Consider the following 42022-nt stretch of genomic DNA (forward strand, 5'->3'; position numbering starts at 1 on the left):
CCTTGAGAAAAACAAAGGCGGTAAAGGTATCTTACTTGCAGGTGTTCCAGGGGTTAAACGTGGTAAAGTAACAATCATCGGTGGTGGACAAGCTGGTACAAATGCTGCTAAAATTGCAGTTGGACTAGGTGCGGATGTAACAATCATCGACTTAAGTGCAGAACGTCTTCGTCAATTAGATGACATTTTCGGAAACCAAGTAAAAACTTTAATGTCTAATCCTTACAATATTGCAGAAGCTGTAAAAGAGTCTGATCTTGTAATCGGTGCAGTATTAATCCCAGGTGCAAAAGCGCCAAAACTTGTAACAGAAGAAATGATTCAATCAATGGAACCAGGTTCTGTCGTTGTAGATATCGCGATTGACCAAGGTGGTATTTTCGAAACAACTGACCGTATTACAACTCATGATAACCCAACTTACGAAAAACACGGCGTTGTTCATTATGCAGTTGCAAACATGCCAGGTGCGGTTCCACGTACATCAACTCTTGCATTAACAAACGTAACAGTACCATATGCAGTACAAATTGCTAACAAAGGCTACAAAGAAGCTTGCCTAGGGAACGCTGCATTACTAAAAGGTATTAACACATTAGACGGCTATGTAACATTCGAAGCAGTTGCAGAAGCTCACGGTGTAGAGTACAAAGGTGCTAAAGAATTATTAGAAGCAGAAACAGTATCTTGCTAATAGCAGCATTATACAAAACAAAATCGAACAATATATAAAACAACATGAGAAGAGCTAAGAGTGATGATCTCTTAGCTCTTCTTGGCAAAAGGGGGCATACATCGTGGCCAACCTATTTAAAAAGAAATCCGTTACGCAATTGTTAGGGGAAAGTAAAAGTAAAACTTTAACGAAAACGCTAGGGGCATTCGACCTAACAATGCTAGGGATTGGTGCGATAATCGGTACAGGAGTTCTAGTATTAACAGGATTAGTAGCAGCAAGAGATGCTGGTCCAGCAGTTATTTTTTCATTCATGATAGCAGCAATTGTTTGTGGATTCGCAGCATTATGTTATGCAGAAGTTGCATCTACACTTCCTGTTTCAGGTAGTGTGTACACATATTCATATGCAACAATTGGTGAGTTTGTTGCCCATTTAATGGGATGGACATTGTTATCCGTATATGTCGTAACAACTGCTGCAGTAGCTGGCGGATGGACGGGTTATTTCAATAACTTAGTTAGTGGATTAGGACTTGAAATTCCTAAAGCCTTGTTAACGATTCCATCGCAAGGTGGTATGGTGAACTTACCCGCAATTATCGTTACGTTGGTGATAACTTGGTTATTATCACGAGGTACGAAAGAAAGTAAGCGTGTGAATAACATAATGGTATTAATTAAAATTGGTATTGTTGTTTTATTCATTGCAGTTGGTGTATTCTACGTGAAACCAGAAAACTGGATACCATTTGCACCGTACGGCATAAGTGGAGTTTTCGCCGGAGGAGCAGCAGTATTCTTTGCTTTCTTAGGATTTGATGCATTAGCAACTTCTGCTGAAGAAGTAAAAAATCCGCAACGTGATCTACCGATTGGTATTATTGCTTCGTTAGTTATTTGTACAATCATTTATGTTGTAGTTTGTCTCGTTATGACAGGTATGGTTTCTTATAAGGAATTAGATGTACCTGAAGCTATGGCATATGTGTTAGAAGTTGTAGGACAAGATAAAGTGGCTGGTGTAATTGCTATTGGAGCTGTAATCGGAATTATGGCTGTAATTTTCGCTTACATTTATGCAACAACTCGTGTATTCTTCGCAATGAGCCGTGACGGTTTATTGCCAAAATCTTTCGCGAAAATTAACAAGAAGACTGAAGCTCCAACATTTTCAGTTTGGTTAACAGGAATTGGTAGTGCTTTAATTGCTGGATTTATCGATTTAAAAGAATTGTCGAATTTAGCGAATATTGGAGCATTATTAACATTCGCCATGGTTGGTGTAACTGTTATCATTCTTCGTAAAACGCATCCGAAATTACAACGTGGATTTATGGTACCACTTGTACCGATCTTACCGATTATTTCAGTTGCATGTTGTCTATTCTTAATGGTAAATTTACCATTAAAAACATGGATATACTTCGGTGTTTGGTTAGCAATCGGAGTAGTTGTATACTTTGTTTATTCGAAAAAACATAGTCATTTAAAAGACGATGGAAGTTCGCAGGATAATTTAGAACAAGCTAATTAAAAGGGATATAAGTATAGTAAGCCTTGTGCGTCTAGGGAGCGCGCAAGGCTTTTTTCTTTTGTGCAAAATGTACATCCTTTTTTGTATGAGAATGTAATGGATGTGGAAAATATGTGTAAGCCTTATTAAAATATGAACAAAATGTTCGGAAAAATATATGAGATTTCATTGACACATATGAATGGACGCTCATATAATAAGAGTATAAGATATATGAATGATTGTTCATATGTTCAAATGAAGAGGTGAGCTATAATGGCTGGAAATAAAGTAGAAACACCACAAGAGACATGTTCTCAAACGATAATTCATGAAGAAGTTGTTGATCAAGTAAAACAAACAATTCCAACTGACGAAAGTTTAAGTAAAGTAGCAGAACTATTTAAAGTATTAGGTGATCGTACACGTACGAGAATATTACATGCGTTATTTGAAGCAGAAATGTGTGTGTGTGATTTAGCGTATTTATTAGGAATGACACAATCATCTATTTCACATCAGCTTCGTGTGTTAAAGCAAGCGAAACTTGTAAAGAATCGTAAAGAAGGAAAGGTCGTTTATTATTCGTTAGCTGACCAGCACGTAATTCATATCTTCGAGCAAGCGTTTGAACACGTAAACGAGGAAGAATAAAAAGAACGCGAGGAGGGAGAACGATGGCTGAAGCATTAGTGAAAAAGAAACTGGTGTTAGAAGGTTTAGATTGTGCGAACTGTGCAATGAAAATTGAAAAAGGCGTTGGGAATATAGAAGGAGTAAATTCTTGCTCTGTAAATTTCGCGACAAAAACAATGGTTTTAGAAACAGCACAAAATAAAGAAAGCGAAGTTGTTACAGAAGCAAAACAACTCGTTACAAAATTAGAACCGCACATTAAAGTACAAGAAGAAAATAACATAAAAGTAGCGAAAGAAGTATTTATATTAGAAGGTTTAGATTGCGCAAACTGTGCGATGAAGATTGAAAATAAAGTGAAAGAAATGTCCACTGTTTCAGCAGCAACTGTTGATTTCGTATCAAAGAAATTAAGAGTTGAAGTAGCGAATAAAAGAGAATTAGAAGCGACTATAGCAAATATAACAAATGTCGTTCAAAAGTTAGAACCAGATGTAAAAGTTGTTCGTGAAGAAAAAGGTGGTCATGACCACGGACATAGTCACGACCATGGTGAAGCAAATGTGAAAAAGATGGTAGGACGATTAGTGGTCGGCGGAATTTTGACAGCAATTGCTGCATTAGCTGGCTTACCACAAATGATAACAATTCCGTTATTCGTCCTTGCGTATTTATTAATAGGCGGAGATATCGTTTGGAGAGCGGTAAGAAACATAACTCGCGGCCAAGTGTTCGATGAGAACTTCTTAATGGCAATTGCAACACTAGGAGCTTTTGCGATTCAACAATATTCAGAAGCTGTTGCGGTAATGCTATTCTATCAAGTAGGGGAACTATTCCAAAGTATTGCGGTTAATCGCTCCCGAAAGTCAATTACTTCATTAATGGATATCCGTCCTGATTATGCGAATGTGAAGGTTGGAAATGAAACGAAACAAGTATCACCAGAAGATGTACAAATCGGCGATTATATTATCGTGAAGCCTGGTGAGAAAGTACCATTAGACGGAAAAGTAGTTGAAGGAACATCAATGGTAGATACTTCAGCATTGACTGGTGAATCTGTACCACGTGAAGTCGAAGTTGGAAATGATGTATTAAGTGGTTTTGTGAACCAAAATGGCGTATTAACAATTGAAGTTACAAAAGAATTTGGTGAATCAACTGTATCAAAAATTTTAGATTTAGTTCAAAATGCAAGCAGCAAAAAAGCGCCAACAGAAAACTTTATTACGAAGTTCGCGCGTTACTACACTCCGGTTGTAGTTATTACAGCAGCGATCATGGCGTTTATTCCACCACTTATTTTAGAAGGAGCTACATTCTCAGAATGGATTTATAGAGCTTTAGTGTTCTTAGTAATCTCTTGTCCATGTGCGTTAGTTGTATCTATTCCTCTTGGATTCTTTGGAGGAATTGGTGGTGCATCTAAAAGTGGTGTGTTAATAAAAGGAAGTAACTATTTAGAAGCTTTAAATGATGTGAAATATATTGTTTTTGATAAAACAGGAACATTAACAAAAGGTGTCTTCAAAGTTACAAAAATGGAACCAAGCGAAGGTATTACAAATGAAGAATTATTAGAGTATGCAACATTTGCTGAAGTGTATTCTAATCATCCAATTGCACAATCTATTCGAAAGGCATACGGAAAATCAATTGATGAAAAAATAATTGATGAGTATAGCGAAATTTCTGGTCACGGTACAGTCGTAAAAGTACAAGGAAAAGAAATTTTTGCAGGTAATGCTAAATTAATGAAAAAAGAAAACATTACATTTAAGCAACCAGAAACGGTAGGTACATTAGTTCACGTTGCTGTAGATGGGGAATATGCAGGTTATATCGTTATCTCTGATGAGGTAAAAGAAGATTCAAAACAAGCAATTCAAAAATTAAAAGAACTAGGTATTAAGAAGACAGTCATGTTAACGGGTGATGCAAAATCCGTTGGTGAAGCTGTTGGTAAAGAATTAGGTTTAGATGAAGTTCACGCAGAACTATTACCGCAACAAAAAGTCGAAGAGATTGAAAAAATTGATGCGGCGAAGAACGGAAAAGAAAAAGTTGCTTTCGTTGGTGATGGTATTAATGACACACCGGTATTAGCAAGAGCAGATGTTGGTATTGCGATGGGTGGTTTAGGATCAGATGCAGCGATTGAGGCGGCAGACATTGTTATTATGACTGATGAGCCTTCAAAAATTGCAACAGCCTTAAATATTGCAAAACGCACACGACGCATTGTATGGCAGAATATCATCTTTGCATTAGGGGTAAAAGGATTAGTTTTATTACTGGGTGCTTTTGGTATTGCAACAATGTGGGAAGCTGTCTTCTCAGATGTTGGTGTGACACTACTTGCAGTGTTAAATGCAATGCGTGTACTACGAGTGAAAGATTTATAAAAAAGAGGACGCAACCTGCGTCCTCTTTTTTAGGTTATTTTGTTGAAATTGACTCAATAAAATAATAACAAATATTATTTTGTAAATAAATAACGTAATATTAAAATTTACAAATAAAAAATATTTGTCGTATTATTTTAATATATTTTCCACAAAGATACATATCGTATTGAAAAAACAGAGAAGGAAAAGCTTCTCTGTTTTATTTTTGTATATTTTTTTCAACTTGTTCTCGAACAGTTTGAATGTAATTCATTTTATGATCCCAACATTCTTGACTTAAATCGACAGGGTACTCTTCGGGATTTAAAGTTCGCATATATTCTTCCCAAAATAGTGCGAGACTCTGTTCATTATATTTTTGAATATCTAATATACCTGGTAGTTCATATGTTCTTTCGCCGTTAATGAAAATGTCTTTATGCAGTTCGCGTGCTTCAAAGTTTGTTACAAATTTACTTATATACGTGTGAACAGGATGAAACATTTTTAAACGTTCTTCTTTTCCTGGCTCTTCAGAATCTAATGCAATATAATCGCCTTCTGCATGATCGTTAACTCGATTGATAATGCGATAAATTCGTTTCAGTCCTGGAGTGGTAATTTTTTCAGGGTTAGATGAAATTTTAATTGTATCATTTAACTTTCCATCAGTATCTTCAATCGCAACTAGTTTATAGACAGCCCCTAACGCTGGTTGTTCAAAGGACGTAATTAATTTTGTTCCAACGCCCCATACATCAATTTTTGCGCCTTGAGATTTCAAATGCATAATTGTGTATTCATCTAAATCGCTAGAAGCAATAATTTTTGTATTTGTAAACCCAGCTTCATCTAGTAGTTTTCTTGCCTTTTTAGATAAATAAGCCATATCACCACTATCAAGGCGAATGCCGTAAAAATCGATACGATCTCCAAACTCCTTCGCGACGCGAATTGCATTTGGAACACCTGATTTTAAAGTGTCGTATGTATCAACGAGAAAGACACATTTTTTATGAGTTTCAGCGTATTTCTTAAACGCGACATATTCATCACGATACGCTTGAACGAAAGAGTGAGCGTGTGTGCCTGCTACAGGTATTCCGAAGCGTTTCCCAGCTCGTACGTTACTCGTAGATGAGAAACCACCAATAAAGGCAGCACGTGTGCCCCAAAGAGCTGCATCAAACTCGTGGGCACGTCTTGTACCAAATTCTAAAAGTTCATCATTATTTGCAGCGTGCTTCATACGAGCAGCTTTTGTTGCAATTAATGTTTGGTAATTCACAATGTTTAACAGGGCAGTTTCAATAATTTGTGCTTCACCGAGCGGTGCATCAACACGTAATAGAGGCTCGTTATTAAATACAACTTCACCTTCTTGCATACTTCGAACGGTCCCAGTGAATTTCATATTTTGTAAATAATGAAGGAATTCTTCTTCAAATTGTAATTCTGCTAAATAAGCGATATCACTTTCGGTAAAGCTGAAGTTTTCTATGTACTCTACAATCTTTTCAAGGCCAGCAAAAACAGCATAACCGTTCTCGAATGGAAGCTTTCGAAAGTATAAATCAAACACCGAGCGGCGATTATGAATACCATCTTTCCAATATGTATAAGCCATATTAATTTGATATAAATCTGTATGTAAGGCATAGCTATCGTCTTTATAATAAGTCATCGCGAAAACACCTCCATAATTTGGTTATAGTATACCAATTTTTCACCGCTCGTAGCAAAGAATGGATATGAAAGTATAGTCAAGAGGGAAAAAAATGAAATAATGCATATTTTTTAGAAAATTAACATTTATCAATTTATATTTCTCAAGATTTTATGTATTATTAGAGTAATGGGGGTAATGAGAATGGAGGAGGACAATGCAACAAACATTAGAAAAAATAGGCAAACAAGTCTTTTATAAACGGCTACAGCAAAAAATGACACAAGAAGAATTATGTCAGGGCATTTGTTCTGTCTCATACTTAAGTAAAATCGAAAATGGAAAGATCGAGGCATCAGAAGAAATTCTACAATTGCTCTGCACAAGGTTAGAAATTGCCGTGACGGATTTGAGAGATGTAGAAGAAGACGTGAAGGGGAAGCTAGATGAATGGTTGAATGCACTAGTTCATTTGGACAAGCCACAAGTAGAACGCATATATGAAGAGTTGCAAGGTGAAATGAAGCATGTTTTGGATTTTGAAATTATAAATTATTATAAACTGCTGTATACGCGTTATTTAATTATGAAACGAGATTTTCTGGCTGTTGAAGAAGAATTAGAGAGATTAAAAAAGATGTACAAAAAATATTCGCCATTTCAGAAATTATTATATACGTATAGTAAAGGTCTATATTATTTTTTACAGCATAAATATAAAACGGCCTTAGATTATTTAGTTCAAACTGAAGTGATGGCGAAAGAACAAGGCTATTATGAAACTGGAATCTATTATAATTTAGCTCTTGTTTATAATGAATTAGAAATAGAACATATGGCTTTACATTTTGCTCATTTAGCTATGGAAGGCTTTAAGAATGAATATAAATTTCGTCATGTGATTAATTGCCAGTTATTGATAGGGTTAAGTTATATACAGAAAAAACAATATAACGAAGCTTTAGGAATTTATAGAAATATTTTAAGAGAGGCTAATTCTTTTGCGGATAAAGATAACATAACAGCGATTGCTCTAAATAACATGGGGTATTTACATTACCATTTAAAGGATTATGCAAAAGCGAAAGAGTATTATTTACAATGTTTACAATACAAGAAGGAAGAAGATTTAGATTACATTGATGCTGTATATGAGATTGCATTGCAATGTATTGAATTGAAGGAATTTGAAGAAGTAAAAGAGTGGATTAATAAAGGGATAGAAGTTGCGAAAAGAGATGAGAAGTATAAAAGTATGTTATATACACTTTTAATACTTCAATATAAATATTTTGAAGAGAAGGGGGTGTATAAAAAGTTTTTAGAAACAGAAGCTTTAACATTTTTTAGGCAAGAGGAAAATAAAAAAGATTTAAAAAAGGTATATTTAGAATTAGCAAAATATCATGAAGAAGTATTAGAATTCCAAGAAAGTAATCGGTATTATAGACTAACTATTAATTTATTAGAAGAAAAGGGAGGAAGATGAATATGAAGAAAATGATTTTTGGTGCACTAGCATTAGTGGCTATATTAGTAGTGTTAGAACCTCAATATGCTTGGACTGGAGATATGTATGGTCAAGCTAAAGAACTAATAGAAGTAATAAATTCTTAATAAAAACCCCTTTCCAACCGGAAAGGGGTTTTTTCAATATTTGTTCCTCAAAATTCTACAAAACTTGAGAAAAAAATTATTTGAATTTTTAGTATATTAATAATGGAAACATAGTGCTACGATAAAACTACTCTTTTTCAAAAAAAAATTTATTAGGGGGAAGATTCATGAAAAAGAAAAGTTTAGCGTTAGTGTTAGCGGCAGGAATGGCAGTTACAACGTTTGGAGGGACAGGCTCTGCGTTTGCAGATTCTAAAAATGTGCTCTCTACGAAGAAGTACAATGAGACAGTACAGTCACCGGAGTTTATTTCTGGTGATCTAACTGGAGCGACTGGTAAGAAAGCGGAATCTGTTGTGTTTGATTACTTAAACGCAGCAAAAGGTGATTATAAGTTAGGGGAAAAGAGTGCGCAAGATTCTTTCAAAGTAAAACAAGTGAAAAAAGATGCTGTAACTGATTCAACAGTAGTACGTATGCAACAAGTATATGAAGGAGTACCTGTATGGGGTTCTACGCAAGTAGCTCATGTAAGTAAAGATGGTTCTTTAAAAGTATTGTCTGGAACAGTTGCACCTGATCTAGACAAAAAAGAAAAATTGAAAAATAAAAATAAGATTGAAGGCGCAAAAGCAATTGAAATTGCGCAACAAGATTTAGGTGTTACACCTAAATATGAGGTAGAACCAAAAGCGGACTTATATGTATATCAAAATGGTGAGGAAACAACATATGCATACGTTGTAAATCTAAACTTCTTAGATCCAAGTCCAGGAAACTACTATTATTTCATTGAAGCAGACAGTGGTAAAGTATTAAATAAATATAATAAACTTGATCATGTAGCAAATGAAGATAAATCGCCAGTTAAGCAAGATGCTCCTAAACAGGAAGCGAAACCGGCTGTAAAACCTGTAACAGGAACAAATGCAGTGGGAACTGGTAAAGGGGTACTAGGAGATACAAAATCACTTAATACAACGTTATCTAGCTCATCTTACTACTTACAAGATAATACGCGCGGAGCAACGATTTTCACATATGATGCAAAAAATCGTACTACATTGCCAGGAACTTTATGGGTAGATGCAGATAATATTTTCAATGCAGCGTATGATGCAGCGGCAGTAGATGCTCATTATTATGCAGGTAAAACATATGATTACTATAAAGCTACATTTAACAGAAACTCTATTAATGATGCAGGAGCACCGTTAAAATCAACAGTTCATTACGGAAGTAAGTATAATAATGCATTCTGGAACGGCTCACAAATGGTATACGGGGATGGTGATGGTGTAACATTCACTTCATTGTCTGGTGGAATTGATGTAATTGGACACGAATTAACGCATGCTGTTACAGAGTATAGCTCAGATTTAATTTATCAAAATGAATCAGGAGCATTAAATGAAGCTATTTCAGATGTTTTTGGTACATTAGTAGAGTATTATGATAACCGTAACCCAGATTGGGAAATTGGTGAAGATATTTATACGCCTGGCAAAGCAGGAGATGCGCTTCGCTCTATGAGTGATCCAACGAAATATGGTGATCCAGACCATTACTCTAAGCGTTACACTGGTACTAGTGACAATGGTGGCGTTCATACGAATAGCGGTATTATTAACAAACAAGCTTATTTATTAGCGAATGGTGGCACGCATTACGGTGTTACTGTGAGTGGTATTGGTAAAGATAAAGTAGGAGCGATTTATTACCGTGCAAACACGCAATATTTCACGCAATCTACTACATTTAGCCAAGCTCGTGCTGGTGCAGTACAAGCTGCAGCTGATTTATATGGTGCGACTTCTGCGGAAGTAGCAGCAGTTAAGCAATCATTTAGTGCTGTTGGTGTAAACTAAGGGTTTAAGAGAGTATTATTAATAAAATACTTCAAAAATAAAGAAGGAGCCTATGCTCCTTCTTTATTTTTTTCTCCATTTTTTCCACAAATAAAACAATCCAACACAACCCGCTATTGTTACAATCCACTTCGCTTCATTCGTTCCATTCATGACATGATAGGCAGAATATACTTCGATTAACAAAGCCGGTATTTTACCTATTGTGCTGGCAATACTGAAAGAGAGTAATGACATTTTGCCTAGAGCGGCAAATAAAGTAACGATACTTGATGGGATGAAAGGTATGAATCGAAACGATAGAACGAGTAGAAAGGCCTCTCTACCTTCTACATAAAGTAGGCGTTCTACCTTTGGATACTTATTTACTTTGTTGTGAGTGAATTTCTGAAGGCCTATACGATAAATATAAAACGAGATAATAGCCCCTAATGCCTCACCTGCGATCGAAATAATGGTTCCGTTTGTTACACCAAAGAGCTGTATGTTAATAGCGGTCAAAAAAATACTAGGGATAAAACCTAAAAGACTGATGATGACGTTAATTAAGATACTAAGTGGAATTGCGATTGAATAATAGTCTGTTAAGAAGTTTTGAATTGTTTCAACCATTGTTTAAAATCCTTTATCTTTTTTTGCATTACACCATATTTCTATTGTGTAGGCAAGTACAAATTTACATAATGTAGAAAACGTTGATAAAACACCATCAATATACCTTATATAGGTATTGGGTATATTGAATCGGGGGTATATTTTATTTTTTAGAAAATCACCAAAAAACTCTGTTTTTAAAGGGAATGTTTAGCTTTTTTAGGGGTGATTTAATCTGGGAAATAATCATAAAAACATAGGGGTATATTTCGGAGAGGGTCCAAAATAGTAGTTTGATGAAACTAGGGTGGTAATATGGCAAAATTGATGATGAATTTTAAAAATGTATATATTTTTTCGTTGTGAAATTGACTTTTAGTGAAGTTACGATAATAATCATGGAAGAGGTGATATTATGAAACGAATAAGTAGTCTTCTCTTGAGTAGTTTATTGGCATTAATGCTGATCTTAAGTGGATGTGCAGGAAAAGAACAAAAAACAGAGAAACAAACAGGGAATCAATCGACATCAGTAGAAAAAATTAGTGATAATATTTTAGATGAAATGGAAGGGCCACCTAAAAATGGTCATACGATTGAAAGACATGTAGGAAAATCAGAAGAGGATTTGAAGAATCGCTTGAAGACAGATAAAGTATCAGCGGCAAGTACATACTATGATAAGGAAACAGCGACGAAAGCTGTAAAAGATAGTTTGAAGCAGCATGATAAGGAAATTCAAGATTGGTTAAAAAATTCTAAAGAGGCTCGTCTCGTATTAAATACAACTCATTCATTCCCAGTTGGAAAAACGGTAATAAAGAAAAATATGAATGTAAAAGACAAGTTAGTAAAAACTGTTACTGTTTTGGCGAGAGATAAGTCAGGAGATTTAGGATATAAGATCATTACTTCTTATCCATCTGATAAATAAGAAGGGGGAGTAAATATGTATACGACATTACAATATTTTCTCAAATCGTATTGTACGTTAAGTATCCATGAGGATGAAATAGTAGGCGTGATGGAAGAGTTTATAGAGCAAGAAGATGAAGAAATTGTTTTGAAATTACGCAATGAATTATTATATATGAAGAAAAAAAACGCTTGGGAAGAGGCGTGTGTATTAGCTGCGAAGCAAGGAAATCGCATGTGGTCTTTAGAAGAAACGAAAGACCATCTTGAAGCTTTTTTACTATTATTGCAAAAGAAAAAGGCGTGAATAGATCACGCCTTTTTTGTTTGCAAATTTGATGGTGTCTCATTGTGTTGGGGCACTTTTATATACGCTTTTTGAAATTTGTCCATTTGATACTACTTCACCGTTTTGTGTTACTTTTTTATACGTAACCGCTGTTATTTTATCACCAGTTCTACTAACTACTTGAGAAGAAACTTCAACATTTTTACCAGTATTTGTACCAAAAATGCGAGTAGTAATACTACCGCCATTTGAAAATGCTTGAATGTAAATATGATTGCCTGTATTGTTTTTAAATTTTAAATCCGGACCATAATCTGCCACTGCTGCATCTTGCCCAAGTGGTAAATAATTTACGGGCATAGAATGATTGCTTCGAGAAACAATTCCTAAATCTGCTCTTAAAGCTGCGCTATATAAAGTGCTACTAACTTGGCAAACGCCTCCGCCTGCACTTTGTATAACTTTACCTTGTGAAAATACTGCTGCGGATTTATAACCATGGGCAGCATCCGTTACACCAACGCGGCCATTAAAACTAAACGTTTCATCAGGTGCGACAATAACTCCACTTAAAGTATTAGCTGACTTATTTACGTTATAGGACTGGTTTCCATTCCGACCAGCCATTGGAGTTGAATATTCAGCAATTACTTCTTTAATCCCCATTTTCTGTATATCTTCTGTAGAACGCTCAGGTTTTAAGAGTGTAACTGGTAATGTAACGTCCGATGAGCCAGAAGTAATGGCCTGCTGCGTTAAATCAGTTAATTTTCCTTTATCAATTTTTTCTCCATTTTGACTTTGACTAATATTTACTGTAGAGCCTTCAACGCTTAATTCTGCATTAACAGGATTTTTTAATGTGTCATTATATTTATCCTTCATAAAGCTTTCATAAGCAGTTGTATTTAATTGAGCTGTTAATTTATAATCACGTTTTAATTCACCGTTTTCGGCCTGCTTCCGCATTTTGTAACGATTCATTGCGTTTCCTTCTTGTTCTTTAAAGATTTTGTCAATAATATCTTTTTCCTTATAATTTATCCCTAAATCTTTCCATGTGTACGTTTGTTTATCATTTTGGAATATGTAGGTAAGAGATTTTTGATCTAATTCAGTTACCTTTTGATTAATAATTGCTTGAATATCTTTTTTATTTTTTCCATCGAGAGAAATACCTTCAAATGTAGTATTTGGTAATGCAGTAGTATCTAATTGATTATTTAGTTTAGATACATATTGATATCCACCAACACCGCCTACACAAAGTAATATGCTCCCAGTAATTGCAGAACCGATCAGTATTTTACTTAGCTTCATTTATTTCCCCCCAGAAATTTTTGTATAAATATATGTATTACATTTTTTGTATAAAAATGATGAAAATAACATTATGTACGTACTAGTATACTATTATTCCCACTATGTGTGTAATGTTTTTATAAAAAATGTTACACTGCTGTAATAATTGTCTTTTTTTGTCACAATATGCACGAGAAATATGTTGAAAATTATAACAAAAAGGCTGTCTAGAAAGATCTAGCAGCCTTTTTATTATAATTTTTTATGTTCATTTTTATTCGTAACACCGAGATGTTCTTGTAGTGTTGTCGAAATATTATTGACGCTTTTTTCATTTGGAACGTAATAATAAATACCACCTATATATTTATCAGTACCTTCTACTTGCATTTTGTCCATTTTTAAATTGGAATCCATTGAATTTTTGGCAATTGTCATCATATCATCAAAAGTTAAATTTGTTTTTAAGTCTTTATCGACAGCGTCTAATAGGCCACCGATTTTATTAATAGAATTAAGGGAAAGTGCTTTTGCAGCAATAGCTTCTAAAACAAGCTGTTGTCGTTGACCGCGCATATAATCACTATCGATATGACGAGTTCTAGCTAGTGCTAATGCCTCTTCTCCATTTAAATGTTGACGTCCTTTTTTGAGGTGAATTGCATCTGCTTCGTCTTTACTATTTTGTTCTGTAAACTCAACCGGAACATCGACAGTAATACCACCAAGAGAATCGACAATCTTGATAAATGATTTAAAGTTGAATTTTACATAGTAATCAACTGGAACATCTAAAAAGTTCTCTACTGTATCAATTGTGCTGTCCACACCACCGAATACGTGCGCATGTGTAATTTTATCGTATTTATCACGAGATTTAATGTAGACACGTGAGTCACGTGGAATACTCACAAGTTTAACAGATTTATCGTTTTTATTAATTGTTGCAAGTAATAGCGCATCCGTACGAGTTGCTTTTCCATAACTCTTGTCCCTAATATCACTTTCATCAACACCCATAATAAGTACGGAAATGTTGTCAGTCATAGGTTTCACAGCTTTTTCACGTTTGCTGGATTTATCCCCGCGGCCCAGTTCAGAATAGGCATTACTTAATACAGACTTTGCTTTACTGTATATATGGAAGGAGTAACCTCCTGCTCCAAGTGCTATAATCAGTAATGGAATAAGAAGGAACCAGAGTAGGCGTTTTTTCTTTGAGTTTCCTTTTTTGGCTCGGGTGTCTTTGTTCATATCGGATTTCATCATTTTTCTCCTTTAAAACTATCAAAGTGTATACATCTAGAAGCGCATTCAAACACATAAAAAATATTGTACGCTAAATAAAAGCGATTGTACATGTATAAAAAATAGATGTCTTGATTATTTATCCCGTATTAACGGGCAGTAAAACTCCCACCTCAAAGTCCAGTGAATACAATGAAGTTAGGTGGGAGATAACTGCCCGTAAATACCCGATTGGTGAAGGCTAATAATCAGAGTGGGGATAGCCCCACTCTGATTAAAGTTTCACTTTATAAGACATCTATTCGTTATTGTATACAAAAGATAGGGATAAGAAAATGATAAAATTTTACCTAATTACAACATAATGCTTACGATAATTGCAGATAAAATGCTAACGAGAGTAGCTCCATATAGTAATTTAAGGCCAAATCTGGCAACGACGTTTCCTTGTTCTTCGTTTAACCCTTTTACTGCACCTGAAATAATGCCGATAGAAGAAAAATTGGCAAAAGAAACGAGAAAAACAGAAATAATCCCCACTGTACGGGGAGAAAGGCTATTAGAAAGTTTACTAAGGTTCATCATTGCTACAAATTCATTCGTTACAAGCTTCGTTGCCATAATGCTACCAGCTGTGACAATTTCAGAACTTGGTACACCGATAAGGAATGCAACAGGCGCAAATACGTAGCCGATTAATTGCTGGAAAGTAATGCCGAATATAATGAGGAATAGGTCATTAATGCAGCTAATTAATGCGACGAATCCGATGAGCATAGCGCCGACAACGATGGCTACGCGAAAGCCATCTAGAATGTATTCTCCAAGCATTTCAAAAAAACTTTGCTTTTCGCCTTTAATTTCTAAAATATCTTCGTCATCTTTAACGTCGTAAGGATTGATGATGAGTACGATAATAAAACCACTAAATAAATTGAGAACGAGTGCGGTTACTACATATTTAGGCTCGATCATTGTCATATAGGCACCTACGATAGACATAGATACTGTTGACATGGCAGAAGCACAAAGTGTATAAAGACGGTGTTTTGGAATTTGAGCTAATTGCTTTTTAACTGTAATAAAAACTTCTGATTGGCCGACAATGGCAGAGGCGATAGCGTTGTAAGATTCTAATTTCCCAAGACCATTTATTTTGCTAAGGAAGTAACCGATCCAATGAATAAAAAATGGTAGTATTTTGAAATGTTGTAGTATACCAATTAAGACGGAAATGAAGACAATTGGTAATAATACAGTAAGGAAAAATGACATTTCACCTTTATTGGCAAGACCGCCAAATACAAAGTTTATACCATCAGCAGCATACTCGAGTAGCTTTGTAAACAGACTGGAAATGACCCGAATAAGTATGAGGCCGATTTCTGTATTTAATAATAAATAGGTTAAAATCAACTGTATAATAAGCATGATGAAAATTGGTTTAAATTTAATATGTTTCTTATTGTTGCTAGCAATATAAGCAAGGAAGAAAACAACGATAAGTCCCACGAAAAAAGTAATAAATTTCATAGTAAGCCCCCTAAAAGAGATATTCTGCTATATATGTTTTTCATTTCAAGGGAGAATATGCATCTTTGGTAAAGAAAGGAATAGAGAGAGCATGAATATATGTAGAGTGCACCACGTTGCAATTATTTGTTCGAATTATGAACTGTCAAAGGATTTTTATACTCGGATATTAGGTTTAAAAGTGATAAATGAAGTATATAGAAAAGAACGAGATTCTTATAAGTTAGATTTATGTGTAGGGGAAGAGTATCAAATTGAATTATTTTCATTTCCTAGTCCACCTGAGCGCCCCAGTTTTCCAGAAGCAGCTGGACTTAGACATTTAGCATTTGCTGTTACAAATATAGAAGAAGCTGTAAACCATTTAAAACAATGCGGTGTGGAGACTGAAGCGATACGTATGGATGAAATTACGGATAAAAAATTTGTCTTTTTCCAAGATCCTGATGGCTTGCCTTTAGAATTGTATGAGGCTTGAAATTGGTGAATTTTATACAGGGTTGCTTTCAAATAAATGAAGAAACTAAAGTGAAACTTCTTTTTTAAAGGAGGTGTAACTTTAGCTGAGAAAGCTAAAGGACATATGTGGATATTTTAAAATTATTGATGGTAGTTATCCTTATTGCGTTAACAGCATTTTTTGTAGCTGTTGAGTTTGCAATTATTAAGGTACGTAGCAGTCGTATTGATCAACTCGTTAGTGAGAAACGACGAGGAGCATTGGCAGCTAAAAAAGTAACGTCGAATTTAGATGAGTATTTATCAGCATGTCAGTTAGGTATTACAATTACTGCTTTAGGGCTTGGGTGGTTAGGAGAGCCCACTATAAAACATATACTCGAGCCGTTGTTTTTAAAACTACACCTATCTCCTGCAATTGCAAGTACAGTTTCATTTATTATTGCCTTTGCAGTTATTACGTTTTTACATGTTGTCATTGGTGAACTTGCTCCGAAGACGCTCGCTATACAAAGGGCAGAACAAGTTAGCTTATTATTATCGAAGCCGATTATTTACTTTTACCGAGTAATGTATCCGTTTATTTGGGCTTTAAATGGTTCTGCAAGGCTTGTGACAGGGTTATTCGGATTACATCCGGCTTCTGAACATGAAGTTGCTCATTCGGAGGAAGAATTACGATTAATCTTATCCGAGAGTTATGAGAGCGGAGAGATTAATCAAAGGGAATTTAAATATGTAAATAATATTTTTGAATTCGATAATAGAGTCGCAAAGGAAATTATGGTACCTCGTACGGAAGTTGTAGGTTTATATGAGGACGAACCATTTGAAACACATATTAAAATAATCGCACAAGAAAAGTACACGAGATATCCCGTATTTGGTGAAGATAAAGATGAAATTATTGGGATGGTTAATGTAAAGGATTTATTTATTCGTTATATGGATGGTAATCGAGACGAGGGGTGCTCGATTAAGCCATATACAAGACCAGTTATTGAAGTGTTAGAAAATATTCCTATTCATGATTTGCTATTACAAATGCAAAGAAAACGAATTCCATTAGCTGTATTATATGATGAATATGGTGGTACAGCGGGGATTGTTACACTAGAAGATATTTTAGAAGAAATTGTTGGAGAAATCCGAGATGAATACGATGAAGATGAACACCCGCCTATAGAGCATATAAGTGAAGGGTGTAAAATCGTAGAGGGAAAAGTGCTTATTAGTGAAGTAAATGATTTATTTGGCCTACACTTAATCGCTGATGATGTAGATACAATTGGTGGCTGGATTATGGTACAAAAGCAAATCGTTGCTGAAGGAGATATTATTGAAAAACACGGCTTTTCTTTTAAAGTTCTTGAAAAGGATATGCATCAAATTAAACGAGTGGAAATAAAGAAGGTAGAAGAATGATTTTCTATAAATTGTTATCCCGCTATTTGTGGGCAGTAAGACCCCTACTTCAAAATTCAGCGAAAGCGAAGAAGTTAGGTGGGGGATCAAGAAAACCCCCACTGATTAAAGTTTCACTTTATAAAAGATATATAGAAAAATAAATGTTTGCGCTTTCAAAAAAGGTGCTATATAGTGAAGGTGGATACTGAAAAATTCTTCTGAATGATACTCGTTTTTTTAGAGGCGAATTTTTTAGATAAGGATTTAGAATGAAAAGTATAGGTGATGAAAATGATAGCAACGAAGGATATACGTATAGAGAAAGATTTTTTAGGTGAAAAGGAAGTACCGAGTGTAGCTTATTATGGGGTACAAACATTACGTGCTGTAGAAAACTTCCCGATTACAGGATATCGCATTCATCCGTCACTCATTACGGCAATGGCAATTGTGAAAAAAGCGGCGGCACTTGCAAATATGGATACTGGTTACTTAGCTAAAGACATTGGATATGAAATTGCAGAGGCAGCGCAAGAAATTGTTGATGGGAAATTCCATGATCAATTTATCGTGGATCCAATCCAAGGCGGTGCTGGAACTTCTATTAATATGAATACAAATGAAGTAATTGCTAATCGAGCTTTAGAACGTATGGGATGTGAAAAAGGCGAGTATGTGAAAATTAGCCCAAACACGCATGTGAACATGGCTCAATCAACGAATGATGCGTTTCCAACGGGAATTCATATTGCAACTCTTATGATGTTAGAAGAACTTCTTATTACAATGGAAGAACTTCATGCTGCTTTCCGTGCAAAAGCAAAAGAGTTCGACCACGTCATTAAAATGGGACGTACACATTTACAAGATGCTGTTCCGATTCGTCTTGGACAAGAATTTGAAGCGTATAGCCGAGTGCTTGAACGTGATATAAAAAGAATTAAACAGTCTCGCCAACATTTATATGAAGTGAACATGGGGGCGACAGCTGTTGGTACGGGATTAAATGCAAACCCTACGTACATTGAACAAGTGGTTAAACACTTGCGAACATTTAGCGGATTCCCACTTGTTGGTGCAGAGCATTTAGTTGATGCAACGCAAAACACAGATGCATACACAGAAGTATCTGCGGCATTAAAAGTATGTATGATGAATATGTCTAAAATTGCAAATGATCTTCGTATTATGGCATCTGGTCCACGTGTTGGATTGGCGGAAATTCAATTACCAGCTCGCCAACCAGGTTCATCTATTATGCCAGGTAAAGTAAATCCTGTTATGGCAGAAGTAATTAATCAAGTTGCTTTCCAAGTAATTGGTAATGATCATACAATTTGCTTAGCATCAGAAGCAGGACAATTAGAGTTAAACGTAATGGAGCCTGTACTCGTATTTAATTTAATTCAATCTATTAGTATTATGAATAACGGATTCCGTGTATTCCGTGAATATTGTATTAAAGGAATTACAGCAAATGAAGAATTGCTGAAGCAATATGTAGAGAAAAGTGTTGGAATTATTACAGCGGTGAACCCTCATATTGGTTACGAAGTAGCATCTCGTATTGCACGTGAAGCAATTGAAACAGGAAAATCTGTTAGGGAGCTATGTTTAGAACATGGTGTACTGACAGAAGAAGAATTGGATATTATTTTAGATCCATTCGAAATGACGCATCCTGAAATTGCTGGAGCTTCTTTATTAAAGAATAAGAAGATGTAATATGAATAAAACACCGATCCATTTGGATCGGTGTTTTATTTTTAAAAGATATTAAATACAGCGTTTAATTGAAGTAAGCTAATAATAGCTAAGAAGATTAAACTGTATTTCATCGCTGTTTTAAATAGGGCAGACTCTTTACCAACTAGTCCAACTGCTGCACAAGCAACGGCTACAGATTGTGGTGAAACCATTTTTGCCATTGTACCACCTACTACGTTTAATGCAACAAGAGTAGAAGGAACGATATTTAATTGATCTGCAGTTACTGCTTGAAGCGGTGCGAATAATGAACCACTTGATACTACTGAACCTGTAATGAATACGCCAATCCATCCTAAGATTGGAGAAAGAATTGGGAATGCATTACCAGTAGAAGAGAATGCCAGTCCAAGTGTAGATGACATACCAGAGTAGTTCTCTACGTAAGCTAAAGCGATAACGCTACAGATTGTATATACTGGAGCTTTTAGTTCTTTCATTGTTTCTACTATTAATTCTTTAACCATTTTACCTTTTACGCGGTAAACGATAAGTGAAACAATAATTGCTAATACGATTGCAGTAGTTGTAGATGAGAATACATCAAACTTGAAAACAGCCGCGAAAGGTGTATCAGCTTTTGTAATTGGTGTAGTTTTCATAACAGCATTATGAAGACCAGGGAACTGAATGTTAAATACTAAGTTTGCTAGTGCGCCATCCGGAGCAAATAAAGCTTTAATTGGTTTTAAATTAAAGATTGTTACGAATGCAGTTAAGAATACGAATGGAGACCAAGCATATAAAATTTGATTGAATGTATGAGATTCTTGTTTTTCTTGTTTTTCTTCTGTAGAAGAAGATTTTGGTTGCCAAACACGTAAGAATAATGCTAGAGAAACCATACTTACAACGGCTGCGAAAATATTAGTAAGTTCTGCACCTAAGAAGTAAGTCACAAGGAACTGAGTTATAGCGAAAGAAAAACCACTTACAAGAATACCTTGCCAAGTTTCTTTAATACCTTTAATTCCATCAACCATTGAAACAAGTAAGAAAGGTAAAACAATACTAATGAATGGTAAAATAAGAACAGTTTGACGACCGATAGTTAATGCGTCTAGCTCAGTTAATTGTGCTGGTACTGTAACTGGAATACCCATAGCACCCATAGCACCACCAGCGATGTTAGCTACTAAACAAATACCTGCTGCTTTTAATGGATTAAAGCCCATACCCACAAGTAATGCAGCTGTAATAGCAACTGGAACCCCTAAACCAGCTGCGCCTTCTAAGAAAGCACCGAAAGAATAAGCGATTAATAATACTTGTAAACGTTGATCATTTGTAATGCTTGAAATACTATCACGAATGATGTTGAATTGCTCTGTTTTAACAGTTAATTTGTAAAGGAAAATTGCTGCGATAACGATAGTACAAATTGGATAAAATCCAGATAAAACACCGAATCCGGCAGATGCTACAGCTACGGTTGCTGGCATTTTATAAACGAATATAGCAAGAATAATAGCGACAATCACACTGTAAAGACCAGCCATGTAACTTTTCATTTTCAGTCCCATTAAACAAATGATGAAGCAGAAAATTGGAAGTGCTGCGATTAGTGCAGATAACCAAATATTGTTTAATGGGTCATAAATTTGTGTCCAAGTACTCATAATAATGACAACTCCTATCTATTTTATGTGAAGAAATTCACATTATTTGTGAAACAATTCACAATCAACTTACATGCTTAGTATATTCTCCTTCAACACTATTGTCAACGTAAAAAAGTATAATTATTCCATAATAGTATTAAAAGAAATACTTTGTTCATAAAGTAGACAAAAAGCAAACTCAAATAGATTTGAGTTTGCTTTTTGAAGTTATTTCTATATTGTTTTATTTGTTCGTATATCATTAATCTTATATGTTAGATGACGTCTTTGCATTAAGTATATAGGATGTTGAAATTTGATAGGTGTCACATGCTGGTCTGAGTTGATCTAGTAAGAAAGAGAAACCAAATGCATTTAATAGGAAGTTTTGAATAACAGTCTGAGCAAGTACAATACGAATTAAAACAACAATAAGTCAATTTTTAATATTACATTATCTTTTTTTACTGAAAATTCCTTTTAGCATAACAAAGAGGTTAAATATAACCCAAATACGTTACGATAGGTTATCAATTATAGACGGTATTTTACAATATCGTTACTGTACGTTGCAGTGAGGTGAAAATATAACAAAAAGCTTGATAAAACAACGTTTGTAAGCAAAGTATTCATAGCCCTTACTTTTGCTTTTTCATTATATCATATAGTATAATATTCAAAATCAGCAAGGAATTTTTCCTGAATTCTTTCCTGATAAAGGTGGAAAAAATTTTCAGCATTATAGGTTGATAAAGTTATGTCGTAACAGGAAATATAAGAACAGATATATAAATAAATAAAAAGAAAATAAAAACGAAAATGAGGGGAACTTTATGAGCCAAAATCAATTCGAATGTCGTATTTCAGAAGAAGATGTACAAATGTTAAGAGCGTTAGCGCATCCGTTACGCTTACGCCTAGTAATGGAACTAATGCAACGTGGAACTTGTAATGTAACACAATTACAGGAAGTGTTAGAAATTCCACAATCAACGGTTTCACAACATTTAACGAAATTAAAACAAAATAAAGTAGTGCGCTTTGAAAGACGAGGACTAGAAGTGTATTATCAAATTCATAATGATAAAGTAAGTGAAGTTGTAAAAACATTATTTTCTTAAAATTTGAATATTATGGAAAAAGACGTGTGGGATATACGTCTTTTTTTATTTGTCAGAAAGGTGATATGAGAGTAAATGTTAGCACGTAAGGAAGAAAAGGTTATCAATTAACATGTTGTTATATGGAATATATTCTAAAGGGAAAAGAAAAGATAGAAAGGAGTGTAGTAAGGAAAAGGAGGAATAGTAGTATGGATGTAAAACGTGTGAAACAAATCTTATCTTCTTCAAGTAGCATTGACGTTACATATGAGGGCGTACCAGTATGGATTGAGAGCTGTGACGAGCAGAGTGGAGTTGCTCAAGTGTATGATGTATCTAATCCTGGAGAAAGCGTTCACGTGAACGTGACGGCTTTAGAGGAGAAGTAATAGAAAAGACGCTTCTAAATGTTTAGAAGCGTCTTTTTTGTATTATTCCATCATACTTGCAACTTTTTTAGAGCAGAGAAGAAGTACAATTCCTAGGACGATAACGATAATACCGATACTTGCAAATACTTCAAGATAACCTAATGATTGTGTAAAGGAAGCAAGTTTACCAGCTAACCAGTTAGCCATACCTGAACCAGCTAACCATACACCCATTAGTAATGATGCTAATTTAACAGGTGCAATTGCACTTACCATTGATAGACCGATTGGTGATAAGAATAGTTCGCCAATTGTATGGAACATATAAGTGATAACGATGAATAATAAGTTTGCTTTAACAGTTATATCAGCTTCAGTACTTCCAGTTTTTAGAACCGCTAATGTTAAAACAAGGTAACCTATACCTAGTAAAATCATACCAAATGCCATTTTTGTTGGTACTTTTAAATCGCCACGTTTTGATTTAGAAAGTTTTAACCATAGCATAGATACGAATGGTGCAAGTAGTACGATGAATGCTGGATTAACGGATTGGAACCAAGATGTTGGAACTTCCCATCCGAAAATTGTACGATCAACAAATTTATCTGTATAAAGTGTTAAAGAACTACCAGCTTGTTCAAAGCCTGCCCAGAAGAATACAACGAAACAAGTTAAAATTACAATTGCCCAAGTGCGATTTTTTTCTTGTTTTGTTAAAGGTTTCTTTTCGATTGCAGGTTGATTTTTTGTTTTTTTACCAACAACTGTTGTTCCTGCTGTACCAAGGTAGCGAGGAGCTAATAAGTTGAAAACAATTTGTCCAATAATCATACCGATACAAGCTGCTAAGAATCCATATTTATATCCCATAACCATAACGCCATCAACGCTTGTTTTAAAGAAATCTTCTGCTAAAAATCCACAAATAAGTGGAGCGAAGAAAGCACCTACGTTAATACCCATATAGAAGATAGTAAATGCACTGTCACGACGTGAATCATTTTCGTCATACAATTCACCTAACAGTGTAGAAATATTTGGTTTGAAGAATCCATTACCAATAACTAATAGTACTAATCCAAGGAATAGTCCTGTTTTTGTATTCATGGAGAATAGTACAAAGTTACCAATCGCCATAATAATTCCGCCGAGAGTAATGGCATGACGTCTTGTAATATAATGATCCGTTAGCCATCCGCCTATAATTGGCATGAAATATACTGCTGCTGTAAAAGTACCATATAATTGCACTGCGACTGCCTTATCAAATCCTAATCCGCCACTAACGGCAGCAGTTGTTAAATAAAGAACTAAAAGGCCACGCATTCCATAATAACTAAATCTTTCCCACATTTCTGTTAAGAACAACAAATATAATCCTGGTGGATGTTTTTTTGGTGATTGTTGTTCTCCAGCTTTTTCTAATTTTAAAGCTGCATCCATTTTTGTTTCCCCCTAATCCTGTATAACGGATATTTATGTAATTATTTTAATTCGCAAAATATTTAGAAGTCAATAGAATTATATGGAAATAGAAAGAAAATTTCTAGAAAAGTTCTATTTTTCTTCAACCGTTACTGTATTTTGCCCTGAAAACGAGATGATAAGCGTTTTCAAATGTAATAATTGAATTCTAAAAGAAAATAAAATAATGATTAATCAGAAAGTTTAGATTAAAAAATTTATTCCGATATAGAGAAAATATATTCTATTTACTTTTATAATATAACATATTGGGAATAAAAATACAAAATGAAATAATGTGACACTTCAGTGAAATGAAAAAACCAGCTCCGTAGAAGGGAGCTGGTTAGAGGTGTATTATTTAACAAAGCGTTTTTCAATGTCATCTAGTAGTAGGTTAGCAGCCATTACACCACCAGCTGTATTCCAAATAACGTCGTCAACTTTGTATGCTGTACCATTTTTTACTGCATTTAAATTTTTAAATAGAGGATCATTGATATATTCTTTTTCTAATTCAGAGCCTTTTTTCTCGTTTCCTTTATCAAATGTGAAGTAGAATAATACATCGCCATCCATTGCTGAAATACGTTCTTTAGATACGTTACGTTCTGCAAAGTCATCTTTATTTTGATCACCAGGACGTTTAAATCCAAGTTCTTTTAAAACAACACCAGAGAATGTATCGCCATGATAAATACGAACATCACCAGGCATGAAGCGAACCATAGAGATTTCTTGATTTACTTTATCGCCTAGTTTTCCTTTTAATTCTTTTGTACGTTTTTCGTAATCAGTTAAAACCTTTTGACCTTCTTTTTCTTTATTTAATGCTTTTGCATAAAATTTGAAGTTATCTTTCCATTCACCACGTAGCGTCTCAGAGAACACAGTAGGTGCAATTGCTGTTAGTTGCTCGTACACTTTTTCGTGACGCATTTTGTTACCGATAATTAAGTCTGGTTTTAAAGAAGCGATTGTTTCCACGTTTACTTGTCCTTCATCACCAACAACTTTTACATCTTTCATTTTATCTTTAATATGTGGATACCATGGATCCCCAGTCCAAGATTTTACAGCCCCAACTGGTTTCACACCTAGTTCAAGTAAAGCTTCAGTTCCTTCATTTGTTAAAATGACTACACGTTTTGGATTAGCAGGAACTTCTGTTTTACCCATTGCGTGTTCCACCGTAATCATTTCTTTTTTTGTATCTTCTTTTGTTTCCTCTGTCGTATTTGATTTTCCACAAGCACTTAAAAGTAATGAAAAGGCTAGTAAAAATACAAATACTGTAAACGATTTCTTTCGTGTTAAATTCATTATGTACCCCCTACATACTGAGAAGTTTTTTCAATAGCAAGCATGATATTAAGCTTTTATCTTTTGATTGTCAATACATATCAATGAAAATAGTTCTCATTATCGTTGACAATGAGAATTAAGTTGAAATACACTTACAACGTATCATTATACATTGAAGGGGAAACGCTGCATGTTATTAAAAACAAATCAAGCAAAATGGATTGGATTATTTGTTGGAATCATTGCAGTCATTATTTGTATTTGGGGAAGTATTATTTTCGGATATACAAATACGAGCTGGAAATTAGCGTTAGATGCTTTTTTTCATTTTAATGGTTCCAATGAACATATTATTATTCAAAATGTGCGTTTACCAAGGGCATTAATTGCAGCTAGTGTTGGTGCTAGTTTAGCCATTGCCGGTTGTCTTATGCAAACTTTAACGAAGAATCCACTTGCTTCTCCAGATTTTATTGGATTAAATTCAGGTGCTGCTTTCTTCATAGTTGTAGCAATTGTTATTTTTTCCGTGACATCATTATCAGCTTTCACGTGGATTGCCTTTTTAGGGGCAGCAATTGCAGCTGTGCTTGTATTTGCTTCTAGTTCTTTAGGAAAAGAAGGGACGACGCCTCTTAAGTTAACGTTAGCAGGGGTCGCAATTAGTGCGTTATTTTCATCATTAACGCAAGGATTACTTGTGTTAAATGAAAAAGCGCTTGAAGAAGTACTGTTTTGGCTTGCCGGATCTGTGCAAGGAAGAAAGTTAGAAATTTTACAATCTGTATTCCCATATTTATTAGTAGGCTGGATCGCATCTCTTATGATGGCAGGGAAAGTAAATACATTAATGATGGGGGAAGACGTTGCAAAAGGACTTGGACAAAGAACGATTTTAATGAAATCATTCGTACTATTTATTATTGTCCTGTTGTCTGGTGGTTCAGTTGCAGTCGCTGGTCCGATTGGGTTTATTGGTATTGTTACTCCGCATTTTGCCAGATTTCTTGTTGGAGTAGATCACAGGTGGAGAGTACCGTATAGCGGATTGTTAGGTGCAATACTATTAATCTTAGCTGATATAGCAGCAAGATATGTCATTATGCCACAAGAAGTACCAGTAGGGGTTATGACAGCGTTTATCGGGGCACCATTCTTTATTTATATTGCACGTAAGAGAGGGCTTAGCAAATGAAGAAGTATATTCCGTTTCGTATAGGAAAAGGCGGGCTCTCGTTTTTAATGTATAAACGAGCTTGTCTCGTCTTATTCAGTTTACTAGTTGTTTTAATAGGATTATTTTTTGCGAGTGCAGGTATGGGAGACATGAAAATTCCTCCGTATGATGTATGGCAAGCGATTACTGGAAATGGCGATGCGATGTCAAATATGGTTGTAAACAAGTTTCGTATGCCGCGTATTTTGATTGCCATCCTTGTAGGAATCGCACTTGCTGTAGCAGGATGTATTTTACAGGGTCTCGTTCGAAATCCACTTGCTTCACCTGATATCATCGGGATTACAGGTGGTGCAAGTGTTGCAGTTGTATTATTTTTAGCTATATTCAGTGATAAAAATAATGCGCTAACCGTAAGCATTCATTATATGCCGTTAGCAGCCTTCGCTGGGGCAACGATTGTAGCGCTTTTTGTATATTTATTTGCATGGAGAAATGACGGATTATCACCGATTAGTCTTGTTTTAATTGGTGTTGGTTTTTGGGCATTAACGAAAGCGGCAACGACTTTGTTTATGTTGTTAGCGCCAATTTATCAAGCGAGTCAAGCGAATGTATGGATTACAGGTACTGTTTACGGCTCTTCATGGCAAAACGTTATGGTGCTTGCGCCGTGGGTTCTCATTTTAACGGTAATATCATTTATAGCTGCTAGACATTTAAATGCACAAGAGCTAGGGGATGATATTGCGGTAGGACTTGGTGTTCCTTTAACGAAGTCACGCGTATTCATGTTATTACTGAGTACAGCTTTAATTGGTGGCGCAGTTGCCTTCGCCGGAGGAATTGGGTTTGTCGGTTTAATGGCACCTCATATTTCACGAAGACTAGTTGGTTCTTTATACGGTGCATTACTCCCAGTTGCGGCTATTGTTGGTGCAATTTTAGTACTTGCTGCAGATTTAATTGGGCGTACAGTTTTCACACCACTTGAAATTCCAGCAGGGGTATTTACATCAGCAATTGGTGCACCTTATTTTATTTATTTACTTTATAAAAGTCGGAATTCATAAAGGGAGATGAATATGCAAAAAGCATTGGAGACGAAACGTTTGACGTTGTCTTATGGTGAAACAATTATTATTGATGAGTTGAATTTAGAAATTCCAAAAGGCGAAATTACAATTTTTATCGGTTCTAACGGTTGCGGGAAATCAACTTTATTACGTTCACTAGCTAGATTATTAAAGCCAACAACTGGTGACATTTTGTTAGATAATCAAGCCATTCAAAGTATGCAAACGAAGCAAATTGCTCGTCAAATGGCAATTTTACCGCAAGGACCGCAAGCGCCAGAAGGACTTACAGTATTGCAGCTTGTAAAGCAAGGGCGTTATCCATATCAAACATGGCTGAAGCAATGGTCAGAAAAAGATGAAGAAATGGTACAAAAAGCACTTGCAGCAACAGGTATGACAGAATTTGCTGAGCGTGATGTGCATGCTCTTTCAGGTGGACAACGTCAACGTGCTTGGATTGCAATGACGCTTGCACAAGATACAGATATCATTTTACTGGATGAGCCTACTACATATTTAGATATGACTCACCAAATTGAAGTGCTAGATTTATTATTTGAATTAAATGAAACAGAACAAAGAACAATTGTTATGGTATTACACGATTTAAATTTAGCATGCCGTTATGCAGACAATATTGTAGCCATTCAAGATAAACAAATATATGCACAAGGTAAGCCAGAAGAAGTAGTAGATGAGAAGCTAGTACGTGATGTGTTCCGAATGGAATGTCAAATTAGTACGGATCCGTTATTTGGGACGCCACTTTGTATTCCGCATGGAAAAGGAAGACGTGTACGTAAAGAGGTCGCTCAGGCAATGAGATAATAAAAAAGTCGATGATGATTCATCGTCTTTTTTATTTTTCGCAAGAGAATAGTAGGAAGAGGGGAATTCGTAAACGTCGTTCATATTCTTCTTCGCTCTGAAAATAAGTTTGATTTGGTGTAGCTTCTTTTATATTTGTAATCGTAAATCCAGCTTGTTGTAATAATGTAAAATATTCTTCCGTTGTACGATGATATTTAATAACTTCTTGATCAATCCAAGGTTCAACGCGTTTTCCCATTTTAAAATAATCATCGACGAGCCAGCTTGTTCTTTTTCCGCTCGTTTGCAAGCTTTCAAATGAAGAAGTAATAACAGGGTGTTGAACACTAAAAGTAAAGGTTCCATTTGTTTTTAAAGCTTCGTACACATTTTGAAAAATGATAGGAAGATATTCAATATAATGTAAGGCGAGTCTAGACGTTACTAAATCAAAAGTAGAAGGAGGGTATGTGTAGTCTTTGAGGTTTAAACAATGGACGGTTCCATTTTTATTTTCTAGTTGTTTTTTAGCTTTTTCATACATAAGTTCGGAGCCTTCAATACCAGTGTAAGAATGGCAGCCATTCTCTAATAATTCCTCGCCAAACTTGGCGTCACCGCAGCCTAAATCGAGGATTTTCTTTCCTTTCACATCACCAATGAGTTGAAAGAAGGCTGGTTTTTCAAGTGATTCATTTGGGCTATTTTCTCGGTATCTTCGTTTCATATATTGTTCAAAAAATGCTTCGTTATTATATACATCAGATTCAGTAAATGCCATGATTGAAGCCCCCTTAAATATTTTTTTTATTCTACCAAATATGAAAAGTAAATGATAGATTTCTTGTAATGAATCATATATAATCTAGAATTGTAAGCGGTTACTTTAAACTATTTTTCTATAATAAATTCTAAAAACGTGTTAAGCTAGTAGAGGGATTATTAGAACTATTAAGACAATAATCCGCTTACATGAACGATGGGAGGCTTCACAATGTCTAGTAAAACACTTGCGAAATTTTTAGAAGAAAATTTAGAGGATTTAAAATCAAAGGGGCTTTATAACGTAATTGATCCGCTTGAGAGTTCAAATGGACCGATCATTACAATTGGCGGAAAAGAATATATTAACTTATCTTCAAACAACTATCTTGGATTAGCAACAGATAGCCGTTTGCAAGAAGCAGCAATTGGTGCAATTCATAAGTACGGCGTTGGAGCAGGAGCTGTTCGTACAATTAACGGTACTTTAGATTTGCATATTAAATTAGAAGAGACAATTGCAAAGTTTAAACATACAGAAGCAGCAATTGCTTACCAATCAGGATTTAACTGTAATATGGCAGCGATTTCAGCCGTTATGGATAAAAATGATGCGATTCTTTCAGACGAATTAAACCATGCTTCTATTATTGATGGTAGTCGTTTATCAAGAGCGAAAATCATCGTTTATAAACATTCTGATATGGAAGATTTACGCCAAAAAGCAATCGCAGCGAAAGAATCAGGTCTTTACAATAAATTAATGGTAATTACAGACGGTGTCTTCTCAATGGATGGAGATGTTGCAAAATTACCAGAGATTGTTGAGATTGCAGAAGAATTAGATTTAATGACATATGTAGACGATGCACACGGTTCAGGTGTACTTGGAAAAGGTGCAGGAACTGTAAAGCATTTCGGTCTATCTGATAAAGTTGATTTCCAAATTGGTACATTATCAAAAGCAATTGGGGTAATTGGTGGATATGTAGCAGGGAAACAAAACTTAATTGACTGGTTAAAAGTTCGCTCACGTCCATTCTTATTCTCCACAGCATTAACACCAGCTGATGCAGCTGCATGTATGCGATCAATTGAAATTTTAATGGAAAGCACAGAGTTACATGATCGTCTCTGGGAAAATGGCCGCTATTTAAAACAAGGGTTAAAAGAACTTGGCTTTAACATTGGAGAAAGTGAAACGCCAATTACACCTTGTATTATTGGTGACGAAGTATTAACACAAGAATTTAGTAAACGTCTAAATGAAGAAGGCGTATATGCAAAATCTATCGTGTTCCCAACTGTAGCTAAAGGAACAGGCCGCGTTCGTAATATGCCTACAGCAGCTCATACGAAAGAAATGTTAGATGAAGCAATTCGTAAGTATGAAAAAGTAGGAAAAGAAATGGGCATCATTTAAGTAACGACATCTTTTGAATAGCTTGCAAATGAGGAGTGGGGAAAATGAAAAAAATTCTAGTAACCGGTTCTTTAGGGCAAATTGGTTCTGAATTAGTAATGAAACTTCGTGATGTATACGGTGCATCAAATGTTATTGCAACAGATATTCGTGAAACAGATAGTGAAGTAGTAACGTCTGGTCCATTTGAAACGTTAGATGTAACAGATGGACAAAAACTACATGATATCGCAAAGCGTAATGAAGTAGATACAATTATTCATTTAGCAGCTTTACTTTCAGCAACAGCAGAAAAAAATCCGTTATTTGCTTGGAATTTAAATATGGGTGGACTTGTAAATGCATTAGAAGCAGCTCGTGAATTAAACTGTAAGTTTTTCACGCCAAGTTCTATCGGTGCATTCGGTCCATCAACACCGAAAGATAATACGCCACAAGATACAATTCAGCGTCCTACTACGATGTATGGGGTAAACAAAGTAGCAGGAGAATTACTATGTGATTATTATCATCAAAAGTTTGGCGTTGATACGCGCGGTGTACGTTTCCCTGGTTTAATTTCTTACGTAGCTCCTCCAGGAGGCGGAACAACTGATTATGCGGTTGAAATTTATTATGAGGCGATTAAAAAAGGCACATACACCTCATACATTGCAGAAGGAACATACATGGATATGATGTATATGCCAGATGCTTTACAAGCGATCATTTCATTAATGGAAGCTGATCCAAGTAAACTTGTGCATAGAAACGCGTTCAATATTACAGCAATGAGCTTTGAGCCAGAGCAAATCGCAGCATCAATTCGTAAACACATCCCGACGTTTACAATGGATTACGCTGTAGATCCTGCTCGTCAAACAATCGCTGATAGCTGGCCAAACTCTATTGATGCAACAGCAGCAATGAAAGAGTGGGGCTTTAAAGCAGAATACGATTTAGACAAAATGACAACTGACATGTTGGCTAAGTTAAAAAAAAAGCTCACAGCTGAGTTAGTGATGAATTAATAGGAAGGGTCGATTCTTAGGAATCGACCCTTTTATTTGTATTTTAGGAATATACAAATAATTACAAGTGTGATAGAATAAGTTAATTTTTGCATAAAGGGGAGAGAAACAATGGAGAAATGGGAGTTAGCAAAGGGAATTTATAATACGTCACGTTTAACAGGAACATTTAAACTTCGATCAGGACAAGTATCAAATCAATACTTTGATAAGTACTTATTTGAATCTAATCCAGTACTGTTATTAGAAATTGCTAAACAGTTGAAAGAGCTCATTCCCTCTGATACAGAAGTACTCGCAGGTTTAGAAATGGGAGGAATTCCAGTAGCAACAGCATTATCTTTACAAACAGGTATACCAGTTGTATTTGTAAGAAAAGAAGCGAAGAAGTACGGTACATGTAAGTTAGCAGAAGGCGTTAATATTGCTGGGAAAAATGTTTGTGTTGTTGAGGATGTTATTACGACAGGTGGTCAAATATTATTAAGCACGAAAGATTTAAGAGAACTAGGTGCGAAAGTACATCATGTTCTAGGTGTAATTGAACGAACGAAAGAGGGAAAAGACAACTTATTAGAAGATGGCTTACAACTACATTCTTTATTTACAATGGATGAGTTAATTGAAGGAGAAAAGCAACATGCAAAGAGTTGACGTTGTATATGCACTAATACATGATGAAGAAACAGATAAAATATTAATGGTACATAATATAGAACAAAACGTTTGGTCACTGCCGGGTGGGGCTGTTGAAAAAGGTGAAATATTAGAGGAAGCACTAATAAGAGAAGTGAAAGAAGAGACAGGTTTAACTGCCGTGGCAGGTGGACTTGTTGCGATCAATGAAAAATTCTTTGAAGAATCAGGGAATCATGCGATACTTTTTACATTCCGAGCAAATGTAGTAAAAGGTGAACTGATTGCGGGAGATGAAGAAGAAATTTCTGCAATAGAGTGGGTGAATCGAACGATCGCAAATGAACGATTCCCATTCTACGATGGCGGATTCGAGGCATTATTAGAAGTAGCCATTCCATATAAGTTTCAATCAGAAACAAAGTGATTGAAAGAAAAAACAGGAGCGACAACGCTCCTGTTTTTCTATTCAATCGTCTTCAGTAGTAACTTTTTCAATAGTGGTTTAATCTTCAGACGTAAATCTTCAGCATGATTTGCAACTAAGAAGTGATGGTTATAAATGTTCTTCATTAATTGATAAGTGGCTTCTTTCGCTTCGCCTTCTTCGATGAAGATTCCGATTACTTCCATACCACTTTTACGAGCAAGTTTGACAGCTTCATGCGTATCTAAAATACCGTCTTGTTGATAGTCTAGCGCAGAAGGCTCACCGTCTGTAAAGACAAGTAAGAATTTATGTTTTTCTGGTCTTTTTGCAAGCTTTTCAGAAACGATACGAATAATATATCCGTCGCGGTTATCTTCTTCTTCGCGAAGCTGCATAATTTCTGGACCGACGTTTGGTAACGTTGAGTTTTTATACGTTACAACTTCATGGATAACGTTTGGCTTATCCTCAGGCTTAGCACTAGAAGCATCTTCCCAAAATCCACTAATGGCGTGCGGGATTTTTAAAGATTTCAATGCTTCATGGAATAGGACCACACTCTTTTTCGTTTCTTCCATTTTGTTATACATAGAACCAGAGCAGTCCACTAGTAGTTGGAATGCAACGTCAAGTTCTTGTGATTCTTGTCCTTTTTTATAAAACATGCGCGGCTGCTTTTCAGTATAAATACGAAGGAATTTCTTACGAAGTCTTCCGTAATATTTATCACTATTTGCATTCGTTTTATTTTCAATCGTTTTTTCGATAATTTTCTTTAATTCTTTTACATCTTTATTAACGACTGATTTGATAGCTTGGTAATCCTTTTTTTCATCAGGATTTGATTTGCGAGCTTCTTTAAATATATGAGAAGCACCAACGTTATACTTACCGTATGCAGCCTCGTTTTGGCTAGAAGCGTGTGAAGCTCTTGCTTCTTCTGTATCAGCGCCATCAAAGTTGGATTGTGTACTCTTTTGAGAAGTACCTTGTACAGAACCAAGTGCTTGGTCGCCATCTTCTGATTCACGAGCAGTATCGCCCATCATATTTGTTTTTGTTCCGCTTTCTAAATCAAAGCGTAAAAAGTTCTCGTGTTCATTGTTTTTATTTTCACGGTGCCATGTCGAGAAGCTTTCATCCATTTTGTTTTTGTTATCATCGTCATCTAGGAGCTGCGTATCATCATTTGCTAATTTTTCAGCGCGACTGTCTTTCTCATCTGCAATCACAGATAAATAAAGCGGAGCATGTCCGAAATAATTATTAAGCATATCATTTTCAAGAAGTCCTTCTAAACGATAGCGAATTTTTTCAACGATATACATAATGTCTTCTGTATTACGAGCTTGGAATGTTTCATGCAAAATTGCTTCAATTTGCTCGAAATATTCATTATTAAACATTTCATATTTATCGCTCGTTAATGAAAGATAGCAGAGACAAAATAGACGATCACCGTGATAGTTACGAACACGATTGATTTCATTTTGTGAACCAAAGTAATTGCGATACATTTCTTTTCTTCTTTTAAAAACATGCTTTGTGCCAGGGCGTAAGTTTTTTACGATTTCCTCAACACGTAAATCTTCTAATAGAACAAATAATTGTGTTAAAAACTTTTTTAAGGGTGATTCTTGTAATTCAATCGCATAAGAACGAATTAAAGTCATGTCCGAGTAATGTTTATTACCAAGTGCTTTTAAAAACACTTCGCTTTTTAATCCGATTACTGTATCCTCTTCTTTTCGATCATCCCAAAAGTGACTAATGACAACCTTTTTTTCAATTTCGTCGTAGTATGCTTTATAGCCATACTCAAGGTAGGCATCGTCTTCTTTTAGAAGAGCATACATTAAGTTTTCCATTTGTAGAAACAGCGACGCATCAATTTTTTTGTCACTAAAAATTTGTCTCATGAATTATCCCTCAAAGAAATAACTTTCTGCTAATTCACGGACAGTCATTTGTTCTGTTTCATCGTTTAATTTTGCGATAATACTACGTTCAATTGCACGCATAACAGGAATATATACACCTAAATCACATGCGTCGATAATGCCACGAATACTTGCTGCTTCTTCACTTACACGTCCATCACGAGCTAAAGGCATAAGGTCGCTTGCAAATGCAACGAACTTTTCAATTGTTGCAACATCATTTAATTTTGATTCAGATAGTAATAGTTCTTTTAATGTGTCACCTTGAATGTATGGAACTTCAATAATAACGAAACGGTTTTTTAATGCTTCGTTTAGTTCACTTGTTCCAACGTAACCTTCATTAATTGCTGCAATTACACGATACTCGTCATCGCCATATACAACCTCTTGTGTAAATGGATTTGTAATCATTTTACGGTAATCTAATGCACCGTGAAGAAGTGGTAACGTTTCAGGTTTTGCCATATTGATTTCATCAATATATAGGAAATGACCGTTCTTCATTGCTTTCATAAGAGGGCCGTTAACGAATGTAACTTCAGATGCGCCATCTTTCGTTTGTAGTGTGTTGTATCCTAAAATACCTTCTACATCTAGGTCAACAGAACAGTTAATGCTATGCATTGGTTTTTGGAATAAAGAAGAAAGAGTTTCAGCTAGTACTGTTTTACCACTACCAGTCGGCCCTTTTAATAGAATGTTTTTGCCAAGAAGAAGCGCTGTAATAGCATCTTCAATAATGCTGTTATCAGATGCTTTATATATTTTCTTTCCAATTAAATGTGCATTTTCACCAGCTTCTTGTTTATTTTTTTCGTGAATGGTTGAGAGCTGTTGTTTTAAATCAGCATGTATATGAAATTGTTCTAACATGTATTTCCCACCTAACATTATTTTCATAAAGTAATACATCTTATGATAACTTGTTTTAATATGGTATGCAAAGAAAAGGAGAGAGGGGAAATGGAAAAGAAAAAGCAATCAATGTTACATTGATTGCTTACAGTAAAGGCGAAATGAGTCGCATGAAAGACTCTAATATTCGTTTTTTGATACTTCTTTTTTGGAATGCGTTCCATTTAATTTCAGTGGAATGCTTAAAGTCGTCTTCAAAATCATGTTTAATATCATGAACGGTTTCTGATTCATATAGTACGCTAATAAGTTCATAATTTAATTCAAAGCTGCGTACGTCCATATTTGCCGTTCCAATTGTCGCGATCTTATCATCAACGAGTACAATTTTTGCATGCATAAAACCATCTTTATAACTATAAATGGAAGCACCAGCTTTTAAAAGCGGAGTGAAGTAGGACTGAGATGCTTGATCACTAATAATACTATCACTTTTACCAGGATATAAAATGCGTACATCTATGCCAGATATTGCACTTAAACGTAATAATGTTAAAGTTTCTTGATCTGGAATAAAGTAAGGTGTAGCGATCCAAATCGATTTTTTTGCAGATCCCATAACAGCTAATAATGTATTGCGAATGCTTTTATCATCTGAGCTTGGTCCGCTCGCTACAATTTGCACAGCACCTTCTGCATGTGAAATTTCTTTACCTGGGAAGTATTGTCTATTCATAAATTGATCCCAAGAATAAGTATTCAACCCACTAGATGCATAGAGCCAATCCTCTAGAAAGATTGCTTGTAATTTATATAACGCTTTCCCTTCTATTTTTAAATGGCTATCACGCCAAATGGGGAATTTTTTTGAACGACCAAGATATTCATCACCGACGTTGAGTCCACCAGTAAAACCGATTTCTCCATCTACAATAACGATTTTACGGTGGTTACGATAATTGACTGTTTCAAGTAACCAAGCTGAAAAAATAGGGTCAAATTCTACAATTTCGATCCCAGCTTCTTTCATAGGTTTTAAAAAGCGTCTTCTTAAAGTGTTACTTCCGAGTCCGTCATAAAGAAAGCGTACAATAACACCAGATTTTGCTTTTTTTATTAAAGCATCTCGAACTTTCGTACCAATCTCATCAGATTTATAAATATAGTATTGAATATGTATGTGATGTTTTGCTTGCTCGATAGCTTGTAAAATTTCTGAGAATGTTTGATCTCCATTTGTTAAAAGTTTTGTCGTCGTTCTATCTGCGGCAGGCCCGCCTCCAAATTTTTGTACGACTTCTGTTAAATGTACAGAACGTTCATGTAAGGGGACTGTGAGTGCTAATTCTAGTCGTCTTCCTTCTAATATTTCACGGAATAATTTTCTTTGTTCTTCTGAACGATGGAGATGTTTTTTTCTTCTCCAACGGCTACGACCGAAAATAGAGTATAAAAGCACCCCTATAACGGGAAGAAGTGCTAATACTAAAAACCACGCTAAGGTGCTTTGAGGAGACCTATTTTCGATGAAAATAACGAATGAAATTCCTATGATTGTGATGGACCAGAGAGCGCCGACAAATGTATATAACGAAATAAATGATGTATTTAATAGGAAAAGAACGATAGATATAATTACAAATATTGATAGTAATTGAACGATAGGCTTCTTCATTTCTATAAAATTCCTCTAATCTTTCTTAAGTATAGACTTCTTATATAAAAAGGTATAATCCGACATTCTTATTATAAAGTGTTTTGTTTTTTTTACAAAATATAGACATTTTCCCCATGCTTTCCGCATTTGTCCTACATACATTATATTGTGACGTTATTATCCAGCTATTTGCTGGTTAATAAACAGTGTAGGAGGGACAAAAACCTTGCCCTTTATATAGGAAAGGGGATAACCATATCATGGATTTGTAACAGGTGCATGATGAAGCCAAGGATATGGTTATTCGTATTATAAGGATTCGTCTTATTATATAGGTTACTAACAAGGTCCGTACTATTCATACAATACCTATTAAGATGAGAAAATGGAAAAGGAGAGGGGAAACATGAATTATATAGAAAATAACGGATTGTATTATCGTAATCATCATCCTCATGGAGGGCACAACCATAATGGCGGACATCACCATCATGGAGGGCACAATCACTATGATCATCACCACCATCACGGAGGCGGATGGGGCTGGGGTGGCGGCTCATGGGGCGGTGGATTTTTCCCAGGAAGTTTTGCTGGAGGCGTGTTAGGTGGACTTACAGCTGGCGCATTAACGGGTGCAGCAAGTGGAGGCTACTATCCAGCACCGTACCCAGTAACTTATCCAGCGCCATACCCAGCACCATATCCAACCCCATATCCGGGGTATCAGCAAATACCATATCCGTATTAAACTAAAAAAGAGGCTTTCCTCTTTTTTTAGTTTAATAAAGTATTTATAAAATTTTTCCAAAATAAAGGTAAAAATATGTTAATATTTTGTTATTGTAATTCAAAAACATATATACTAATTTTAACTTTTATATTATTATCCGTGAATAGTTGTATAGTGTGCTCGAAATTCTATTTCGCTAGTAAAGTAAAGAGGTTAGATATGAGCGGGATTAATAGGGAATAGGCTTTGTATAGAGCTAGCTATAAAGGAATGTAAGAGAATGAATTATAATAAAGTAAGCTAATTATAGCGATAAGAAACTACTATTTATAATTGAAACGGTATTATATTGCTTTTTATTACAAATAATATTATGTTATTTTAATCGGCATATTTCAAAATGTGATGAATGCAAATAGCTATTATTAAGAAATGAAATATCTCTATTTCTATGAAGAGAAACAAGTTGTGTTTTAGTCAGATAGGAAGCAAGGAGAGATGCGCATGCTAGAACAAAGAGGTCATGCATTATATGACTCTTCATTGCGAGATTTAAAGTTAGCATTAGATGAGTCTTCAATTGTTGCGATTACAGACCGAAATGGTCTTATTACATATGTAAATGATAAGTTTTGTGAAATCTCCAAATATACACGAGAAGAGTTAATAGGGAAAGATCATCGTATTTTAAATTCAGGGTATCACCCGAAAACATTTTTTCAAATTCTATGGAAGCGCATTTTGAACGGAAAAGTATGGAGAGGTGAGATTCGAAATCAAGCAAAAGATGGGACGTATTATTGGGTTAAAACAACAATTGTTCCGTTTTTAAATGAAAAAGGAGAGCCGTATCAATTTATCGCGATCCGAAATGATATTAGTAGTAGGAAAGAAGCGGAACAGAGGTTGCGGTTAAGTGAAAGTCGTTATAGGGAGCTTGCGTATCATGATGCTTTAACGAGTTTACCGAACCGATTGCAGCTAATAACGACTGTAAACGAGATGATTGCAGGAAAAAAAGAATTTGGTATGATTTACTTTGATTTGGATCGTTTTAAATTAGTAAACGATACGCTAGGTCATATGATAGGGGATTTACTTTTAAGCGAAGTTGCTTCACGGTTGCATTATGTGCTAGGAGAGAAAGACGTTCTGGCTAGGCTGGGTGGCGACGAATTTGTGCTGCTAACAAAAAATCATAAACAAGATGAAATGAGGCAGTTAGCAACATCTGTGTTGTCATGTTTTCAGGCCCCATTTATGCTTGAAGGTCATGAAGTATACATTTCAGCTAGTCTAGGACTGTGCGCATATCCGCAAGACGGACAAGATGTAGAAACTCTATTGAAAAATTCGGATTTAGCCATGTATAGTGCGAAAGAACAAGGCAGAAATGCCGCGTGTTTCTTTACAGATGAGTTACGTGCGAAAATAAATCGTAGAATGAAAATTGAATTTGCTTTGCAAAAGGCAATCCGTGATGAAGAATTAGATGTGGTACTGCAGCCTATTATTGATTTGAAAACGAAGAAATATACCGGTATTGAGGCTTTAGCACGTTGTTCGACAGAAGAAGGGCCTATTTCGCCAGGCGAATTTATTCCAGTAGCTGAAGAATCTGGACTTATTATAAAATTAGGAGACTGGGTATTAGAAAAGTCATGTCGCTTGTTTAAAACATTGCCAGATTACGAAGAAGGATTAAAGTTATCTGTTAATTTATCCATACAACAATTAATGCAAAAGCGTTTTATTTTATCTGTACGTAGCATTTTAAGGAGAACTGGCTTTCCACCGAATCGTTTAATTTTGGAAGTAACGGAAAGTATCGCTGTTCGCCATTTTGATTATATTATTGCTACATTACAAGAATTAAGAAATATGGGTATTTTAATTGCTTTAGATGACTTTGGAACAGGTTATTCTTCCTTATATTATTTAAAGCAACTGCCACTGGATATAGTGAAAATTGATCGTAACTTTATTCGTGAATTTCATTATGATCACGCACAGCCAGAGCGAACGATTGTAAAATCTGTTATTGAAATTGCCCATAGCTTAAATTTAGCAGTAGTTGCTGAAGGAGTAGAAACAGTAGAGCAAGAAAGTTTATTACAATCTATGGGCTGTGATTACGTCCAAGGATTTTATTATGCGAAACCTTTATCTGTAGGAGAGTTAAAAGAAAAGTTAATTACAGATTTTTAATAAAAAAGAGAAGCTGGTAGCTTCTCTTTTTTTAATTCGTTTTTTGTGAGTTTTTCATTAGTACTGGATAAAGAATAAGACCTAATACGAACAATCCAATTCCTAAGAAGAACGTTTTTAAATCAGCAGTTCCGGTTTTGATAACCCAAATAGAGTATACAAATGCTAATGTGGTAATGATCCCATCCTTTATTCGAGAGCCAGGCATTATATCATACGTTTCTCCTGTAATAACCAATTTGAATTGGTACAGCGTAGAAACAAGGTATGGAATTAAATAAGCTAATGTTGCTACAACGATAGCGAAATTATAAGCTTCTGATACGGTACCAGAAATTGTTGAGAATAAGAAAATTTGCGTCATCACATTTGTAATAAATAATGATTTTGAAGGACTACCTTTTTTATTTGTTTTCGCGAAAAACTTAGGGAAAAGTCCATTCTTGGCTGCCTGGTAAGGTACTTCGGAACTAACAACGATCCAGCCAACTGTAGATCCAAATAAAGATACAAGTGCAAGTAAAGCCATGATATAGGCACCTTTATTGCCAATTGCTAAATTTAATGCGTCTACTAATGGTTTTTGAGATTCTTTTAAAGCATCTTGCGAGAGAGCTCCCATTGTAAGTAAAGTAATTGACATGTAAATAAGAAGAGCGATAATCAACCCGAAAATGGTAGCTTTTTTTACATCGCGCTGAGATTTTGCACGGTTAGAAAGCATTACAGCAGATTCAATACCGATAAATGCCCAAAGTGTTGCGATAGCAGCTGAATTGATTTGTCCACCTAACGAAATTGATTGTCCTGCTTCATTCATAAATGTTTGACCGTCTCCGAAATTAGAGGCATTGAAAATGAATAATGTGATTACAATAAACATTGTAAATCCGATAATTTTTGCAATGGTAGCAAGAAGATTCATATTTCCAGCTCGGTCAATATTTTGAGAAAGAATATATTGAATTCCCCATAACATAAGGCTACATACGAGGAAAGTTAGTCCTTTTCCGAGTTCTAGTGAAAATCCGTTCGTTGAAAAAAGAATTTGCTTACTTTGTAACACTGGAAAGAATGTTGATAAATATCCAGCAAAGGAAATAATAACAGATGCGGTTGCAGCCCAGTTCGCAGCCCAATAGCCCCATGCCATACTATATCCTGCAACTTTACCCGCTTTTTTTGAAGGGAACATCGCTTGAGCATAACTTTGTGGTCCAGCTTTTAATTCTGGTTTTCGGATTGCTAAATTTCCAAATACGAGTGCAATCATAAATACGCCAAGGCCTGTAATACTCCATGCGAGTGTAGAACCCATTGGACCTGATACGTGTGCTAAATTTGCTGGGAGCATAAATACGCCACCGCCAACCATATTTCCGATTACAAAAGCTGTTAAAATCCATAATCCCCATTTTTTCGTTTCCATTTTTGTTAACTCCTTTGTAGTAAGTTTTGCTTAAACATCATTTTTTACTAGCTTTTTGGCAATAAAAAAAGAGCCATGTAGATAAAAAATACCTACATGGCTCTTCGCCTAACGTAGGTACAACGGGAATAACCCTTGTACCT

At 35.3% G+C, this 42022-nt stretch carries 36 protein-coding genes; 23 read left to right on the forward strand and 13 right to left on the reverse strand.

All coding sequences use genetic code 11. The annotated features are described in order from the left end of the window. The 4 genes from GFJ36_RS02520 to GFJ36_RS02535 all read left to right on the forward strand — a co-directional run. The coding region (locus GFJ36_RS02520; protein ID WP_242015927.1) for an alanine dehydrogenase at nucleotides 1-694 on the forward strand (694 nt) is incomplete at its 5' end. A 103-nt stretch (nucleotides 695-797) separates the two neighbouring features. Then, nucleotides 798-2213 carry an amino acid permease gene (locus GFJ36_RS02525; protein WP_048541647.1) on the forward strand — a complete coding sequence of 472 codons (1416 nt, stop codon included), beginning with the start codon at nucleotides 798-800 and terminating at the stop codon, nucleotides 2211-2213. A gap of 255 nt (nucleotides 2214-2468) precedes the next feature. Continuing rightward, nucleotides 2469-2846, forward strand: a complete 378-nt coding sequence (locus GFJ36_RS02530) for an ArsR/SmtB family transcription factor (protein WP_000918377.1) — start codon at nucleotides 2469-2471, stop codon at nucleotides 2844-2846. Nucleotides 2847-2869: 23 nt separating this feature from the next. After that, nucleotides 2870-5236, forward strand: coding sequence for a heavy metal translocating P-type ATPase (locus GFJ36_RS02535; RefSeq protein ID WP_097890753.1), 2367 nt, complete (start codon nucleotides 2870-2872; stop codon nucleotides 5234-5236). A 202-nt stretch (nucleotides 5237-5438) separates the two neighbouring features. Here the strand turns inward: GFJ36_RS02535 and GFJ36_RS02540 are convergent, their stop codons facing one another. Continuing rightward, complete coding sequence (locus tag GFJ36_RS02540) at nucleotides 5439-6902, reverse strand: nicotinate phosphoribosyltransferase (RefSeq protein ID WP_048541651.1); 1464 nt, start codon at nucleotides 6900-6902, stop codon at nucleotides 5439-5441. 199 nt (nucleotides 6903-7101) lie between these two features. Here GFJ36_RS02540 and GFJ36_RS02545 point away from each other — a divergent pair, with 199 nt between their 5' ends. The 3 genes from GFJ36_RS02545 to GFJ36_RS02555 all read left to right on the forward strand — a co-directional run bounded on the left by GFJ36_RS02545 (nucleotide 7102) and on the right by GFJ36_RS02555 (nucleotide 10369). Beyond that, nucleotides 7102-8373 (forward strand): helix-turn-helix domain-containing protein, encoded by a 1272-nt coding sequence (locus GFJ36_RS02545; protein WP_048541653.1) that lies wholly within the window; start codon nucleotides 7102-7104, stop codon nucleotides 8371-8373. A 2-nt stretch (nucleotides 8374-8375) separates the two neighbouring features. Continuing rightward, nucleotides 8376-8501, forward strand: a complete 126-nt coding sequence (locus GFJ36_RS02550) for an NprX family peptide pheromone (protein ID WP_131933998.1) — start codon at nucleotides 8376-8378, stop codon at nucleotides 8499-8501. 167 nt (nucleotides 8502-8668) lie between these two features. Beyond that, complete coding sequence (locus tag GFJ36_RS02555) at nucleotides 8669-10369, forward strand: M4 family metallopeptidase (protein ID WP_097890755.1); 1701 nt, start codon at nucleotides 8669-8671, stop codon at nucleotides 10367-10369. Nucleotides 10370-10432: 63 nt separating this feature from the next. Here GFJ36_RS02555 and GFJ36_RS02560 read toward each other — a convergent pair whose 3' ends face one another. Then, nucleotides 10433-10981, reverse strand: coding sequence for a TVP38/TMEM64 family protein (locus GFJ36_RS02560; protein ID WP_097890757.1), 549 nt, complete (start codon nucleotides 10979-10981; stop codon nucleotides 10433-10435). Between the two features lie 397 nt (nucleotides 10982-11378). Between GFJ36_RS02560 and GFJ36_RS02565 the strand changes: the two genes are divergently transcribed. Both GFJ36_RS02565 and GFJ36_RS02570 read left to right on the forward strand, forming a co-directional pair. Next, the gene (locus GFJ36_RS02565) at nucleotides 11379-11897 is read left to right on the forward strand and encodes an RNase A-like domain-containing lipoprotein (RefSeq protein ID WP_064477118.1); all 519 of its coding nucleotides are present in this window, start codon (nucleotides 11379-11381) and stop codon (nucleotides 11895-11897) included. Between the two features lie 15 nt (nucleotides 11898-11912). Then, nucleotides 11913-12185, forward strand: coding sequence for a hypothetical protein (locus GFJ36_RS02570; RefSeq protein WP_087983406.1), 273 nt, complete (start codon nucleotides 11913-11915; stop codon nucleotides 12183-12185). Between the two features lie 39 nt (nucleotides 12186-12224). Here the strand turns inward: GFJ36_RS02570 and GFJ36_RS02575 are convergent, their stop codons facing one another. From GFJ36_RS02575 to GFJ36_RS02585, 3 genes are all read right to left on the reverse strand, one after another. Beyond that, nucleotides 12225-13487, reverse strand: coding sequence for a VanW family protein (locus GFJ36_RS02575; RefSeq protein ID WP_000777386.1), 1263 nt, complete (start codon nucleotides 13485-13487; stop codon nucleotides 12225-12227). Between the two features lie 234 nt (nucleotides 13488-13721). Further along, nucleotides 13722-14738, reverse strand: a complete 1017-nt coding sequence (locus GFJ36_RS02580) for an LCP family protein (RefSeq protein ID WP_304362970.1) — start codon at nucleotides 14736-14738, stop codon at nucleotides 13722-13724. 333 nt (nucleotides 14739-15071) lie between these two features. Then, nucleotides 15072-16250, reverse strand: coding sequence for a NupC/NupG family nucleoside CNT transporter (locus tag GFJ36_RS02585; RefSeq protein WP_087983402.1), 1179 nt, complete (start codon nucleotides 16248-16250; stop codon nucleotides 15072-15074). 91 nt (nucleotides 16251-16341) lie between these two features. Between GFJ36_RS02585 and gloA2 the strand changes: the two genes are divergently transcribed. From gloA2 to aspA, 3 genes are all read left to right on the forward strand, one after another. Continuing rightward, entirely contained in the window at nucleotides 16342-16728 is a 387-nt protein-coding gene (gloA2, locus tag GFJ36_RS02590) for an SMU1112c/YaeR family gloxylase I-like metalloprotein (protein ID WP_087983400.1), read from the forward strand. Between the two features lie 107 nt (nucleotides 16729-16835). Continuing rightward, nucleotides 16836-18134: a hemolysin family protein gene (locus tag GFJ36_RS02595; protein ID WP_046953830.1), complete on the forward strand. Its 1299-nt coding sequence runs from the start codon at nucleotides 16836-16838 to the stop codon at nucleotides 18132-18134. A gap of 273 nt (nucleotides 18135-18407) precedes the next feature. Then, the gene (gene aspA, locus GFJ36_RS02600; protein ID WP_098230349.1) at nucleotides 18408-19841 is read left to right on the forward strand and encodes an aspartate ammonia-lyase; all 1434 of its coding nucleotides are present in this window, start codon (nucleotides 18408-18410) and stop codon (nucleotides 19839-19841) included. A 41-nt stretch (nucleotides 19842-19882) separates the two neighbouring features. Here aspA and GFJ36_RS02605 read toward each other — a convergent pair whose 3' ends face one another. After that, nucleotides 19883-21502 carry an L-lactate permease gene (locus GFJ36_RS02605; protein ID WP_087983398.1) on the reverse strand — a complete coding sequence of 540 codons (1620 nt, stop codon included), beginning with the start codon at nucleotides 21500-21502 and terminating at the stop codon, nucleotides 19883-19885. Nucleotides 21503-22317: 815 nt separating this feature from the next. On the opposite strand from GFJ36_RS02605, the gene GFJ36_RS02610 reads away from it, so the two are divergent. Next, nucleotides 22318-22605: an ArsR/SmtB family transcription factor gene (locus tag GFJ36_RS02610; RefSeq protein ID WP_000081429.1), complete on the forward strand. Its 288-nt coding sequence runs from the start codon at nucleotides 22318-22320 to the stop codon at nucleotides 22603-22605. A 191-nt stretch (nucleotides 22606-22796) separates the two neighbouring features. Then, complete coding sequence (locus tag GFJ36_RS02615) at nucleotides 22797-22976, forward strand: acid-soluble spore protein H (RefSeq protein ID WP_000382688.1); 180 nt, start codon at nucleotides 22797-22799, stop codon at nucleotides 22974-22976. A gap of 42 nt (nucleotides 22977-23018) precedes the next feature. Here the strand turns inward: GFJ36_RS02615 and GFJ36_RS02620 are convergent, their stop codons facing one another. Beyond that, nucleotides 23019-24404, reverse strand: a complete 1386-nt coding sequence (locus tag GFJ36_RS02620) for a peptide MFS transporter (protein ID WP_087983396.1) — start codon at nucleotides 24402-24404, stop codon at nucleotides 23019-23021. 378 nt (nucleotides 24405-24782) lie between these two features. Then, nucleotides 24783-25748 carry an ABC transporter substrate-binding protein gene (locus GFJ36_RS02625; RefSeq protein WP_087983394.1) on the reverse strand — a complete coding sequence of 322 codons (966 nt, stop codon included), beginning with the start codon at nucleotides 25746-25748 and terminating at the stop codon, nucleotides 24783-24785. A gap of 172 nt (nucleotides 25749-25920) precedes the next feature. Between GFJ36_RS02625 and GFJ36_RS02630 the strand changes: the two genes are divergently transcribed. Genes GFJ36_RS02630 through GFJ36_RS02640 form a run of 3 tightly spaced genes read left to right on the forward strand, consistent with a single transcriptional unit; the run spans nucleotide 25921 to nucleotide 28814 of the window. Further along, nucleotides 25921-26925, forward strand: a complete 1005-nt coding sequence (locus GFJ36_RS02630; protein WP_087983392.1) for a FecCD family ABC transporter permease — start codon at nucleotides 25921-25923, stop codon at nucleotides 26923-26925. Continuing rightward, complete coding sequence (locus GFJ36_RS02635; protein ID WP_087983390.1) at nucleotides 26922-27980, forward strand: FecCD family ABC transporter permease; 1059 nt, start codon at nucleotides 26922-26924, stop codon at nucleotides 27978-27980. Before GFJ36_RS02630 ends, GFJ36_RS02635 begins: the two co-directional genes overlap by 4 nt. Nucleotides 27981-27992: 12 nt before the next feature. Next, on the forward strand, nucleotides 27993-28814 hold the full coding sequence (locus GFJ36_RS02640) for an ABC transporter ATP-binding protein (protein WP_001167960.1): 822 nt from the start codon (nucleotides 27993-27995) through the stop codon (nucleotides 28812-28814). A 31-nt stretch (nucleotides 28815-28845) separates the two neighbouring features. Here the strand turns inward: GFJ36_RS02640 and GFJ36_RS02645 are convergent, their stop codons facing one another. Further along, on the reverse strand, nucleotides 28846-29577 hold the full coding sequence (locus GFJ36_RS02645; protein ID WP_087983388.1) for a class I SAM-dependent DNA methyltransferase: 732 nt from the start codon (nucleotides 29575-29577) through the stop codon (nucleotides 28846-28848). Nucleotides 29578-29790: 213 nt separating this feature from the next. Here GFJ36_RS02645 and GFJ36_RS02650 point away from each other — a divergent pair, with 213 nt between their 5' ends. The 4 genes from GFJ36_RS02650 to GFJ36_RS02665 all read left to right on the forward strand — a co-directional run bounded on the left by GFJ36_RS02650 (nucleotide 29791) and on the right by GFJ36_RS02665 (nucleotide 33054). Then, nucleotides 29791-30981 (forward strand): glycine C-acetyltransferase, encoded by a 1191-nt coding sequence (locus GFJ36_RS02650; protein WP_000095914.1) that lies wholly within the window; start codon nucleotides 29791-29793, stop codon nucleotides 30979-30981. Nucleotides 30982-31025: 44 nt separating this feature from the next. Beyond that, nucleotides 31026-31991 (forward strand): L-threonine 3-dehydrogenase, encoded by a 966-nt coding sequence (locus tag GFJ36_RS02655; RefSeq protein WP_000723139.1) that lies wholly within the window; start codon nucleotides 31026-31028, stop codon nucleotides 31989-31991. Between the two features lie 111 nt (nucleotides 31992-32102). Continuing rightward, nucleotides 32103-32645 (forward strand): orotate phosphoribosyltransferase, encoded by a 543-nt coding sequence (gene pyrE, locus GFJ36_RS02660; protein ID WP_097890759.1) that lies wholly within the window; start codon nucleotides 32103-32105, stop codon nucleotides 32643-32645. Beyond that, nucleotides 32632-33054, forward strand: coding sequence for an NUDIX hydrolase (locus GFJ36_RS02665; protein ID WP_060487015.1), 423 nt, complete (start codon nucleotides 32632-32634; stop codon nucleotides 33052-33054). Before pyrE ends, GFJ36_RS02665 begins: the two co-directional genes overlap by 14 nt. Nucleotides 33055-33092: 38 nt before the next feature. On the opposite strand, the gene GFJ36_RS02670 is transcribed toward GFJ36_RS02665, so the two are convergent. The 3 genes from GFJ36_RS02670 to GFJ36_RS02680 all read right to left on the reverse strand — a co-directional run bounded on the left by GFJ36_RS02670 (nucleotide 33093) and on the right by GFJ36_RS02680 (nucleotide 37530). After that, the gene (locus tag GFJ36_RS02670) at nucleotides 33093-34976 is read right to left on the reverse strand and encodes a vWA domain-containing protein (protein ID WP_087983382.1); all 1884 of its coding nucleotides are present in this window, start codon (nucleotides 34974-34976) and stop codon (nucleotides 33093-33095) included. Nucleotides 34977-34979: 3 nt separating this feature from the next. Beyond that, complete coding sequence (locus tag GFJ36_RS02675; RefSeq protein ID WP_000892965.1) at nucleotides 34980-35873, reverse strand: ATP-binding protein; 894 nt, start codon at nucleotides 35871-35873, stop codon at nucleotides 34980-34982. Nucleotides 35874-36000: 127 nt separating this feature from the next. Next, nucleotides 36001-37530 carry a cardiolipin synthase gene (locus tag GFJ36_RS02680; protein ID WP_087983378.1) on the reverse strand — a complete coding sequence of 510 codons (1530 nt, stop codon included), beginning with the start codon at nucleotides 37528-37530 and terminating at the stop codon, nucleotides 36001-36003. 388 nt (nucleotides 37531-37918) lie between these two features. On the opposite strand from GFJ36_RS02680, the gene GFJ36_RS02685 reads away from it, so the two are divergent. Together GFJ36_RS02685 and GFJ36_RS02690 are read left to right on the forward strand one after the other, a co-directional pair. Then, nucleotides 37919-38260, forward strand: a complete 342-nt coding sequence (locus GFJ36_RS02685) for a hypothetical protein (RefSeq protein WP_001106408.1) — start codon at nucleotides 37919-37921, stop codon at nucleotides 38258-38260. A gap of 486 nt (nucleotides 38261-38746) precedes the next feature. Then, complete coding sequence (locus GFJ36_RS02690) at nucleotides 38747-40450, forward strand: putative bifunctional diguanylate cyclase/phosphodiesterase (protein WP_000893359.1); 1704 nt, start codon at nucleotides 38747-38749, stop codon at nucleotides 40448-40450. Nucleotides 40451-40481: 31 nt separating this feature from the next. Here GFJ36_RS02690 and GFJ36_RS02695 read toward each other — a convergent pair whose 3' ends face one another. Next, nucleotides 40482-41879 (reverse strand): amino acid permease, encoded by a 1398-nt coding sequence (locus tag GFJ36_RS02695; RefSeq protein WP_000448430.1) that lies wholly within the window; start codon nucleotides 41877-41879, stop codon nucleotides 40482-40484. Nucleotides 41880-42022: the final 143 nt, after the last annotated feature.

The sequence above is a fragment of the Bacillus sp. EE-W1 genome (assembly GCF_009760835.1).
GTDB lineage: Bacteria > Bacillota > Bacilli > Bacillales > Bacillaceae_G > Bacillus_A > Bacillus_A wiedmannii.

What these genes read in the sequence shown, in the direction of transcription:
- GFJ36_RS02580 (WP_304362970.1), bottom strand. Translation starts at nt 14,738, where the DNA reads ATGATGAAATCCGATATGAACAAAGACACCCGAGCCAAAAAAGGAAAC.
- GFJ36_RS02565 (WP_064477118.1), top strand. Translation starts at nt 11,379, where the DNA reads ATGAAACGAATAAGTAGTCTTCTCTTGAGTAGTTTATTGGCATTAATG.
- GFJ36_RS02535 (WP_097890753.1), top strand. Translation starts at nt 2,870, where the DNA reads ATGGCTGAAGCATTAGTGAAAAAGAAACTGGTGTTAGAAGGTTTAGAT.
- GFJ36_RS02620 (WP_087983396.1), bottom strand. Translation starts at nt 24,404, where the DNA reads ATGGATGCAGCTTTAAAATTAGAAAAAGCTGGAGAACAACAATCACCA.
- GFJ36_RS02625 (WP_087983394.1), bottom strand. Translation starts at nt 25,748, where the DNA reads ATGAATTTAACACGAAAGAAATCGTTTACAGTATTTGTATTTTTACTA.
- GFJ36_RS02695 (WP_000448430.1), bottom strand. Translation starts at nt 41,879, where the DNA reads ATGGAAACGAAAAAATGGGGATTATGGATTTTAACAGCTTTTGTAATC.
- GFJ36_RS02640 (WP_001167960.1), top strand. Translation starts at nt 27,993, where the DNA reads ATGCAAAAAGCATTGGAGACGAAACGTTTGACGTTGTCTTATGGTGAA.
- GFJ36_RS02680 (WP_087983378.1), bottom strand. Translation starts at nt 37,530, where the DNA reads ATGAAGAAGCCTATCGTTCAATTACTATCAATATTTGTAATTATATCT.
- GFJ36_RS02685 (WP_001106408.1), top strand. Translation starts at nt 37,919, where the DNA reads ATGAATTATATAGAAAATAACGGATTGTATTATCGTAATCATCATCCT.
- GFJ36_RS02650 (WP_000095914.1), top strand. Translation starts at nt 29,791, where the DNA reads ATGTCTAGTAAAACACTTGCGAAATTTTTAGAAGAAAATTTAGAGGAT.
- GFJ36_RS02645 (WP_087983388.1), bottom strand. Translation starts at nt 29,577, where the DNA reads ATGGCATTTACTGAATCTGATGTATATAATAACGAAGCATTTTTTGAA.
- GFJ36_RS02540 (WP_048541651.1), bottom strand. Translation starts at nt 6,902, where the DNA reads ATGACTTATTATAAAGACGATAGCTATGCCTTACATACAGATTTATAT.
- GFJ36_RS02675 (WP_000892965.1), bottom strand. Translation starts at nt 35,873, where the DNA reads ATGTTAGAACAATTTCATATACATGCTGATTTAAAACAACAGCTCTCA.
- gloA2 (WP_087983400.1), top strand. Translation starts at nt 16,342, where the DNA reads ATGAATATATGTAGAGTGCACCACGTTGCAATTATTTGTTCGAATTAT.
- GFJ36_RS02665 (WP_060487015.1), top strand. Translation starts at nt 32,632, where the DNA reads ATGCAAAGAGTTGACGTTGTATATGCACTAATACATGATGAAGAAACA.
- GFJ36_RS02670 (WP_087983382.1), bottom strand. Translation starts at nt 34,976, where the DNA reads ATGAGACAAATTTTTAGTGACAAAAAAATTGATGCGTCGCTGTTTCTA.
- GFJ36_RS02575 (WP_000777386.1), bottom strand. Translation starts at nt 13,487, where the DNA reads ATGAAGCTAAGTAAAATACTGATCGGTTCTGCAATTACTGGGAGCATA.
- GFJ36_RS02615 (WP_000382688.1), top strand. Translation starts at nt 22,797, where the DNA reads ATGGATGTAAAACGTGTGAAACAAATCTTATCTTCTTCAAGTAGCATT.
- GFJ36_RS02550 (WP_131933998.1), top strand. Translation starts at nt 8,376, where the DNA reads ATGAAGAAAATGATTTTTGGTGCACTAGCATTAGTGGCTATATTAGTA.
- GFJ36_RS02690 (WP_000893359.1), top strand. Translation starts at nt 38,747, where the DNA reads ATGCTAGAACAAAGAGGTCATGCATTATATGACTCTTCATTGCGAGAT.
- GFJ36_RS02610 (WP_000081429.1), top strand. Translation starts at nt 22,318, where the DNA reads ATGAGCCAAAATCAATTCGAATGTCGTATTTCAGAAGAAGATGTACAA.
- GFJ36_RS02635 (WP_087983390.1), top strand. Translation starts at nt 26,922, where the DNA reads ATGAAGAAGTATATTCCGTTTCGTATAGGAAAAGGCGGGCTCTCGTTT.
- GFJ36_RS02545 (WP_048541653.1), top strand. Translation starts at nt 7,102, where the DNA reads ATGCAACAAACATTAGAAAAAATAGGCAAACAAGTCTTTTATAAACGG.
- aspA (WP_098230349.1), top strand. Translation starts at nt 18,408, where the DNA reads ATGATAGCAACGAAGGATATACGTATAGAGAAAGATTTTTTAGGTGAA.
- GFJ36_RS02585 (WP_087983402.1), bottom strand. Translation starts at nt 16,250, where the DNA reads ATGAAATTTATTACTTTTTTCGTGGGACTTATCGTTGTTTTCTTCCTT.
- GFJ36_RS02630 (WP_087983392.1), top strand. Translation starts at nt 25,921, where the DNA reads ATGTTATTAAAAACAAATCAAGCAAAATGGATTGGATTATTTGTTGGA.
- GFJ36_RS02530 (WP_000918377.1), top strand. Translation starts at nt 2,469, where the DNA reads ATGGCTGGAAATAAAGTAGAAACACCACAAGAGACATGTTCTCAAACG.
- GFJ36_RS02570 (WP_087983406.1), top strand. Translation starts at nt 11,913, where the DNA reads ATGTATACGACATTACAATATTTTCTCAAATCGTATTGTACGTTAAGT.
- pyrE (WP_097890759.1), top strand. Translation starts at nt 32,103, where the DNA reads ATGGAGAAATGGGAGTTAGCAAAGGGAATTTATAATACGTCACGTTTA.
- GFJ36_RS02655 (WP_000723139.1), top strand. Translation starts at nt 31,026, where the DNA reads ATGAAAAAAATTCTAGTAACCGGTTCTTTAGGGCAAATTGGTTCTGAA.
- GFJ36_RS02605 (WP_087983398.1), bottom strand. Translation starts at nt 21,502, where the DNA reads ATGAGTACTTGGACACAAATTTATGACCCATTAAACAATATTTGGTTA.
- GFJ36_RS02560 (WP_097890757.1), bottom strand. Translation starts at nt 10,981, where the DNA reads ATGGTTGAAACAATTCAAAACTTCTTAACAGACTATTATTCAATCGCA.
- GFJ36_RS02555 (WP_097890755.1), top strand. Translation starts at nt 8,669, where the DNA reads ATGAAAAAGAAAAGTTTAGCGTTAGTGTTAGCGGCAGGAATGGCAGTT.